The 55,177-nt window shown below is 68.9% G+C and carries 56 protein-coding genes and 2 pseudogenes (2 of these 58 only partly in view); 33 read left to right on the top strand and 25 right to left on the bottom strand.

What is annotated here, in order from left to right; genetic code table 11:
- Positions 1-168, bottom strand: partial view of a hypothetical protein gene (locus ACWEO7_RS12505; RefSeq protein WP_452423068.1) — the beginning only. The gene continues 324 nt to the left of window position 1, outside the view; the window shows 168 of its 492 coding nt (coding positions 1-168); its start codon is at positions 166-168; its stop codon lies beyond the left edge, outside the window.
- A gap of 232 nt (positions 169-400) precedes the next feature.
- Here ACWEO7_RS12505 and xylB point away from each other — a divergent pair, with 232 nt between their 5' ends.
- Positions 401-1,810 carry a xylulokinase gene (gene xylB, locus ACWEO7_RS12500; protein ID WP_452423066.1) on the top strand — a complete coding sequence of 470 codons (1,410 nt, stop codon included), beginning with the start codon at positions 401-403 and terminating at the stop codon, positions 1,808-1,810.
- 142 nt (positions 1,811-1,952) lie between these two features.
- Entirely contained in the window at positions 1,953-2,582 is a 630-nt protein-coding gene (locus ACWEO7_RS12495; protein WP_452423065.1) for a maleylpyruvate isomerase family mycothiol-dependent enzyme, read from the top strand.
- A gap of 15 nt (positions 2,583-2,597) precedes the next feature.
- On the opposite strand, the gene ACWEO7_RS12490 is transcribed toward ACWEO7_RS12495, so the two are convergent.
- Positions 2,598-3,383 carry a helix-turn-helix domain-containing protein gene (locus ACWEO7_RS12490; protein WP_452423063.1) on the bottom strand — a complete coding sequence of 262 codons (786 nt, stop codon included), beginning with the start codon at positions 3,381-3,383 and terminating at the stop codon, positions 2,598-2,600.
- A gap of 88 nt (positions 3,384-3,471) precedes the next feature.
- On the opposite strand from ACWEO7_RS12490, the gene ACWEO7_RS12485 reads away from it, so the two are divergent.
- On the top strand, positions 3,472-3,855 hold the full coding sequence (locus tag ACWEO7_RS12485) for a nuclear transport factor 2 family protein (protein WP_452423061.1): 384 nt from the start codon (positions 3,472-3,474) through the stop codon (positions 3,853-3,855).
- A gap of 261 nt (positions 3,856-4,116) precedes the next feature.
- Here the strand turns inward: ACWEO7_RS12485 and ACWEO7_RS12480 are convergent, their stop codons facing one another.
- A complete protein-coding gene (locus tag ACWEO7_RS12480; RefSeq protein WP_452423077.1) occupies positions 4,117-5,787 on the bottom strand; it encodes a 2-isopropylmalate synthase in 1,671 nt (556 codons plus the stop codon).
- A gap of 256 nt (positions 5,788-6,043) precedes the next feature.
- Between ACWEO7_RS12480 and ACWEO7_RS12475 the strand changes: the two genes are divergently transcribed.
- From ACWEO7_RS12475 to ACWEO7_RS12455, 5 genes are all read left to right on the top strand, one after another.
- Positions 6,044-6,715 carry a FadR/GntR family transcriptional regulator gene (locus ACWEO7_RS12475; protein ID WP_452423060.1) on the top strand — a complete coding sequence of 224 codons (672 nt, stop codon included), beginning with the start codon at positions 6,044-6,046 and terminating at the stop codon, positions 6,713-6,715.
- Positions 6,712-7,521, top strand: a complete 810-nt coding sequence (locus tag ACWEO7_RS12470; protein WP_452423058.1) for an ABC transporter ATP-binding protein — start codon at positions 6,712-6,714, stop codon at positions 7,519-7,521. The genes ACWEO7_RS12475 and ACWEO7_RS12470 overlap by 4 nt, the downstream gene beginning before the upstream one ends.
- A gap of 98 nt (positions 7,522-7,619) precedes the next feature.
- On the top strand, positions 7,620-7,970 hold the full coding sequence (locus ACWEO7_RS12465; RefSeq protein WP_452423057.1) for a YciI family protein: 351 nt from the start codon (positions 7,620-7,622) through the stop codon (positions 7,968-7,970).
- A gap of 13 nt (positions 7,971-7,983) precedes the next feature.
- Entirely contained in the window at positions 7,984-9,261 is a 1,278-nt protein-coding gene (locus ACWEO7_RS12460) for an RNA polymerase sigma factor (protein ID WP_452423055.1), read from the top strand.
- 94 nt (positions 9,262-9,355) lie between these two features.
- On the top strand, positions 9,356-9,853 hold the full coding sequence (locus ACWEO7_RS12455) for a hypothetical protein (protein ID WP_452423053.1): 498 nt from the start codon (positions 9,356-9,358) through the stop codon (positions 9,851-9,853).
- A gap of 96 nt (positions 9,854-9,949) precedes the next feature.
- Here the strand turns inward: ACWEO7_RS12455 and ACWEO7_RS12450 are convergent, their stop codons facing one another.
- The gene (locus tag ACWEO7_RS12450; protein ID WP_452423051.1) at positions 9,950-10,471 is read right to left on the bottom strand and encodes a hypothetical protein; all 522 of its coding nucleotides are present in this window, start codon (positions 10,469-10,471) and stop codon (positions 9,950-9,952) included.
- Entirely contained in the window at positions 10,468-10,761 is a 294-nt protein-coding gene (locus tag ACWEO7_RS12445; protein WP_452423050.1) for a hypothetical protein, read from the bottom strand. Before ACWEO7_RS12445 ends, ACWEO7_RS12450 begins: the two co-directional genes overlap by 4 nt.
- Before the next feature lie 93 nt (positions 10,762-10,854).
- On the opposite strand from ACWEO7_RS12445, the gene ACWEO7_RS12440 reads away from it, so the two are divergent.
- The gene (locus ACWEO7_RS12440) at positions 10,855-11,448 is read left to right on the top strand and encodes a TetR/AcrR family transcriptional regulator (RefSeq protein WP_452423048.1); all 594 of its coding nucleotides are present in this window, start codon (positions 10,855-10,857) and stop codon (positions 11,446-11,448) included.
- 12 nt (positions 11,449-11,460) lie between these two features.
- Here the strand turns inward: ACWEO7_RS12440 and ACWEO7_RS12435 are convergent, their stop codons facing one another.
- Positions 11,461-12,111: an HAD family hydrolase gene (locus tag ACWEO7_RS12435; protein WP_452423046.1), complete on the bottom strand. Its 651-nt coding sequence runs from the start codon at positions 12,109-12,111 to the stop codon at positions 11,461-11,463.
- Positions 12,112-12,309: 198 nt separating this feature from the next.
- Between ACWEO7_RS12435 and ACWEO7_RS12430 the strand changes: the two genes are divergently transcribed.
- Complete coding sequence (locus tag ACWEO7_RS12430) at positions 12,310-12,987, top strand: PaaI family thioesterase (protein ID WP_452423044.1); 678 nt, start codon at positions 12,310-12,312, stop codon at positions 12,985-12,987.
- A 485-nt stretch (positions 12,988-13,472) separates the two neighbouring features.
- On the opposite strand, the gene ACWEO7_RS12425 is transcribed toward ACWEO7_RS12430, so the two are convergent.
- The 3 genes from ACWEO7_RS12425 to ACWEO7_RS12415 are packed head-to-tail and all read right to left on the bottom strand — an operon-like array spanning position 13,473 to position 16,585.
- Positions 13,473-14,642 (bottom strand): sulfotransferase family protein, encoded by a 1,170-nt coding sequence (locus ACWEO7_RS12425; protein ID WP_452423042.1) that lies wholly within the window; start codon positions 14,640-14,642, stop codon positions 13,473-13,475.
- Between the two features lie 3 nt (positions 14,643-14,645).
- A complete protein-coding gene (locus ACWEO7_RS12420) occupies positions 14,646-15,422 on the bottom strand; it encodes an SDR family oxidoreductase (protein ID WP_452423040.1) in 777 nt (258 codons plus the stop codon).
- Complete coding sequence (locus ACWEO7_RS12415) at positions 15,422-16,585, bottom strand: hypothetical protein (RefSeq protein WP_452423038.1); 1,164 nt, start codon at positions 16,583-16,585, stop codon at positions 15,422-15,424. The genes ACWEO7_RS12420 and ACWEO7_RS12415 overlap by 1 nt, the downstream gene beginning before the upstream one ends.
- A gap of 84 nt (positions 16,586-16,669) precedes the next feature.
- Here ACWEO7_RS12415 and ACWEO7_RS12410 point away from each other — a divergent pair, with 84 nt between their 5' ends.
- Genes ACWEO7_RS12410 through cysC form a run of 3 tightly spaced genes read left to right on the top strand, consistent with a single transcriptional unit; the run spans position 16,670 to position 20,346 of the window.
- Positions 16,670-17,569, top strand: coding sequence for a helix-turn-helix domain-containing protein (locus ACWEO7_RS12410; protein ID WP_452423036.1), 900 nt, complete (start codon positions 16,670-16,672; stop codon positions 17,567-17,569).
- A gap of 9 nt (positions 17,570-17,578) precedes the next feature.
- Positions 17,579-18,511 (top strand): sulfate adenylyltransferase subunit CysD, encoded by a 933-nt coding sequence (gene cysD / locus ACWEO7_RS12405; RefSeq protein WP_452423034.1) that lies wholly within the window; start codon positions 17,579-17,581, stop codon positions 18,509-18,511.
- A complete protein-coding gene (gene cysC / locus ACWEO7_RS12400) occupies positions 18,511-20,346 on the top strand; it encodes an adenylyl-sulfate kinase (RefSeq protein ID WP_452423033.1) in 1,836 nt (611 codons plus the stop codon). Before cysD ends, cysC begins: the two co-directional genes overlap by 1 nt.
- Before the next feature lie 96 nt (positions 20,347-20,442).
- Here cysC and ACWEO7_RS12395 read toward each other — a convergent pair whose 3' ends face one another.
- A complete protein-coding gene (locus ACWEO7_RS12395) occupies positions 20,443-20,733 on the bottom strand; it encodes a hypothetical protein (RefSeq protein WP_452423031.1) in 291 nt (96 codons plus the stop codon).
- Between ACWEO7_RS12395 and ACWEO7_RS12390 the strand changes: the two genes are divergently transcribed.
- Complete coding sequence (locus ACWEO7_RS12390; RefSeq protein ID WP_452423029.1) at positions 20,734-20,907, top strand: hypothetical protein; 174 nt, start codon at positions 20,734-20,736, stop codon at positions 20,905-20,907.
- A gap of 76 nt (positions 20,908-20,983) precedes the next feature.
- Here the strand turns inward: ACWEO7_RS12390 and ACWEO7_RS12385 are convergent, their stop codons facing one another.
- The 5 genes and pseudogenes from ACWEO7_RS12385 to ACWEO7_RS12365 form a co-directional block, all read right to left on the bottom strand.
- Positions 20,984-21,379, bottom strand: coding sequence for a VOC family protein (locus ACWEO7_RS12385; RefSeq protein WP_452423026.1), 396 nt, complete (start codon positions 21,377-21,379; stop codon positions 20,984-20,986).
- A gap of 60 nt (positions 21,380-21,439) precedes the next feature.
- Positions 21,440-21,880 carry a hypothetical protein gene (locus ACWEO7_RS12380; protein ID WP_452423025.1) on the bottom strand — a complete coding sequence of 147 codons (441 nt, stop codon included), beginning with the start codon at positions 21,878-21,880 and terminating at the stop codon, positions 21,440-21,442.
- A 76-nt stretch (positions 21,881-21,956) separates the two neighbouring features.
- A pseudogene (locus ACWEO7_RS12375) lies at positions 21,957-22,082 on the bottom strand (short-chain dehydrogenase); the annotation flags it as partial.
- Positions 22,083-22,135: 53 nt separating this feature from the next.
- Positions 22,136-22,573, bottom strand: coding sequence for an alpha/beta fold hydrolase (locus ACWEO7_RS12370; RefSeq protein ID WP_452423024.1), 438 nt, complete (start codon positions 22,571-22,573; stop codon positions 22,136-22,138).
- Between the two features lie 150 nt (positions 22,574-22,723).
- Positions 22,724-23,488: a metalloregulator ArsR/SmtB family transcription factor gene (locus ACWEO7_RS12365; protein WP_452423022.1), complete on the bottom strand. Its 765-nt coding sequence runs from the start codon at positions 23,486-23,488 to the stop codon at positions 22,724-22,726.
- Positions 23,489-23,551: 63 nt separating this feature from the next.
- Here ACWEO7_RS12365 and ACWEO7_RS12360 point away from each other — a divergent pair, with 63 nt between their 5' ends.
- Entirely contained in the window at positions 23,552-24,025 is a 474-nt protein-coding gene (locus tag ACWEO7_RS12360; protein ID WP_355158435.1) for an SRPBCC family protein, read from the top strand.
- Between the two features lie 99 nt (positions 24,026-24,124).
- Here ACWEO7_RS12360 and ACWEO7_RS12355 read toward each other — a convergent pair whose 3' ends face one another.
- Positions 24,125-24,394, bottom strand: coding sequence for a hypothetical protein (locus tag ACWEO7_RS12355; protein ID WP_452423020.1), 270 nt, complete (start codon positions 24,392-24,394; stop codon positions 24,125-24,127).
- Positions 24,395-24,710: 316 nt separating this feature from the next.
- Positions 24,711-25,856, bottom strand: coding sequence for an epoxide hydrolase family protein (locus ACWEO7_RS12350; protein WP_452423019.1), 1,146 nt, complete (start codon positions 25,854-25,856; stop codon positions 24,711-24,713).
- Positions 25,857-26,121: 265 nt separating this feature from the next.
- Between ACWEO7_RS12350 and ACWEO7_RS12345 the strand changes: the two genes are divergently transcribed.
- From ACWEO7_RS12345 to ACWEO7_RS12295, 11 genes are all read left to right on the top strand, one after another.
- Entirely contained in the window at positions 26,122-29,109 is a 2,988-nt protein-coding gene (locus ACWEO7_RS12345) for a helix-turn-helix transcriptional regulator (protein ID WP_452423017.1), read from the top strand.
- A 187-nt stretch (positions 29,110-29,296) separates the two neighbouring features.
- The gene (locus ACWEO7_RS12340; protein WP_452423015.1) at positions 29,297-31,090 is read left to right on the top strand and encodes an acyl-CoA dehydrogenase; all 1,794 of its coding nucleotides are present in this window, start codon (positions 29,297-29,299) and stop codon (positions 31,088-31,090) included.
- Positions 31,091-31,136: 46 nt separating this feature from the next.
- The gene (locus tag ACWEO7_RS12335; RefSeq protein ID WP_450025197.1) at positions 31,137-31,748 is read left to right on the top strand and encodes a QsdR family transcriptional regulator; all 612 of its coding nucleotides are present in this window, start codon (positions 31,137-31,139) and stop codon (positions 31,746-31,748) included.
- A complete protein-coding gene (locus tag ACWEO7_RS12330; protein WP_452423014.1) occupies positions 31,745-32,740 on the top strand; it encodes a 1-aminocyclopropane-1-carboxylate deaminase/D-cysteine desulfhydrase in 996 nt (331 codons plus the stop codon). Before ACWEO7_RS12335 ends, ACWEO7_RS12330 begins: the two co-directional genes overlap by 4 nt.
- 236 nt (positions 32,741-32,976) lie before the next feature.
- Positions 32,977-33,732, top strand: coding sequence for a GntR family transcriptional regulator (locus tag ACWEO7_RS12325; RefSeq protein WP_452423012.1), 756 nt, complete (start codon positions 32,977-32,979; stop codon positions 33,730-33,732).
- Complete coding sequence (locus ACWEO7_RS12320; protein ID WP_039797742.1) at positions 33,733-33,960, top strand: 4Fe-4S dicluster domain-containing protein; 228 nt, start codon at positions 33,733-33,735, stop codon at positions 33,958-33,960.
- Positions 33,961-33,972: 12 nt separating this feature from the next.
- Positions 33,973-35,400, top strand: coding sequence for an ABC transporter substrate-binding protein (locus ACWEO7_RS12315; RefSeq protein ID WP_452423010.1), 1,428 nt, complete (start codon positions 33,973-33,975; stop codon positions 35,398-35,400).
- Positions 35,397-36,254: an ABC transporter permease gene (locus ACWEO7_RS12310; RefSeq protein ID WP_452423009.1), complete on the top strand. Its 858-nt coding sequence runs from the start codon at positions 35,397-35,399 to the stop codon at positions 36,252-36,254. The genes ACWEO7_RS12315 and ACWEO7_RS12310 overlap by 4 nt, the downstream gene beginning before the upstream one ends.
- Positions 36,251-36,991 carry an ABC transporter ATP-binding protein gene (locus ACWEO7_RS12305; protein ID WP_452423007.1) on the top strand — a complete coding sequence of 247 codons (741 nt, stop codon included), beginning with the start codon at positions 36,251-36,253 and terminating at the stop codon, positions 36,989-36,991. The genes ACWEO7_RS12310 and ACWEO7_RS12305 overlap by 4 nt, the downstream gene beginning before the upstream one ends.
- Positions 36,988-39,705 (top strand): fumarate reductase/succinate dehydrogenase flavoprotein subunit, encoded by a 2,718-nt coding sequence (locus ACWEO7_RS12300; protein ID WP_452423006.1) that lies wholly within the window; start codon positions 36,988-36,990, stop codon positions 39,703-39,705. Before ACWEO7_RS12305 ends, ACWEO7_RS12300 begins: the two co-directional genes overlap by 4 nt.
- A 142-nt stretch (positions 39,706-39,847) precedes the next feature.
- Positions 39,848-40,993 (top strand): MarP family serine protease, encoded by a 1,146-nt coding sequence (locus ACWEO7_RS12295; RefSeq protein WP_452423005.1) that lies wholly within the window; start codon positions 39,848-39,850, stop codon positions 40,991-40,993.
- 7 nt (positions 40,994-41,000) lie between these two features.
- Here the strand turns inward: ACWEO7_RS12295 and ACWEO7_RS12290 are convergent, their stop codons facing one another.
- From ACWEO7_RS12290 to ACWEO7_RS12275, 4 genes and pseudogenes are all read right to left on the bottom strand, one after another.
- On the bottom strand, positions 41,001-41,585 hold the full coding sequence (locus ACWEO7_RS12290) for an NAD-dependent epimerase/dehydratase family protein (RefSeq protein ID WP_452423003.1): 585 nt from the start codon (positions 41,583-41,585) through the stop codon (positions 41,001-41,003).
- Positions 41,586-41,694: 109 nt separating this feature from the next.
- On the bottom strand, positions 41,695-42,183 hold the full coding sequence (locus tag ACWEO7_RS12285; RefSeq protein WP_452423076.1) for a GNAT family N-acetyltransferase: 489 nt from the start codon (positions 42,181-42,183) through the stop codon (positions 41,695-41,697).
- Positions 42,184-42,225: 42 nt separating this feature from the next.
- A pseudogene (locus ACWEO7_RS12280) lies at positions 42,226-42,465 on the bottom strand (cholesterol oxidase); the annotation flags it as partial.
- 61 nt (positions 42,466-42,526) lie between these two features.
- Positions 42,527-45,382, bottom strand: a complete 2,856-nt coding sequence (locus ACWEO7_RS12275) for a hypothetical protein (RefSeq protein WP_452423001.1) — start codon at positions 45,380-45,382, stop codon at positions 42,527-42,529.
- Between the two features lie 765 nt (positions 45,383-46,147).
- Between ACWEO7_RS12275 and ACWEO7_RS12270 the strand changes: the two genes are divergently transcribed.
- Positions 46,148-47,074, top strand: a complete 927-nt coding sequence (locus tag ACWEO7_RS12270) for an alpha/beta hydrolase (RefSeq protein ID WP_452423000.1) — start codon at positions 46,148-46,150, stop codon at positions 47,072-47,074.
- A gap of 51 nt (positions 47,075-47,125) precedes the next feature.
- Here ACWEO7_RS12270 and ACWEO7_RS12265 read toward each other — a convergent pair whose 3' ends face one another.
- Positions 47,126-47,716, bottom strand: a complete 591-nt coding sequence (locus tag ACWEO7_RS12265; protein ID WP_452422999.1) for a TetR/AcrR family transcriptional regulator — start codon at positions 47,714-47,716, stop codon at positions 47,126-47,128.
- Between the two features lie 73 nt (positions 47,717-47,789).
- On the opposite strand from ACWEO7_RS12265, the gene ACWEO7_RS12260 reads away from it, so the two are divergent.
- A complete protein-coding gene (locus ACWEO7_RS12260) occupies positions 47,790-48,554 on the top strand; it encodes a class I SAM-dependent methyltransferase (protein ID WP_452422997.1) in 765 nt (254 codons plus the stop codon).
- Positions 48,555-48,684: 130 nt separating this feature from the next.
- Positions 48,685-49,440, top strand: a complete 756-nt coding sequence (locus ACWEO7_RS12255; protein WP_452422995.1) for a ZIP family metal transporter — start codon at positions 48,685-48,687, stop codon at positions 49,438-49,440.
- A gap of 32 nt (positions 49,441-49,472) precedes the next feature.
- On the opposite strand, the gene ACWEO7_RS12250 is transcribed toward ACWEO7_RS12255, so the two are convergent.
- The gene (locus tag ACWEO7_RS12250) at positions 49,473-49,928 is read right to left on the bottom strand and encodes a MerR family transcriptional regulator (RefSeq protein ID WP_452422993.1); all 456 of its coding nucleotides are present in this window, start codon (positions 49,926-49,928) and stop codon (positions 49,473-49,475) included.
- A 25-nt stretch (positions 49,929-49,953) separates the two neighbouring features.
- Between ACWEO7_RS12250 and ACWEO7_RS12245 the strand changes: the two genes are divergently transcribed.
- Positions 49,954-50,664, top strand: coding sequence for an SDR family NAD(P)-dependent oxidoreductase (locus ACWEO7_RS12245; RefSeq protein ID WP_452422991.1), 711 nt, complete (start codon positions 49,954-49,956; stop codon positions 50,662-50,664).
- A 36-nt stretch (positions 50,665-50,700) separates the two neighbouring features.
- Here ACWEO7_RS12245 and ACWEO7_RS12240 read toward each other — a convergent pair whose 3' ends face one another.
- A complete protein-coding gene (locus ACWEO7_RS12240) occupies positions 50,701-51,627 on the bottom strand; it encodes a class I adenylate-forming enzyme family protein (RefSeq protein WP_452422990.1) in 927 nt (308 codons plus the stop codon).
- Positions 51,628-51,794: 167 nt separating this feature from the next.
- Here ACWEO7_RS12240 and ACWEO7_RS12235 point away from each other — a divergent pair, with 167 nt between their 5' ends.
- Positions 51,795-53,081, top strand: coding sequence for a PucR family transcriptional regulator (locus ACWEO7_RS12235; RefSeq protein WP_452422988.1), 1,287 nt, complete (start codon positions 51,795-51,797; stop codon positions 53,079-53,081).
- Positions 53,082-53,164: 83 nt separating this feature from the next.
- Here ACWEO7_RS12235 and ACWEO7_RS12230 read toward each other — a convergent pair whose 3' ends face one another.
- Positions 53,165-53,365 (bottom strand): hypothetical protein, encoded by a 201-nt coding sequence (locus ACWEO7_RS12230; protein WP_452422986.1) that lies wholly within the window; start codon positions 53,363-53,365, stop codon positions 53,165-53,167.
- A gap of 114 nt (positions 53,366-53,479) precedes the next feature.
- Here ACWEO7_RS12230 and ACWEO7_RS12225 point away from each other — a divergent pair, with 114 nt between their 5' ends.
- Together ACWEO7_RS12225 and ACWEO7_RS12220 are read left to right on the top strand one after the other, a co-directional pair.
- Positions 53,480-53,932, top strand: coding sequence for a hypothetical protein (locus tag ACWEO7_RS12225; protein ID WP_452422984.1), 453 nt, complete (start codon positions 53,480-53,482; stop codon positions 53,930-53,932).
- Between the two features lie 200 nt (positions 53,933-54,132).
- Positions 54,133-55,177 carry the 5' portion of an MFS transporter gene (locus tag ACWEO7_RS12220; RefSeq protein ID WP_452422983.1) on the top strand. Its footprint extends 362 nt past the window's final position, so 1,045 of the gene's 1,407 nt are visible here — the first part of the coding sequence; it begins with the start codon at positions 54,133-54,135; its stop codon lies off the right edge, out of view.

Raw genomic sequence — 55,177 nt, 5'->3', positions numbered from 1 at the left:
CAGCAACCTGGCCCGGATCTCGTGCAGGTCGGCACGGCTGAGTTCGAGCACGGCGTCTTCCGGCCCGGCCGGTTCGCCGAGCAGGTCGCCGAGCGCCTCCTCGGTCAGTTCCGGCAGCTGCGTCCCGTCTCCCGTGCGGATGCGCACGTCGGTGGGGTCGATGCTCATCGCGACAGTCTGCCCGATACGGCGGCGGAATACCCGAAATGCTCCGGTGCGGGGCGGCGAGGTGCAAGGTGGTCGGTATGGGTGTGCTCCAGACGATCGGACGATTCGCCGGATCGCGCGACGGGCTCGTCCTCGAAATGCGACCGGTTTCCTCCGAGGTGTCGATCCGCCCGCGTCCGCTGTGCGACGGGGGCGGTGTCGACGCGAGCGGGCTTCGATCGGGGCAGGCGCCATGACGACGGTGGCGGGAGTCGACAGTTCCACCCAGGCGTGCAAGGTCGTGGTCTGCGACGCCGACAGCGGTGAGATTCTCGCTCAGGGCCGGGCCACGCACCCGGAGGGGACCGAGGTCGCCCCGGCCGCGTGGTGGGAGGCGCTACAGACGGCGAGTGCGGGATTGCTCGACGACGTCGACGCGATAGCCGTCGCGGGACAGCAACAGGGCTTGGTCCCATTGGACGCGGCGGGTGTTCCGGTGCGGGACGCGCTGCTGTGGAACGACGTCCGCTCCGCCGACGCGGCGAAGGAACTGATCGCCGACCTGGGTGGCCCGCGGGCATGGGCCGATGCGGTCGGTAACGTACCGGTGGCAGGCCTGACCGTCGCCAAACTGCGCTGGCTGGCCGACCACGAGCCGGAACTCGCCGACAACACCGCGCACGTCGTGCTGCCACACGACTACCTGACCTGGCGACTACGCGGCGGCGGGCCGGGACGCATGCTCGAGCCGACCACCGACCGGGGCGATGCTTCCGGCACCGGTTATTGGTCACCAGCCGACGGAGACTATCGCGAAGACCTGCTCGCCATGGCTTTTCGTGGGCGCCACCCGGGCCTGCCCCGGGTCCTCGGCCCGGACCAGCTCGCCGGGCACACACCGTCGGGCGCACTGGTCGCCGCCGGCACGGGGGACAACGCCGGGGCCGCGCTCGGCTTGGGCATCACTGACGGCGATGTGGTGGTCTCCCTCGGTACCAGCGGAACGGCATACGCTCGCACCGACCGCCCGGCCGCCGACGCGACCGGCGCGGTGTCCGGTTTCGCGGATGCCACCGGCGCGTTCCTACCGCTGGTCTGCACGCTCAACGCCGCCCGCATCCTCACCTCGACCGCCGATCTGCTCGGCGTGGATCTGCCGACGCTGGAATCGCTGGCCGCGCAGGAGCCGCCGGCCGCGGACGGCGTGGTCATGCTGCCGTATCTCGCCGGTGAACGCACGCCCAACCTGCCGCACGCCGCGGGTAGCCTGCACGGGTTGCGGCCGGAGGCGATGCGACCCGGCACGGTGGCCCGCGCCGCCTTCGAGGCTCTGCTGTGTCATCTCGCCGACGCGCTCGACCACCTCACCGAGATCGGCGGGGTCTCGCCGCGGCGCGTGCTGCTCATCGGCGGCGCGGCGCGCTCTCGGCTGGTGGCGGCGATCGCCGCGCAGGTCTTCGGCGTCACGGTGACGGTGCCGGAACCGGCCGAGTACGTGGCGCTCGGCGCTGCCAGGCAAGCGGCATGGGCGCTCAGCGGCACGTCCCGGCCGCCGTCCTGGCCCGCATGCTCGGTCGCGGAGATTCCGCCACCGGCCGACACCGCGACCGGACGGGACATCCGGGCCGCGTATCGGAGAACCCGTCAGGCGCTCTACGGCTGACCACTGTCTTCACCGCGGTCTCGGCGTGCGCAGCGAATCTGGAAGCACCCTGTTTCCGCTCTGCGGGTGGCCGATTTTCGTCGCCGGGTGGCGCCTCGACGGCCGGAGGGGTTGGATCACCTCGTCGAAGAGAGGTGGACGAATGATCGATACCCAGGTGCGAAGGGCGGTGACGGCGGAACGAACCGAACTCGCCGAACTCCTGGCCGGACTGGACGCCGGGGGCTGGGACTCGCCGACCCTCTGCGCGGGCTGGCGGGTACGCGAAGTGGTCGCGCACATCACCATGCCGTATCGCCTGTCGAGCGCGCGCCTGGCGCTGGGGATGGTCGCGGCGTTCGGGAACTTCAACCGCTTGGCCGACCGCACCGCCAGGATGGACGCCGCCACGCTGAGCACCTCGGATCTGCTGAAATCCCTGTGGGACAACGTCGATCATCCCTGGCGCCCGCCGGGCGGCGGGCTCTCCAACGCGTTGAGCCACGATGTGATCCACGGGCTGGACATCACCGTTGCCCTTGGCCTGGACCGCTTGGTGCCCGAAGACCGGATGCGCTTGGTGCTGGACACGATCGACCCCAGGACCGTCAAGCTGTTCGGCGCCAAACTCGGCGGCATCGAACTGCGCGCCGACGACCTGGACTTCAGCTACGGGTCCGGGACGGTGCTATCGGGGCGTGCCCAGGACCTGCTGCTCGTCCTCTGCGGCCGCAAGCTGCCCGCCGGGCACCTCAGCGGCGAACCCGCGGAGCGATTCACCGAACGCGACTGACCCGACGCCCGTCGCTCACCCCCCGGTTTCGGCGCACGCACGCAGGTAGGCAGCCGTTTCGTCGTCGGCAGGGAAGTACGCTTCGACCGCGACTTCATCGAGCGTGATGTCGAAGGCCGCGCCGAAGGTCGTGATCGTGCTGAAGAACGCGAGTTCCGTGTCGCGGTGGCGCAGTCGGATCGGCAGCAGAATATCCGCGATGTCACTGTCCGCGACGCCCGGCGAGCCGTAGGAGCGCAGTTCCTCGTGCAGCGCAGCCAGTTCGGGATCTCCGGTCGCCATCACCTGCCGCGCCAAGCGGGGCAGCAGGAAAGCGCGGACCTGCTCGAGGTTGCGCAGCCGGGAGGCGAAGCCCGCCGGGTGCAGGCCGAGCCGCATCATGTTGATCGGCGGTTCGAGCAGCCGCGGATCCACACCCTCGAAGAACACGCCCACACAGTCGTTGGCCTGCACCAGATTCCAGCGCCGGTCCACCGCCAGCGCCGGATACGGTTCGTGCAGCCGCAGTACCCGCTGCACCGCGTCGCGGGCACGCCGCAGCGCGGGGTCGTTCCAGTCGCTGCGCCGGAACTCGGGAGCGTGTCCGGCGGCGATCAGCGCACGGTTGCGTTCGCGAAGCGGAATCTCGAGCTGTTCGGCCAGGTGCAGCACCATGGCTCGGCTGGGCGTCGTGCGGCCGGTCTCGACGAAACTGACATGCCGGGCGGACACGTCGGCTTGGATGGCCAAGTCCAGCTGGCTCAGCTTCCGCCGGTGCCGCCACTCTCGCAGCAGCTCGCCGACCGGTCGATCACCGTTCATCGGCCCAGTATCACGACGCCCGGGTCATGCCCGCCATTACATCGCGGGTAATCGACACCCCGGTTCGCTCGCTGCCAGTCTCGTCGGCATGACGAACGACAGCGCGGCAGCGCGCAACAGAGAACTGCTCCTGAACGGCTTCACGGAGTTCGCGGCGGGCAACGTCGACGTGCTGCGCACTCTGTTGCACGACGACTTCCTCGAGCACAGCCCCGGCAATCCCTCCGGGAAGGACGCTTTCATCGAGTTCATCGCACAGGCACCGGTGGCCGGGTCGAAGCTGGAGCTGGCGCGGGTGATCGCCGACGACGAATACGTCGTCATGCACTACCGCATGATCCCGCCGGGCGAAGAAGAGCCCGACCTGGCTGTGGTCGACATCTGGCGGGTGACCGACGGAAAGATCGTGGAGCACTGGGACGTCGTGCAAACGGTGCCCGAGCCCGCACAGATACCGCACGGCATGTTCTGACCGGAAAAAGTCGGTTCTCCGGGGAACGCGGGCGGGGATAGGGTCGAGCCCGTGACGTGGACCGCGCCCGACCTGGCGCGCGAGCGAATCGACGGTTTCACCGGGGCCTGACCGTCACCTGCCGTGCGGCGCCCGCATCCGATCGGGTACCGGGGCCCGAGTACCCGATCGGATCGTCGGCGGTACGCGCGTGATCCGCGCACCAGCCGCGACCTGCCGTCGCGCCACGAGTCGGTCAGCGCGAGAGCGGGTGCCAGATGATCACCGCCGGGCCGAGCGTCCGGCAGCGCGCAGGATCGCGGCGAATGCCGCCGCCTGCGCGGAATCGGCTCGGCCGCAGGACCAACCGCGGTGTTCGCCGCTGCGGTATTCCAGGTAGGCGATGGCGCTGTCGTCTCGGTCCGTCATCTGCTGGGTCAGGCCGAGCACCTCTACGCGATACCCCGCCTCGGCCAGTGCCTCGGTGAGCGCCGCGACCGGGCCGCCGCCGCGCCGCGTACGGTGGGTGACGCCGTCGACGATCAGTGTGATCTCGGTGTCCGCTTCGGCGCCGTCGCCGCTGGTGCGCCAGTCCTTCACGGCCGGCCCCGACGGGTCGTCGCAGTAGATCTCCTCGAACAGGTCACGCAGTTCGGCGGCGCTGATCTCGACGCCGGTGTCGTCGGCGAGCGCCTGCACGTGCCCGGCGAAATCGATCTGCAGGCGTCGCGGCAGGTCCATGCCGTATTCGGTGTGCAGCAGGTAGGCGATGCCACCCTTGCCGGATTGGGAATTGACCCGGATCACCGCGTCGTAGCTGCGGCCGAGGTCGGCGGGATCGATGGGCAGATACGGCACGTGCCAGTCGGCCGCGCGCTCGGGAATGCCCGTCGCGGCGGCCCGGGTGCGATGCTCGGCCATGCCCTTCTTGATCGCGTCCTGATGAGTCCCGGAGAACGCGGTGTGCACCAGATCGCCGACATATGGGTGCCGTTCGTGGATCGGCATGCGCGTGCAGTATTCGACGGTGCGGCGGATCTCGTCGATGTCGGAGAAGTCGATCATCGGATCGATGCCCTGCGCGTGCAGATTCAGCGCCAGCGTGGCGATGTCGACGTTGCCGGTGCGCTCACCGTTGCCGAAGACGCAGCCCTCGACGCGTTGCGCGCCCGCGAGTACCGCCAGCTCGGCACACGCGACGCCGGTGCCGCGATCGTTGTGCGGGTGCACCGACAGGATGACGCTGTCGCGGCGAGCCAGATTGCGGTGCATGTATTCGATTTGGTCGGCGTAGACGTTCGGGGTGGCGACTTCGACGGTGGCGGGCAGGTTCAGGATGACCGGCCGCCGCGGTGTGGCGTCCCACAATGTCGTCATCCGGTCGCAGATCTCGAGGACGTAGTCGGGCTCGGTCAGGTTGAACACCTCGGGCGAGAACTCGAACCGCACGTTCGGCAGGTCCCCGGCGCAGTCCAGCACGGCGCGCCCGCCGTCGAGGATCAGCTCGCGCAGCGCCGCGCGGTCCTTGCCGAGCACGATGTCCCGCCACGCGGGAGCCGTCGCGGTGTACATGTGGATCACGACGTCGTTGGGGATGCCGCGGATCGATGCGACGGTGCGCTCGATGAGATCGCGGCGCGCCGGGGTGAAGACGGCGATCGTCACGTCCTCTGGCGCGAGATCCTCCTCGGCGATGAGCCGAACGAAGTCGAAGTCGGTCTGGGACGCCGACGGGTAACCGACCTCGATCTCCTTGTACCCCATGGCGACCAAGAGCTCGAAGAAGCGCCGTTTGCGCGCCGGGTCCATCGGCTCGGCGAGTGCCTGATTGCCGTCGCGCAGATCGACCGGCACCCACAGAGGCGCCTGTGTGAGCCGGGCGTCGGGCCACTTCCGTTGCCTGAGCGGTACTTCCACGCGTCGATGGATGTCACGATAGCGGTGCGACGGCATTTGCGAGCGCCGCTGGCGATTCCACGCCGGAGCCTGATCGGGCACCTGCCCCGCAGGCGTGTGGATGGTGGGGAATGCGGTGGTCATGGGTCTGCCTCCTGGCCATTGTGGCCGTCACGACAAGGGTGACCGGCCACGACGAAGCCCCACGGCGGGCGGCCGGTCGTTCAGGCCCCGCCGTGGCGGCTAAGCAGAAGCATGGTGCGCATGATGGCTAGACTGTACACGACTCCTCAGACAAGTAGAGAGGTAGTGAATGATCTCCCAGGTACGGCGCCATCCACTGGCCGCGCAGGCGGCCGAAGTGCTGCTCGCCCGCATCCAGGCGGGCGAATGGCCGCTCGGTCACCGCCTGCCCGGTGAGACCGCCCTGGCCGCACAGCTCGGCGTCGGACGCTCGACGCTGCGGGAGGCGATCCGCGAGCTCGCCGGTAAAGGCGTCCTGGACAGCAGGCAGGGCGCGGGCGTTTTCGTCACCGCGCTCGAGGCGACCGAGGAATGGGACGCCGTGTTGCGCCGCGCCACCATCGCCTCGGTGATCGAGGCGCGCATCGCGATCGAGGCCGAGGCCGCCGCACTGGCCGCCCAGCGGCGCACCCCCGCCGACCTGCGCATGATCCGCCGGGCGCTGGCCGCGCGCGAAGCACACGGCGAACCGGTGGCCGAGCACGTCGACGCCGATATGGCGTTCCACCGAGCGGTCATCGTGGCCGCCCACAACGACGTGCTGACCCAGTTGTTCGACAGCTTCCTGCCCCGGTTGCGGCTGGCGATGATCGACATGCTGAAGATCTGCCCGGTGCCGTCGGAGTCCGTGGATCACGTCGCGCACCAGCGGCTGGCCGACGCCATCGCCGCGCGCGACCCGGCCGCCGCGGCGGAGTACAGCCGCACCCACCTGACCACTCTGAAAGAGGCTTTCACGTGACCGAACCGGTGCTGGAACTGACCGACGTGACCTTCCGCCGCGAGGGCAAGAAGATCATCGGCGGGATCTCGCTGACCGTGCGCGCGGGCGAACGCTGGGCGCTGCTCGGTCCGAACGGCGCGGGAAAGAGCACCCTGCTCGGCTTCTGCGGCGCGGTCACCTTCCCCACGTCGGGTTCGGTCCGTGTGCTCGGCGCGGAACTCGGCCGCGTCGAATTGCAGCAGCTTCGCCGCGGCATCGGCCAGGTGAACCCACGCCACCCGTTGCGCTCTCCGCTGACCATCCGCGAGGTCGTGCTGACCGGCCTGACCGCGACGATCGACACTCCCATGCGCTGGACACCGACAGCCGACCAGCTCGACCGAGCCGACGCGATGATCGACACCGTTGGCCTGACCGGGAAGGCGACGGAGATCTGGCCCACGCTGAGCCAGGGCGAGCGCGGCCGCACCCTCATCGCCCGAGCGCTGATCGCCGAGCCACGGCTACTGCTGTTCGACGAACCGTCCACCGGCTTGGACGTCGCCGCGCGCGAGCAGTTGCTGGACACTCTCGACACCCTGGACCGTACCCACCCCGACGTCGCCTCCATCCTGGTCACCCACCACCTGGAAGAGCTGCCGAGCACGACGACGCACGCGTTGCTCATCGCGGGCGGTCACGCCGTCGCGGCGGGCCCCGCCCTGGAGACGATCACCACCGAGAACGTCACCGCCGCCTTCGCACACCCGGTGGAAGTCCGCCACGACGACGGCCGTTGGACCGCACGAGCGGCCCGCAAACCCATCGCGTGGCCGACGCACTAGAAAAAATCGGCTCGGCATGTCGATTGCGGCGGCAGTCGTTCGATGCAGTGATGTGGGGATCGACCGATCCTGACGCCACATCGACCGAGGATGCCGAGATGCGATACATGATGCTCATCCGCCTGGACCCCGCCACCTCTCCGGAGCCGGACGAAGCGCTGCGCGAACAGGTGAGCAAGGTGATCGAGGAGATGACCAAGGCGGGGGTGCTGCTGGACACCAACGGCCTGCACGCGATCACCGAAGCCACCAGGGTCACCCAGTCCGGCGGCAAGCAGACCGTGCTGGACGGACCGTTCACCGAATCCAAGGAGATCATCGGCGGATACTGCATTCTGCAGGTCAAGTCGAAGGAAGAGGCGGTGGAATGGACTTCTCGTTTCCTCGCCGTGCACGGACCCGAATGGGACATCGAGGTCGAGGTGCGGCAGATCGCCGACCCTTCCTGAGCGGGCACGGCGGATGAGCGGGCAGCCGTCCGCGGATTCGGCGCGACGCGCCGCCGAAGCCGTGACCCGGATGGAATGGCCCCGGTTGGTCGCCGGGCTCACCCGGGTGGTCGGCGATATCGGCGCCGCCGAGGAGCTGGCGCAGGACGCGTTGGTCGCGGCGTTGGAGCAGTGGCCGCGCGACGGCGTGCCGCCGAACCCGGGCGGCTGGCTCATGCTCACCGCCAAACACCGGGCGATCGATCGGGTGCGGCGCAACCGCACCTTTGCCCGCAAGCTGGAGCTGCTCGGTCGCGATCTCGTGACCGAGCAGCCGCCGCCCGATACGAACGACGACCTGGTCGAGGACGACCTGCTGCGGATGATGTTCACCGCCTGTCACCCGGTGCTCACCGAACCGGCCCGCGTCGCGCTCACCCTGCGGCTGCTCGGCGGGCTGACCACCCAGGAGATCGCCCGGGCGTTCGTCGTGCCGGAATCGACCGTGGCGCAACGGATCGTGCGCGCGAAACGCACCATCGCCGACAAGCGGGTCCCCTACACGGTGCCACGCGGCGCCCAGCTGGCCGATCGGTTGGCCTCGGTGCTGGCCGTGGTCTACCTGATCTTCAACGAAGGCTACGCGGCGACGGCGGGCGAGGACTGGGTCCGCGAGGAACTGTGCCAGGACGCGCTGCGCCTGGCCCGCATGCTCGGCGAGTTGTTGCCCGCCGAGCCGGAGACGCACGGCCTGGTCGCGTTGCTGGAGCTACAGGCGTCCCGGCTGCCCGCGCGCACCGGAACCGGCGAAGAGGTGGTGCTGCTCGACGACCAGGACCGCGCACGGTGGGATCGCCTGCTGATCCGGCGCGGGCTGGCCGCCCTCGGGCGGGCGAACGGTGCGGCATACGAGCGCGGCCTGCCGCCGGGACGGTACGCGCTGCAAGCCGCGATCGCCGCGGTGCACGCGATGGCGGCGACGCCGGCAGAGACCGATTGGCGGCGCATCGCCGGACTGTACGCCGTTCTGGCGCAACGCTTCCCCTCCCCCGTCGTGGAGCTGAATCGCGCGGTCGCGGTGAGCAAGGTGCACGGCCCCGCCGCGGGGCTCGAGCTGGTGGACGCGCTCGTCGCCGCGGGCGCCCTCACCGACTACCACCTGCGCTACGCCGTGCGCGGCGACCTGCTCGCCCAGCTGGGCCGGTATGCGCACGCCCGCGCCGAATTCACGCGCGCGGCGGAACTGACGGGCAATACTTCCGAGCAGGCACTCCTGCTCGACCGGGCGGTCGCCTGCGCGCAGGCCGATTGACCGCACCACGGTGGTAACGCCGCTGTAATCGCCACACCGCAAACGCGTGTGAACATGCAACGAAATCGATTACCACCGAAGGGAATACGACTACGTGTGGCAGCTCTATCGAGCAGTACTCCGCACCGGCGACCACCGCCTACTCGGCTACGTGGACGCGGGCCCGCGGCTCATGGAACATGCCAGGATCGGCCACCACCTCGTCCAAGGCATCGAGCGACTGCTCACCGAACCAGCTCGGGTCACCTGGGCGGGACGGGATGCGCAACGACCCCCACTCGGCGAAAACCTCTACCGCACAGCAGGTTCGGTCGCCGCACTGCTGCCGCCGGAACACGGCGCCGTCGGCCGCTATCTGCTCAATCACGACCTGCGGATCTTCGTGGACAAAGCGACAGTACTGGAGAACGAGGCCCGTCACCGCATCCACCCACTCCCCTTGCTCACCGCCGAACCCACTCCGGATCCCGGCCGCACGGTGGGCGACCACACCCTGCTCGGCGCATGGGCACACGCCCTGATCTCGGTCCGCGACACCGTGCCGAAAGGCTATGAACAACGCAAGTTCGATTTGGTCGAGCGCCTTTCCTGAACCTCACCCCTTCGCTCGTGCGGATGACCTCCATATGCACGTCTCCCCCACCACCAGGATCGCGCTACCGTCGTCGCGTCGGGCACCTCGCGGCCGTCACCGTTCCGGCGGCCCCGGGGAATCCGCTGGGGCGGAGTGGTATTCGGCTTCGGCGAGTTCCTTCAGCGTCAGCAGTTGCTTACGCATCATGAGCAGGTCGCCGAGGGCCAATGCCATCGCGACGAGTCTGGGCGCGCCGCAGCGTATCCGGACCTGGAGGCGAGTTCCCGCGCCTTCTGGTCGCACCGCGTAGGTGACGCACACCTTGCCCGAAACCAGCGTGATGTGCCTGCCCAAGACGAAGGAGACCAGCTCGAATTGGGACATGAACCGTTGACCGACCGCCAGTTCGGTGAGCATCGGGTCGCGCCGGCGCGGGCTGCGTTTGCCGAAGTTGTCCAGCAGGTCGTAGCTGTAGGGCGCGACGCGCAACTGGCACAGCCAGGCGTAGACGAGAGCGGGCGGCGCGTCGACGCTGATCGCGCGATCGGCCTGGAGGCCGCCGGGTAGCCGGTCGTCGCACGGCAAGGGAGCCTCGCGTTCGGCTTCGGTGGCGCCCCACACGGTCCCCGGGATCATGCCGCCGCCGCGATCCTGCGCAGCATCTGACGCACCGCCAATCGGTGGCCACCCGTCCCCACGACCAGCGCACGATAGATCCGGCCGCGCAGGCCGGGAAAGTCGCCGTAACTACGCGCGCGGACGCGAGTCCGGCCCGGGCCCTCCTCGTCCAATTCGAAGATCAGCGCGTATTTCGAGAACCAGTGCTGGCCGCGTAGCGCCAAACGGTGCGGTTCCGCGACGGAATCGACGACGAACCCGGTGGGCGGCGACGGCTCGTGCGGGTCGCGACAGACGACTCTCAGCATCGCTTGCCACGCCCGGTCGCGATTCGCGTCGACCGATCTGGCATGCTCGTCAATATAGGACAATCGCTCCATATAGAAGGAACGTACTAGTACATGGCGCCGCCCCGCAAGCACGACAGCGACGTGATCCTCGACGCAGCACGCGCGCTGGTCCTCGCCGAAGGGCCCCGCGCGGCCAGCGTGTCGGCCATCGCCGAGGCCAGTGGCGCTCCGGTCGGCACCCTGTATCACCGCTTCGGCAACCGCAACGGTGTGCTCACCGCGGCGTGGCTGCGCGCGCTGCGCCGTTTCCAGGACGGCACCCTCGCCGCCGCCGACCAGCCGGATCCGGTGGAGGCGGGCGTCGGGATGGTGCGCGCCGCCTTGCGGTTCGGCCGCGAACTCCCCCAGGACGCCAAGCTCCTGCTAGAGCTGCGTCCCAGCGATCTGCTCGACGGCGAGCCGGACGCCGAGTTCCGCGCGACCCTGGCCGAGATGAACGCGCCGCTGATCGAGCATCTGCGCCGCATCGCGCGCGCCCTGTTCGGGAGGAACGACGAGCGAGAGATCGATGCGGTCAGCCGCGCGATCGTCGACCTGCCCTATGCGGCGCTGCGCCGCCACGCCCACGCCGCGCAGCTGCCCGCCTGGCTGGAAAAGGACGTGGCTGCCGCCGCCCGCACCCTGCTGACTTCTTACCGTCCCTGATCTGGCGGTGGCTCAGCCGGTGATCAGCCCAGGAGTGAGTTCATCGAGACCGGAGATGACCTTGGCGGCCAGGCCGAGCGCATCGGAAGCGGGCGGGTACTCCGGGCGCGGCGCCGCGATCACCCGCATCCCGGCCGCGTGGGCCGAGCGCAGGCCGTTGCTCGAGTCCTCGACGGCCACACAGTCACTCGGCCGCTGACGCAGGAACGTCGCGACCGTCAGGTAGACGTCCGGCGCCGGTTTGCCGCGATCGACCTCCTCGGTGGAGAAGGTGACGGAGAAGTACTCGATCAAACCCGTCCGGCCCAGCACCGTGTCGATGAGCGCGCGCGGCGACGAACTGGCCAGCCCCAGCGGCCAGTGCTCACAGATCCGCTGCACGGCCTCGACCGCACCCGGCAGCACCGGCACGCCCTCGGCGTAGCGCTCGGACATCCGCTCGATCACCTCCCGCGCGACGGTCTCCGGAGGCTCGCCGACCCCGAGTTCGTCGCTCAGATAGGCCGACCATTCCCCGGTGCTCATCCCCATCAGCCGCCGCTGGGTGTCGGGCAGCCATCGCCCACCCTTCTCCGCGACGTAGCCACGCCGCACCAGTTCCCAGACCGGCTCGGAGTCGATCAATACGCCGTCCATGTCGAACACGACCGCGGTGATACCCATGCGCACAGAGCCTTTCGCCAGCCGAAGCGGTCAGGGATCCAGCGCGGCCGCAACGCGTATCCGGCCGCCGGAACCAGGCCGATACCACCCGGGAAAGGCGATATGCGGTCGCGCACCAGCCTAGGCGGTGACGGCTCGTGACGACGGACACAGCACCCGCGCGGCGAGCATTCACCGGGCAACCGATAACTTGTTCTCATGAACGAACCGCAGGACGGCGACTCGCTGCCGAGTCAGGAGCACCACGAGGGCGGGTTCCGGCCGATGACCCAGCTGATCGCCGCCCACGAGGCAGCCAAGGACGACATCTCCCGCGGCGGGCCGCACTACGGCCAGTTCATCGAGCAGGTGCGCGGCCTGATGGACCGCGTCCGCCTGGCCTCGCCCTCCGACGAGCTGGCGGTGGAAGCGATCGGCATTCTCAAGGAGCTGAACGACAAGCTCGACGCCGCACGGGTGGACGAATGGTCGACGCCCAACTGGACCCGCTTCGACCTGCCCGCCCGCGGCAACATCACCCTGCCGCCGTTCTTCATCGACCATGTCGACCCGCAGCACGGCGTCGACGCGCGCCTCACCTTCCGCACCTTCCACCTCGGCGGCAACAGCGCCGCCCACGGCGGTCAGATCGCCATCGCCTTCGACGACCTGCTCGGCATGGCGGCCGCGGTGCGCTCCGGCGCGGTGACCAGAACGGCGTCGCTCACCGTCGACTACCGCTCCATCACGCCGCTGAACACCGAACTCAAGGTGCGCGCGTGGGCCGAACGGCAGGAGGGGCGCAAGGTCTATGTGCGGGCCACCCTGCACGACGGCGACCGGCTGTGTGCGGAGGCGAACGGCTTGTTCATCGTGCTGAAGCCCGGACAGCCCTGATCCTCCGCGCCGACGGCGAGAATCGGCCGGTTCGAGCCTCGGTACCGCACCTGCCGGAGTCCGCTGGGGGCGTCGGCTTCGCGCACGGCGCGGCCACCGAATGCTGGGGAGAACGTGGGGTTCCGGTTCCCTTGTCCACTACGCTCGCGCCGCCTTCATAGCGCCCGTGCGCGCTGGCCCCCGGTGCACGCTTCCGCGTCGACGGATCGCGACTCCGCCGACACGGAAATGGTTGCGCACCTCGATGACCGAATCGCCCGCCGACGAGCCGAACGCCGGGCGCCCTCGCGAATGGCGCACTGTGCACGACTGCATGGAATGCCCTGTCGGCCAGAGTAATTCCCGTCGATCTAAAAAAGCGCAGGCAGGCGGGCCGCCCGCGAATCCGGCACGACCGCACCGGCACACGATGCAGACTCGCTTGACATGCCGTCGCGGTGTTCCGGCGCTCGCCGGTCGACGTGCCACCGGCGAGCGCCGTCCGATCACCGCCCCGGGAAGTGCGCTTCCCGGTACGCGCCGAACCGCGCGTCCACCTGCTCGGCGGTCAGCCCGAAATCCGCGAGGGTGTAGCGGTGCGCCGGGCGTGCCGCCCCCGACGTGCTCTCCGCGTGCAACGCGGTCATCGCCGCCTCGGCCTCGGCGGTCAGCGGCAGCCCGAAGTGCCGGTAGATCGACGTCACCGTGCCGATCGGGTCGGCGACGAACTCGTCGTAGTCGACATCGCAGAACTGCGCCGCGTCGTGGCGTTTGCGGTCGGCGAGGAACCGCTCCGCGCCGCGCGCCCACAGATCCAGCTGCGTCGCGCCGACCACCGGGCCGCGGAACTTCTCCGACCAGCCCGCCGACGCCTGCTCGTTCAAACTGCACACCGACGCGATGATGGTGCGCGGATCGCGGTGCATCTGGATGACCAGCGCGTCCGGATAGACCTCGAAGATCGCGTCCAGCGCGAACAGGTGACTCGGGTTCTTCAGCACCCATCGCTTGTCCGCGTCCGGCAGCCCGATCAGTTGCAGGTTGCGCCGGTGCCTGCGGTAGGCGGATGTCCAATCCCGCTCGCGCAACCACTCGGAGTAGGTGGGCAGGTAGGCCAGGCACTCGTAGGACACCGACATGGCCGACTGCCGCAGCAACTGCCAGCACTCCTCGACCTGGTCGGCCGAGATGTGGTGCACTCCCATGAACTCCGGATGTTCGACGTGGTGCTTGTCGTAGGCGGCGGCGAGGCGCTGGTAGACCGGGTTGCTCGCCCACGTCTCGCGCGGCGGGCGCGGCTGCGGCATCTCGGTCAGCCACATCTCCAGCCCTTGGTGCGCCGGGTCTGCGTTGAGCAGGCGGTGCACCGCCGTGGTGCCCGAGCGCGGCAGACCGGTCACGAAGATCGGGCGCTCGATCGCCACGTCGGCGTGTTCCGGATGCCGCCGCCAGGCCGCCTCGCTGAGCAGCCGGGCGATCAGCGCGCCGCGCAGGAACGCGCGGTTCACCTTGTTGCCGAAGGGCGTGAGTTCGGCGTCCTTCGCATAGGACTCGAGCAGCACCTCGAGCCCTTCGCGGTAGTCGTCGCCGCCGAAGTCGTCCAGCCCGACCACCTTGGTCGCCGAGGCGTGCAGATCGTCGACGGTCCCGACGTCGTCCCTACCGATCACGGTCATCTCCTAGTGGTGGAATTCGCCGGCGTTGACGTCCAGGCACGCGCCGGTGATCGCGCGCGCCATGGCGGACGCGAAGAACACGACCGCGTCGGCGATCTCGTCGGGTTCGGGCAGTTTGCGCAGGTCGGTGGTCTTCGCGGTCTCGGCGTAGACCTCCTCGGAGGTGATCCCCCGCTGCTGTGCCAGGTAGTTGAAGTACCACTTCAGGTTGTCGGCCCAGATGTAGCCCGGGGCGACGGAATTGACCCGGATGCCCTTCGGACCGAGTTCGGTGGCCAGACTCTGCGCCAGCGCGAGCAGGCTGGCCTTGGCCATCTTGTACGGCCCGAAGGTTCGGCGCGAGTGGTGCAGCACGGCCGAGTTGATCATCACCACCGAGCCCTTGCTCTCGGCGAGGGCGGGCACGAACAGCCTGGTCAGACGCAAGGCGGCCAGCACGTTCGTCTCGAAGCCCGCGCGCACCTGATCCAGGTCGACGTCGGCGAGGTCGACGATCGGCGGGATCGCGAAGGCGTTGTTCACCAGCGTGTCGACCTTGCCGAAGGCGCTGTGCGCGGTCTCGACCAGATTCACGACCGCGGCCTCGTCGTTGATGTCGGTCGGCACGACCACCGCGCGCCTGCCCAGTTCGGTGATCTCCTTGGCCACCTCGGTCAGTCGCGATTCGGTCCGCGAAGCCAGCACTACGTCCGCGCCCGCCTTCGCGCTCTGCACCGCGATCGCACGCCCCAGTCCCGGCCCCACGCCGGAGACGACGACCACTTTGTCCCGCAACAACATCAGCCGAGCATCCTCTCCGCGACGGCGGCCTGACGCGCCGCGATCCGGTCGCGCCACTGCTCCGGCGTGACCAGCGCCTGTTCGTGGAACGGCAGGCGATTGGGCAGGTCCGCGACGGAAACGATCTCCACGGTGGGCCCGTCGTCGGGTTTCATCTCCCGCGACAGCCGCTGCCAGCGGAATTGGAGGTAGCCGCGGGAATGACCGGTGCGCTCGATCCAGTTGGCCAGGCCCGGATCACGCTCGCTGACCACCAGCCGGATCATCCCGTCCGGGTCCACGTGTGCCTGGTCGGCGGTGAGGCTGGTCTGATGGTTGATGTAATCCAGCGACAGGTACCACATGCTGCCGAGCTGGAAGCCCTGGTAGGGGGCGTCGGATTTGGGCACCGTGATGATCATGGCCTGGTCGTCGTCCAGGTCGTAGTGACCCACCGAGGAGAACTGGGTGCTCAGCCCGCCCGGCGTCGGCCTCGGCTCGGTCAGCGTGTTCACCGGCAGGTTCAGATAGAACCACTCCGGGAAGGCCAGGAAGGTCTTCAACCGCGACACCAGCATCTTGCCCGCCACGCCGTATCGCTTGGTGAGCACGTCCTTGGTCAGCGGCGGCGGCGCGTCGCCGATCCGGTCGACGCGCTGGATGCGGATCGTGCCCGCCTTCTCCGTCAACCAGTCGCTGTGCACCTCGCGGACCACGAGCATCGCCGCGTCGGCGCCGAGGTGCACATAGCCGGGGCCCGCTTCGCCGGGTCCGAACCGGATCTCGTAGGTCCCGTCCGCGCGGATGTCGAGCTTTCGGTCGTCGAAAGCGGTGAGGCTGTCGGGCACGTCGACGGGCGAATAGTTGCCGTTGAGCACCTGGAAGCTCAGGTCACGGGTGGTGCCGCGGGTGCCGGTCACCACATATTCGGCGTCCGGGCGCAGATAGGAGTGGTAGTAGAGGGTGTCGGGGTTGTCCAGGCCCATCTTGGTGTACGGGCCGGTGGACATGACGAAGAACGGGAAGTCCAGCTCGTAGGCCCAGGCCATCTGCAACGACGCGCGGATGCTGCCCGCCAGATAGTCGTAGCCCTCGACGAGGTCCTGTTCGGTGCGAATGTGCGCGGCTCCGGTGATGATCTGCTCGGCGGCGGCGATGGCGTCCGCGAACGGCTGTGTCAGCAAGAGGCTCTCTCCGGTGTTCCAAATATGTACCACTCTGGTACATTTCGATAGAAGAAAGATTAGAACGTGTTCTAGGAGTGGTCAATGGTCGGTCGTCGGTCCGCGCCCACCGCCCGCGTGGTGCAGGTCCTGGACTTCTTCGTCGAACAGCGCGGGAAACGCTTCGGGCTCTCCGAGCTCGCCCGCGAACTCGACCTGGCCAAGCCGACCTGCCTGGGCATCCTCACCGAGCTGACCGCGGGCGGCTACCTGATGCGCGACGCCGACACCCGCACCTACGGGCTCGGGCCCGCACTGATCGCGGCGGGCCGGGTGGCGCAGGACAGCTTCGCCATCTCCGCGCTCGCCCGCGTCGAGCTGGACAAACTCTCCGCGCGCTACCACACCACCTGCACCGCGTCCGCGGTCGTCGGCGAGCAGATCATGGTGCTGGAGAGCACCGGCCCCGGGCTGGTGAAGGTGGGCGCGGCCTACCATTTCGCGCCGCCGGTCGGCCTGATGTATGTGCTCTGGGATACCGACGCGGCGTTCGACGCCTGGCTGGCCAAGCCGCCCGCGGTGCCGTTGCGACAGGACGAGACGCGCCTGCGTCAAGTGGTCGCCGAATGCCGCGAGCGCGGATTCCTGGTGGAGAGCATGACCACCGCGGGACGTCGGCTGTACTCACTGCTGGCCGGGGTCGCCGATCGGGACCTACCCCCTGAGCTGCGCGAACTGGTCGGCGAGCTGGTGACCAGCCTCGGCGAGCGGGTGTACCTGGGCGCGGATCTACGGCCGCGCAAGGAACACGCGGTGAGCCTGCTCGCCGCACCGACCTACGACGGCGACGGCAGGCAGAACATGGTGCTCACGATGTACATCGGCCGCTCGATCACCGGGGCGGAGATCGCCCGCCGCGGCGCGGCACTGGTGGACGCCGCTGACACGGTGACGGCGAACTCGGGCGGACGCAAACCATTGACCGAAGACCGAAACGTGTTCTAGTTTTGCGGTGTGAGCCAGTACGCGAAGTCGACGGCGAGCACCTACGAGCTGCCCCATCTGGACGCGCTCGAGGCCGAGTCGGCGCACATATTCCGTGAAGTGGCAGCGACATTCGAGCGCCCTGTGTTGCTGTTCTCCGGCGGCAAGGATTCGGTGGTGATGCTGCACCTGGCGGCCAAGGCCTTCTGGCCCGCGCCGCTACCGTTCCCGGTGCTGCACATCGACACCGGGCACAATTTCGACGAGGTGATCGCCTACCGCGACGAGACGGTGGCCCGCCTGGGCCTGCGCCTGGTGGTCGGACGGGTGCAGGACGACATCGATGCCGGACGGGTCGTCGAGGAGACCGGGCCGCGCGCCTCCCGCAACCGGTTGCAGACGACGACGCTGCTGCGGTCGATCCAGGAGGGCGCGTTCGACGCGGTCTTCGGCGGCGCGCGCCGCGACGAGGAGAAGGCCCGCGCCAAGGAGCGGGTGTTCAGCTTCCGTGACGAGTACGGCCAGTGGGACCCGCGCAGGCAGCGCCCCGAACTGTGGAACCTCTACAACGGCAGGCACCGCGCGGGCGAGCATATTCGCGTCTTCCCGCTGTCGAACTGGACCGAACTGGACATCTGGAGCTACATCGCAGCCGAGGGCATCGCGCTGCCCCCGCTGTACTACGCGCACCGCAGGCCGGTGGTGCAGCGCGACGGAATGCTTCTGGCGCACACCCGTTTTCTCCAGCTGCTCGACGGCGAGGAGCCGTATGAGGCCACCGTCCGTTTCCGCACCGTCGGCGACGCGACCTGCACCGGCTGTGTCGAGTCCACCGCGGCCACACCCGCGGACGTGGTCGCCGAGGTCGCCGCGGCGCGGGTGACCGAGCGCGGCGCCACCCGTGCCGACGACCGCATCTCCGAGGCGGGGATGGAAGACCGCAAACGCGAAGGCTACTTCTGATGACGACCACACTGTTGCGCCTTGCCACCGCGGGCAGCGTCGACGACGGCAAATCGACGCTGATCGGCAGGCTGCTGTTCGACTCCAAGACGCTGTTCACCGATCAGCTCGCCGCCGTGGAGCGCACCAGCCGCGACCGCGGCGACGACTACCCGAACCTCGCGCTGCTCACCGACGGCCTTCGCGCCGAGCGCGAACAGGGCATCACCATCGACGTGGCGCATCGCTATTTCGCCACGCCCAGAAGAAAGTTCATCATCGCCGACACCCCCGGGCATGTTCAGTACACCCGCAATATGGTGACCGGCGCGTCCACCGCGGACCTGGCGCTGATCCTCGTCGACGCTCGAAAGGGCGTGGTGGAGCAGACCCGCAGGCACGCGTTCCTGGCCAGTCTGCTCGGCATCCCGCACCTGGTGCTGTGCGTGAACAAGATGGACCTGGTCGACTGGTCGCAGGAACGGTTCGAAGAGATCCGCGAGGAGTTCGCGCGGTTCGCCTCCAAACTGGACGTCTCGGATCTGACGTTCGTGCCGGTGTCGGCGCTGCACGGCGACAACATCGTGCACCGGGGTGCGAGCATGCCGTGGTACGAAGGCACTCCCCTGCTGCACCATCTCGAAGAGGTGCACATCGCCTCGGACCGCAACCTGATCGATTCGCGTTTCCCGGTGCAGTACGTCACCCGCAGCCACGCCCAGGACTTCCGTGGCTACGCGGGCACCGTGGCGGGTGGAGTGTTCAAGCCGGGTGACGAAGTGGCGGTGCTGCCATCGGGCTTCACCACCACGGTTGAGGCGATCTGGGGGCCGGGCGGCGCACCCGTCACGGAAGCTTTTCCGCCGCAGGCGGTCACCATCCAGCTCGCCGACGAGCTGGACATCTCCCGCGGCGACCTGATCTGCCGCCCGAACAACCGCCCGAACACCGGGCGCGATCTGGACGCCATGGTGTGCTGGTTCGCCGAGGACACCCAGCTCACGCCCGGCGCGACCTACACCATCCGGCACACCACCCGCGCGGCCACCGCCGAGGTGCGCTCCCTGGACTACCGACTGGATGTCAACACCCTGCACCGCGACGAGCAGGCGGAAGCGTTGTCGCTCAACGAGATCGGCCGCGTCCAGCTGCGCACCCGCCAGCCCTTGCTGTTCGACCCGTACCGGCGCAACCGCACCACCGGCAGCTTCATCCTGGTCGACGACACCACGAACAACACCGTCGCGGCGGGCATGATCACCGGTCCGAGCCTGCCGTCCTCCCGGGTGGTCTGGCACTCCACCGCTGTCGAGCGCGACGAGCGCGCCACCCGCGGCCTGACGGTCTGGCTGACCGGCTTGTCGGGCTCCGGAAAGTCCACTGTGGCCGTGGAACTGGAGCGCAGGTTGGTGGCGGCGGGCCGCCCGGCGTTCCTCCTCGACGGCGACAACCTGCGCCACGGCCTCAACTCCGATCTCGGATTCAGCGCGGCCGACAGGGAAGAGAACGTCCGGCGGGTCGGCGAAGTGGCGAAACTGTTCGCCGATGCCGGTGTGGTAGCGGTCGTTTCGCTGATCAGCCCCTACCGCGCCGACCGCGACCGCGCCCGCGCCGCCCACGAAGCGGCGGGCATCCCCTTCCTGGAGGTGTTCGTCGACACTCCCCTGTCGGTGTGCGAAGCGCGCGACCCGAAAGGCATGTACGCCAAGGCCCGCGCAGGCGAGATTCACGGCTTCACCGGCATCGACGCCCCCTACGAAGCGCCGACCGAAGCCGAGATCGTCCTGCGGCCCGACCACGGCGACCCGGCGGCGATGGCCGCCACGATCATCGCGCGGTTGAGCCGATTGGATTGATCCCGCCTCAGCGCCAACTATCCGGAGATAAGCGGCGGTGCAGGCGCCCATCTCCGGATATACCGCGTCAGCCTGATCGGCACGGCGCCACCGCAGTCAGCGGACGATGTGCGCGCTCGGAACGATGTACCGGATGCGGTCGGTGTTGTGTGGCTCAGCTTTGAGATCGACCACCGTCGAGTCGCCGACCTGTTCGACGAGGTCCACGCCGATCTCGACGGGCACCGGGTAGGCCGAGTCCGACCCCAAGTCGTCGGGTGCGCCAAAGATCCACACTTTGTCGATCAAGCTGTGCGTCACCCCCTCCGCGTCGGTGAACTCTACCTCGATGACGCCCGGCTGAGTATCCGACACCCATCGAACGGCGTTCCCCCATATCATGGCCATTTGATCCAGTATGCCAGCGATCCCCTGCGGCACGAAATGCGAACGCTTCCACCGACCGGTACCAGCAGCCTGCCAGCGCTGCCCGACACCGAAGCTGCGGCACGCGCCAGGAAGGCCATGCACGACATTTATATGGCCGAAGGTTTCGGCGCGGGCCTGGCACATGCCTGCTGATGCCGGGTGCTTTGTTCGGGCGCTGAGGATTGATACGGCGGACCGCGTTGGAGCGGATGGGGAATGTGCTCATCGGTCAGCGGGTCGCCTGTCCGAGGGCGAGTAAGTTGCCTTCGCTGTCGCGGAAGAACGCGCCGCGCTCGCCGTTGCCCTTGCTGGGGTAGTTGCTGGGGGCCGTCACGATATCGCCGTCGACCATGAAGCGGGGGACATCGACTGTTTCGAAGCGCAGTCCGCGTTCACGGAGTTCGGCCATGAGCTTGTCGAGGTTATCGACCTCGAAGCCCATCTGTGTCGCGATTCCTGATGCGGTGCCCGACGACAGGAACAGGTGGAACTCCGTCGCCCCGCATACGTAGCGCAATCCACCCTCGCGTTCCTCGACAGCTTCGAGCCCGAGGACGTCACGGTAGAACCGTCGCGCTCGATCGAGGTCCTGAGCGGGGAGCTCCACCGCGCCCGGCCACTCCACGGCTGGGCACGCTGCACCGACGGCAGCTGGGTCGGCTTGGTCGAGCTCCTGGCCGCGCGGTCAGGCCGACCGCCACGGCAGGAGCCGACGAACCGCCTTTCGTCCCGAGGTGATGTGCGGGGGTCGCGACATCAGGGAATCCTTGCCTCGAATACACCACCCGAACGCCACCCACCGGTCGTCGTCATCGGTGATCACATACTCTTCGGCGCCTCCGAGAATGATCGCCTCGACCGCCGCGGCCGCCTGGGACGGCTTGTCCTCGTTTTGGATTTCGTAGTCGGCGATGGCGCGGACGCACCAGCCCGTTTCGATGCGCACCGCGGCGTCACCCATATCCACCAGCTTGATGTGTGGGTTGGCCCCGCGCACTTCGGCTTCCGTGGACGAGGATCCGCTGGAGAGCACCAGGGTGCCGGGATTCGAAAATGTCTGGATGGCGTAACGCTCGGCGATGGCAAACACCTCCGAGCAGAACATCTCCCATTCCGTCCCACTCACCCCGGCCTCCCAGCTCACTCGCAATCTTGCCCCGCCTCGACACTACTTACCGCACGGATTCACCACCGTGTCCTTTTCATCCGCCTTCCGCCATCGCCCGAACCCGCCCCAGCACATCGGGATACCGCCGCAGATGCGTACCCCCGTTGAGATTGATTGCCGCCCCATTCATCCAGGCTGCCTTGTCCAACGACAGGAACACCACGCATGGCGTAGGCAGGCGGTGACAACCGCCTGCCTATGACTTCCAGCCGATCAACCGAGCGCGCTGAAGAACTCGCGGATGTCGCCGATCAGTAGGTCCGGCACCTCGAGGGCCGGGAAATGGCCGCCGGAGTAGAACTCCGACCAGTGGGTGATGTTGTGGGTGCGTTCGGCGAAGCGGCGGATGGCGTAGTCGCCGTCCTTGAAGACCGCGACGCCGGTGGGCACGGTGCCCTTCGGTTTCGGGGCGAACATGGGGGCGTCGTGGAAGCGTTCGTAGTACAGGTTCGCGACGCTGCGGGCGGTGTCGGTGAACCAGTAGATGCTCACGGTGGTGAGCAGGCGGTCGATATCGACGGCTTGTTCGGGCAGGTCGTTGGCGCTGTCGGTCCACTCGCGGTACTTCTCCACGATCCAGCCGAGCAGCCCGGCCGGGGAATCGGCGAGCAGGTGGGCGATGGTGTTCGGGCGGGAACCCTTCAGGTTCATGTAGGCCGAGGGTGGGGCCGTACTGTTCGATGGTCACGAGGTCACCGGGCTCGCCCGTTCGGGTGCATCGGCCGCCGCGCTCGAGCGGAAATGAGCCCTGGTGAGGCGCGGCGACCTCGATGATCTCGACAGCATCACTCGGTAGCCGAATCAGCTTGTGGCCGAGTTGATGACGTGAGCGAGGGTGTCCAGCAGCTGATTCCAGCCGAAGCGGATGCCGGCCATGGCCGGTTCCGAGCCCGGGGTCGGGTCGGACACGTCGATCTGTAGGTCGACGCGGGTGCCGCCGGTGACGCGGGTCAACTCGAGGAGATGGTCGGCCCGGAACAACGGGGTCCCGTTGCCGTCCAGCGGTGACAACTCGAACCGGAGCCGTTCGGGCGGAACGACTTCGAGGTAGCGCCCGGCGCTGGAATACAGCGCACCGTCGCCCTCGCGGAGCACGATCGACAGGGCGCCCCCGACGACCGGCCGCAGGACGCAGTCGGCGACCTCGAAATGCGCTGGGTGCCACCACCGGCGCGCCAGATCGGGCGAGGTCCACCACTCCCACACGGTCGCCGGCGGCGCCGACAGCGTCCGATGGAATTCGTGGGCAGACAACGGCTCGGCGGCGATTGCCACCCGGTATTCCGCGAGCACCGACTCCGAGGGATGGTCGGCCTCGAATCCCGCCAGCCACTGTCGCAGCTCGCGCAGCGGACCCCGGCGCAGGGCGTAGATGCGGCGCTGCCCGAGCGGTTCCATTACCACCAGGCCCGCGCGCTGGAGCGCCTGGAGATGTTTGGTCGTCTGCGGTTGTCTCAGGCCGAGTGCGGTAGCGATCTCGCCGACCGGACGCGGCGCGGCGTTCAGCAACTCCACGATCCGCATGCGGTTCGGTTCGGCCAGAGCGGCGAATAGTGCGGGGTCCATTGACCAAGCATGCCTCCTCAGATATATTCCTTTCAAGGAATACTTCTGAACCAGGAGCACGACATGTCCGAGCAGATCCGCATCGAACGCGACTACCCCGCCACCGCCCAGGCGATCTGGGAACTGTGGACCACCCCGGCGGGCATCGAGAAGTGGTGGGCGCCCGACGGTTTCACCGTCCGCGTCGATCAGCTCGACCTGCGCCCTGGCGGCGAACTGGTCTACACGATGACCGCGACCGCCCCCGAGCAGATCGAATTCATGCGATCCGCGGGCATGCCACTGTCGACCGAGTCCCGCAAGACATTCACCGAGATCGACGGCCCCGACCGGCTCGCCTACACCTCCCTGGCCGACTTCATCCCCGGCGTCGAGCCGTACGAATTTCTCACCACCGTCGAGCTCGAGCCGACCGACGCGGGCGTCCGCGTGGTCATGACCGTCGACGCCATGCACGACGACGTCTGGACTCAGCGCCTCACCCAGGGACGGGAGAACGAGCTCGCCAACCTTGCCGCCATCGTCTCCGGCGGCTAGTTGCGGACCGGACAACCGAACCGGGACCAGCAGCGCGGGCAGCTTCGACGCGGCCTTCAACGCACCACGTCGCAATCAGTGCTGAGACAGAGGATGTGCTCACCCGGCGCCGAGGCCGGAACAAACTGTGACCGACGAACAAGACAGCGAATCGGCAAAACTGCCCGCCGCCTCGGCGGCGACCGAGACGACTACCGGCTCTGCTTCGGCGTCACGAATGTCGGCATCTGGTCGGTCGGGCTGGCCGTCGAGATGATGGATGGCACCGAGGCGGTGAAACGCGCCGAGCACGTGCGTCTCCCGGCCACGACGCCCCGGGAGCGCGCGGGCCACCATTACATCGACCTGGCCCGCGGATTCCTGCTTCACGGCGACGGGACGAAAGCCCTTACCTCCTTGCGCAAAGCTAAGGAGATCGCGCCGACGCAGACCCGCTACCACCCCATGGTTCACGAGACCATCCGCGTCCTAGCACGCGACGACGCACGCAGCAATGAGAGTGTGCGGGGTGTCGCCGCTTGGTGCGGGATCGATCGCGGCTGACGTATTCGCGTTTGAGGCCACCACGTTCCGCATCTGTCTGGCCCGTGCGCACGAGCTGCGTCCGACGAGCTGCCACGATAAGCAGCGACCGTGGAATCGAAAGGTAGGCGACGACCCGCCGCCTACCCCTCGCCATACCGAATCAGCCGAGTGACCGGAAGAACTCGCGGATGTCGCCGATCAGTAGGTCCGGCACCTCGAGGGCCGGGAAATGGCCGCCGGAGTAGAACTCCGACCAGTGGGTGATGTTGTGGGTGCGTTCGGCGAAGCGGCGGATGGCGTAGTCGCCGTCCTTGAAGACCGCGACGCCGGTGGGCACGGTGCCCTTCGGTTTCGGGGCGAACATGGGGGCGTCGTGGAAGCGTTCGTAGTACAGGTTCGCGACGCTGCGGGCGGTGTCGGTGAACCAGTAGATGCTCACGGTGGTGAGCAGGCGGTCGATATCGACGGCTTGTTCGGGCAGGTCGTTGGCGCTGTCGGTCCACTCGCGGTACTTCTCCGCGATCCAGCCGAGCAGCCCGGCCGGGGAGTCGGCGAGTAACTGGGCGATGGTGTCGGGGCGGGAACCTTGCAGGTTCATGTAGGCCGAGCCGTCGTCCTGGAACTTCTTCATCGCGGCGAGCCGCGCCTTTTCCGCGTCGGTGAGGGCGGCCAGATCAGCGGGGTCGCCGGTCGGGAAGGTGACCAGTGCGTTGACGTGCACACCGAGCACGTGGTCGGTGTCGATCCGCGCCAGGGCCGGGGCGATGAACGCGCCATGGTCGCCGCCCTGCACGCCGTAGCGGTCGTAGCCGAGGCGAGCCATGAGTTCGGCGAGCGCCGCCGCGATCCGGCCGTCGTTCCAGCCCGTCTCGGTGAGCGGGCCGGAGAAACCGTGGCCGGGCAGCGACGGAATGATCAGGTGGAACGCGGGCGCGTTCGAGTCCGGGTCGGTGAGCGGGCCGATCACGTCGCGGAAGTCGGCCACCGAGCTGGGCCAGCCGTGCAGCAACAGCAACGGTGTTGCGTCCTCCCGCGCCGAGCGCACGTGCAGGAAGTGCACGTTCTGGCCGTCGATGGTGGTGGTGAACTGCGGGTAGGCGTTCAGCTCCGACTCGGCCGCACGCCAGTCGAATTTCTCGGCCCAGTACCCGGCCAGCTCCTTCAGGTACGCCGTCGGCACACCGCGCTCCCAGCCGGCGCCGGGCAGCTCATCGATCCAACGGGTACGCGCCAGCCGCAGCCGAAGCTCGTCCAGGTCGGCCTGCGGAATGTCGATACGGAAGGGGCGGATCTCGGTGTTCGTCATGCCATTGATACTTCGCGTAACGAGGTGGCGGCCGAATCACGAGAAATCACTATTTCCGCGCTTGCCCAGCCCACCGACGAGTAACGCAGAACCCGGGCCGTACCACTATGGCCACGAACCCGCCGGCGCGCTGGTCGGGCCGAGGCCGCGCCCCCGGTCTCGAGTTCGCGAGTGGCACACCACTGCGGCATCGGCCGAGAAGACCTCTCGATGGTGTGCCACTCGCGAACTGGCGTCGAGCGCGCGGTGCGGGCATGATCGCGCCGTGGTCAGCCTTCCGGTGCGCGGCGCGTTTGTGGGGCGGGCCGCTGAGCTCGCGGCGTTGCAGGATGCCTATCGGGACCCGGCGGTGCATACCGTGCTGGTCGGGGGTGAGGCGGGTATCGGCAAGTCGCGGTTGGTCGGGGAGTTCCGGACGCGGCTCGGGGCTCGTACGGTAGTGGCGTACGGAAGGTGCCGGGAATTCGGCGCGAAAGGGGTGCCGTTCACGCCGTTCGTCGCGGTCATGCGCACACTGCTGCGTGACCAGGGCGTGGAGGCGCTCGCGACGCTGCTCCCAGTGCGACCGGCGCTGGCGCGCTGGCTTCCGGAACTGGCGGCGCGGTCGGGCGCGGCGGAGGCCGACACCGACAGGATCCGGTTGTTCGGCGAGATCCTCACCGTGCTGGAACAGTTCTCGATGACCAAGCCGCTGTTGGTGGTGCTGGAAGATCTGCACTGGGCCGACGACGCCAGCCTGGAATTGCTCGCCTTCCTGGTGGCCAACATCGCCGAAGGCGATCTGTTCTTGGTCGGCACCCACCGGCCTGCCGATTCCGAGCCGTTGCGCAAGCTGATCGCGAGCCTGCGCCGAGACCCGAGTGTCCGCTTGCTGAATCCAGCACCGCTGACCAGGCACGAGGTCGGCAGGCAATTGGCCGCGCTGCGCGGCAGGGAGCCCGAGCCAGGGACCATCGGGCGGATCTTCGAGCGCAGCAGGGGAATTCCGCTGTACGTCGAGGCACTCGATCCTGCACCGGAGGACACGCCCGCCGAGCTGTCGGAGCTGTTGCTCGATCACCTGTCCGACCTGTCCGATCAGGCCGCGTCGGTGCTGCGGCTCGCGGCGGTGGCCGGGTCACCGGTCCGGCACACCCTGCTGGCGGCCGCCTCCGATCTCCCCGAGGGCGCGCTCGCCACAGCACTGCGTCAGCTGGTCGACCAGCGGCTCCTGGTTTCCACCGACACCGGCTACCAGTTCCGGCACGTTCTCATCCGCGACGCCGTCTACGAAGACCTCCTGCCGGCGGAGCGGCAAGCGCTGCACAGCAGACTTTCCCAAGCCCTGGCTACCCGGCGAAGGAAGCCGGGCGCGGACCGATGCCCGGCCGCCGAACTGGCCTACCACGCGTATGCCGCCGGAGAGCTGCCGCTGGCGTTCGAAGCCGCGTGGGACGCCGCGGCGGAGGCGGAAAGGGTGAGCGCGCATCGCGATCAGGTGCACCACCTGGACCGGGTGCTCGGTTTGTGGGACCGCGTACCGGAAGCGGCACACCGGTTGGACGCCGATCGGCTCGACGTCTTGGCAGCGGTCGTGGCCGCGTGTCATCGCGGCGGTGTAGTCGAGCGCGGCATCGCGGCGGCCGACGAGGCGCTGGCCGCCACCGATGCGCGGATCGCCCCGGAGCGTGCCGCGCGCCTGCATTACTACCGCGCCGGACTGCGCAATCAGAGCAGCGGAGGCGGCGAAGACGACCTGCTCGCGGCGCTGACCTATCTTCCTTCGGACCGGCCGACCCTACTGCGCGGTGAAATCCTCGCCGAACTCGCGGCGGTGCGGGTGTTCAGCGGCGCGACAGCGGCCGAGAACGACGCGCGCGCCGCCGTCGAGGTAGCCGAACAGTTACGTGGTGACCCGCCCGTCGACGACACCTCGCCGGTCACGGCATCGTCGCTCCGCGCGCCGGGCGCGGGCGCAACGAACCCGGGCGGGGGCGTCGAAGCGGAGGACACGGACGCCGCGAGGCACCGGCGGCGTTCAAGCGACCCTCGCGAAGACCGGAGCGCCGCGTCGCTGGCCGCGCGTGCCCACGCCTATCTCGGGCTGGCCACCGCGAACCGTCCCGACGCCGCCATGACCCATTTCGAGCGGGCGCATGCCGCCGCTGAGGCCGCGGGAGATCCGGGCACCTTGCTGACCGTGGTGCTGTGGGAGACGGCGCTGCTGGTCTCGGCAGGCGCCGACGAAGCGGCCATCACGGCGATCCAGCAGGGGGTGCGCGCCGCGCACGAGAGTTACCGATTCGCCGAGGCCGCGCCGATCCTGCTGGTCAAGTGGGCGCAGGCGCTCACAGCGCTGGGCCGCTGGAACGAGGCGTTGGATCTGATCGACGAATCGCTCACCGAGCAGTTGCCCCCGTTGAGCACCGCCGCGCTGCTGCTGTGTCACGCGCGGATCATGCTGGCGCGTGGGGACGACCAGGCCGCGGCGGCGAGCGCGGCGACCGCGCAACCCTTGCTCGGGAATCGGCGCTGGGCCAGGCAATATCAGATCCAGCTGCACACCGTGCATACCGAGATCGCGCACGCGGCGGGCAATCCGCAGCGCGCCGCCGAGATCGGCGCCGCGACGCTGACCGCGGACGATCTGCTCGCGCACCCGCACGAGGCATGGGCACTGGCCGAGGCGATCGCCCGGACCCGCTGCGCGCCAATGGTTCTCGACTCCGCTGTCGCCAAGCTGCCGGTGACCACCGCGGTCGACGCCGCGTACCGGAATTCCTGCCACGCGGTGCGCAGCGGCCGTCCCGCCGACTGGGCCGCGGCGACTTCCTCCTGGCGAGCCCTGGGTCGGCCGTACGAGCTGGCGCGCGGCCTGCTCGAATCCGGGCGCGCGGAACTGGCCGCGGGTGATCGCGCGGCGGCACGCGACGCACTGCGGACGGTCCTCGGGCTGGCGGACGAGTTGGCGGCGGCGCCACTCGCCGAGCAAGCCAGACAGCTGGCCCACCGCACCGGGATCGACCTGGCCGAAGCCGGGAACCGGCCCGCGCCTGCCCGGTCGGCGAGCGCCTCGGGCCTGACCCCGCGTGAACTCGACGTCCTACGCCTGGTGGCCACAGGCGCGAGCAACCGGCAGATCGCGGCCGAGTTGTTCATCAGCGCCAACACCGCGGGAGTGCACGTCTCGCGAATCCTCACCAAGCTCGGGGCGTCCAGCAGAACCGAGGCGGCCGCGATCGCGCGAGAACGCGGATTGCTCGTCTCCGGATGACGACCACCGGCGGACGACCGAAGTGGAAGCGGGGACGATCCGCCTGGTGGGCGCGTCGGCGAGGACATCGTCGACAGCCGGTCCGGCGGCGCACCCGGATACGCATTCGGCAGGGACTACCGGTCCCGCACCCGCCCACTGGCCCGTAAGATACAGTAAGTCGAACATGTCTCGAAAGGACTGGCTGATGCGGTCGACCTTGTTGTCCCGGCGCGATCTCGAGTTCCTGCTCTACGAGTGGCTGGACGTCGAAGCGCTCACCAAACGCGAGCGGTACGCCGAGCACTCCCGGGAGACCTTCGACGCCGTGCTCGAGCTCAGCGAGCAGCTGGCCACCAAGTATTTCGCGCCGCACAACAAGCTCAACGACGCCAACGAACCCACCTTCGACGGCGAGCGCGTGACCATCATCCCGGAGGTCGGCCAGGCGCTGACCGCCTTCGCGAAGGCCGGTTTGCCTTCGGCCGCAATGGATTACGAACTGGGCGGCGCGCAGCTGCCCGCAACCGTCGCGCAGGCGAGCTACGCCTGGTTCCAGGCGGCCAACCCGGGTACCGCGGGCTACCCGTTCCTCACGGTGGCCAACGCGAATCTGCTCCTCGCCCACGGCCCGGAACACGTCGAGAAGTTCGTCAAGCCCATGCTCGCGGGCCGTTTCTTCGGCACGATGTGCCTGTCGGAGCCGCAGGCCGGTTCCTCGCTCGCCGACATCGTCACCCGCGCCGAACCGCAGGGCGACGGCACGTATCGCCTGTTCGGCACCAAGATGTGGATCTCGGGCGGCGATCACGAACTCGGCGAGAACATCGTGCACCTGGTGCTCGCCAAGATCCCCGGCGGCCCCGCGGGCACGAAGGGCATCTCGCTGTTCGTGGTGCCCCGATTCCTGGTCGGCGACGACGGCGCGATCGGTGAGCGCAACGACGTCGCCCTGGCCGGACTCAACCACAAGATGGGCTACCGCGGCACGGTCAACACCGTGCTGAACTTCGGCGAGGGCCGCTGGACGCCCGATGGCGCGCCCGGCGCGATCGGCTACCTGGTCGGCGAGCCGCAACGCGGACTGACCTACATGTTCCACATGATGAACGAGGCGCGCATCGGCGTCGGCCTGGTCGCCACCGCCCTCGGCTACACCGGATACCTCGAGTCGCTCGACTACGCCCGCACGCGCACCCAGGGCCGGGCCAAGCTTCCCGCCGACCCGTCCGCGCCGCAGCGGCCGATCATCGAGCACGCCGACGTGAAGCGAATGCTGCTGGCCCAGAAGTCCTATGCCGAAGGCGCGTTGGCGCTGGTGCTCTACTGCGCGCAGCTGGTCGACGAGCAGCGCACCGCCGAATCCGAGGACGACCGCCGCGCGGTCACCCTGCTGCTGGACATCCTGACCCCGATCGCCAAGAGCTGGCCCTCGCAGTGGTGCCTGGAGGCCAACAGCCTCGCCATCCAGGTACTCGGCGGCTACGGCTATACCCGCGAATACAACGTCGAGCAGCACTACCGGGACAACCGGCTCAATCCGATCCACGAGGGCACGCACGGCATCCAGGGCCTGGACCTGCTGGGACGCAAGGTGACCCAGCAGGGCGGCGCGAGCCTGCTCGCGCTCGGAGCCCGGGTGGACGCGACCATCACCGCGGCGCGCGCGGTCGGCGGCGAGGCCGCCGAGCTTGCCGCTCAACTCGATTCGGCGTGGCGGCGTCTGGTCGAGGTGACCGCGGGACTGTTCGCCTCCGGTGACATCGAAGCCGCGCTGGCCAACAGCTCGGTGTACCTGGAAGCGTTCGGGCACACCGTACTGGCCTGGATCTGGCTGGAGCAGTTCCTCGCCACCGCGGACCGGTCGGGTGATTTCTACGATGGGAAGCGGCACGCGGCCCGGTTCTTCTATCGTTTCGAATTACCCAAGACCGCACCGGCGCTGGATCTGCTCGCCACCTTGGATACGACCACGTTGCAGATGCGGGACGAGTGGTTCTGAGCACCGCGCGTTTCGATACATGTTCTAAAAGATGTACCATTCCTCGGTGATCGATTCCAGTCAGCGGACCACCCGTCCTCCCGGCCGCCCGGCCTCCGCGACCAGGGAACAGGTCATCGAGCATGCTCGCCGGGCGTTCCTGTCCGGCGAGCGCGTGGACATCCAGGCGATCGCCGGGCAGCTCGGACTCAGCCGCGCCTCGGTCTACCGCTGGTTCGGCTCCCGCGACGGAGTGCTCGGTGCCGTTCTGGCCGGCGAGTTCGAGGCGCTGCTCACCCGCGCCGACGCCCGTCGCCGCTCCACCGGCGCGCGGCGCATCCTGGACGTGCTCTACCGGGTCAACCGCTGGATGACCGACAACGAGCCGTTCCGGCGCTACTTCGAGAACGAGCCGCTGTCCGGCCTGCGCATCCTCACCGCGAGCGACGGGCCGGTACAGCCGCTGGTCGTCGGCACCGTCCAGGAGTTGATCGCGCGCGCCGCCGAAGAGGACGGATACGATCCGCCGCTGGAACCCGCGCTGCTGGCCTACGCGCTCGTCCGGCTCGGTGAGGCGTTCCTGTACAACGACAACGTCGCGGGCATTCGCGGCGACGTCGACCGGCTGCACGAGGTCCAGGCGGCGCTGCTGGGCATCCCCGACGCGATCACGCCGTGACCGGGGCGCTGCTGCACCAGCGTTTTCCCGAGGTCGCCGACACCCTGCCGTTCGTCCGCCTCGGCACCGCTCCGACGCCCGTCGGCCGGTGCGACCTCGGCGCCACGGCCCAGCTGTGGTGCAAGGACGAAAGCGGATACGGCGACGGCGGATGGGGCGGCAACAAGGTCCGCAAGCTGGAGTGGCTGCTACCGGAGGCACGGCGACGCGGCGCGCGCACCATCCTCACGGTGGGCGGTACCGGAACCAACTGGGGGCTCGCCACCGCCTTGTACGGCCGTGCCCAGGGCATCGATACCGAGCTCGCCTTGGTGGACCAGCCGGTTGACGACCACGTGCGCGCGCAACTGCGGCGGCTGGAGAAATCAGGCGCCGCTCTGCATTTCACGCACACCAAACTGCGCACGATCCTCGCGGCGCCCTGGCTGTATCTGCGACGCGTCCGGGGCGGCACGCGTCCGTACTTCCTGCCTGCGGGCGGGTCGTCGCCGGTCGGAGCCTTGGGTTACGTCGAGGTGGGGTGTGAACTCGCGGCACAGATCACGGCGGGTGAGCTGCCCGAGCCGGGGCACATCGTCACCGCGGTCGGATCCGGCGGCACCGCCGCGGGCCTCGCACTCGGCCTGCGCCTGGCCGGGCTGCGCACGCGGGTGGTCGGAGTCGTCGTCAACGACACGCTGCCCCTCGACGCGAAGCACATCGTCCGGCTCGCCGGACGGACCGAGCGTCTGCTCCGGGCCCGCGGAGCGCGCTTCGCGCCGACCGGGCTGCGGCCGGAGGACCTCACGCTGACCACCGAGTGGCTCGGCCCCGGCTACGGCCACACCACGCCCGCCGCCGTGGATGCCGCACAGCGCGCCGAACGGGCCGGGCTGTACCTGGAGACCGTCTACACCGCCAAAGCGCTCGCGGCGCTGCTCGCTCTGGATCGTGCGGGCTTCTTCGGCGCCGGACCGGTGCTGTTCCTCAATACCTACGGTCCGCGACCGTAGATTCGCGCGACGCAGCCCGCGGGGACCCGCTTTCGAATCGCCGTGATCCGAATTCGGCCGCCGGAACCCGACGTGGCGTATTGGCCGGACGGCCGCGCATATCGCCAGGTCGGGCCGCGAGGCTCCCGGCGCAATAACATCCCCTGATTTCTCCCGGCGGCGACGCGGGAAAGCGCGCGACCACAACCACACTATCGTCGCTATTCGTGCAGGTCAGCGATAGAAAGGCGGAGACGGTGGCAGCGGAACCCACGCCGGTGCGGCAGTTGCGCGCCGATCAAGCGCGGCGGGTGGCCGACATCTTGCGCCACCAGTTGCACGCGGGCACGTTCGAGAACACGCTGCCGAGCGAACAGGAACTCGCCGCCGAGTACGGCGCCTCACGCAACACCGTGCGCGACGCCTTGGCGCTGTTGAAGGACGAGGGCTTGATCGACCGGGCGCCGAAAGTGGGCACCCGGGTGGCCACTCGCAAGTACGACCACGGGCTCGACGCTCTGCTCGGGCTGCAGGAGACCTTCAAGGGCCACGGCACCGTGCGCAACGAGGTGCGCGCGGCGATGCACGTCGCCGCGCCGCCCGCCGTCGCGCGCAGGCTCGGTCTCGCGCCTGGCGAGCGCGTGGTCTATCTGGAGCGCCTGCGCTACCTGGCGAATCTGCCGCTGAGCCTCGACCTCACCTACCTCGTGCCCGACATCGGCGCCGAAGTACTCGGCCACGACCTCGAGCACACCGACGTCTTCGTGCTGCTGGAACGCATCAGCGGCCAGTCGCTCGGCTCGGCCGACCTCGCCCTGGAGGCGGTGCCCGCCGACCCGCACACCGCCTCCACCCTCGACGTCCCCGGCGGCGCGCCGCTGCTGATGCTGGAACGACTGACCCGGCTCGACGACGGCCGTCCGGTCGATCTGGAGTACATCCGCATGCGCGGCGACCGTATCACCATGCGCGGCAGCCTGACCCGCAGCACACCCGAATGGAAGGTCATCTAGATGGCACTCGTCAACCAGCGCGCCGACATCCCCGTCACCATCGACGAGTCGCTGTGCATCCAGGGGTGCACGCTGTGCGTCGAGATCTGCCCGCTCGACTCGCTGGCCATCAACCCCGAGAACGGCAAAGCCTTCATGCACGTGGACGAGTGCTGGTACTGCGGTCCCTGCGCGGCCCGCTGCCCCACCGGCGCCGTCACCGTCAACATGCCCTACCTGCTCCGCTGATCTGGAAGACCGATGAAAGTGAAACTCGCCCCCGTCCTGCTCGCCGCCGCGCTCGCGTTGACCGGGTGCTCGCTGGAGCAGTCCGACGACACTTCCGCCGGCACCGTCAAGGTGGTCGTCGGCTACCAGTCCAAGACCATCAACACCGTCACCGCGGGCACCTTGCTGCGCGCGCAGGGCTACCTCGAGCAGCGGCTACAGAAGATCACCGACAATGGTGGGGCGAAGTACCAGGTCGAGTGGCAGGACTACGACACCGGCGCGCCGATCACCGCGCAGATGGTGGCCGAGAAGATCGACATCGGCTCCATGGGCGACTACCCGTTGCTGATCAACGGCTCCCGCACCCAGGTCAACGAGCGCGCGCGGACCGAACTGGTGTCGGTCACCGGGTACAACCCCAAGGGCGCGCTGAACATGGTCGTCGTGCCGAACGATTCGGCGGCCACCAGCATCGGCGACTTGGCGGGCCAGAAGATCTCGACCAGCGTGGGTTCGGCCGGGCACGGCACGCTGGTGCAGGCGCTGTCCCGGGCGGGCATCGATCCGGCCAAGGGCGTGGAAGTGCTCAACCAGCAGCCGCAGATCGGCGCGACCGCGCTGGAATCCCGCCAGGTGGGCGCGCTGTCGCAGTTCGTCGCGTGGCCCGGTCTGGTCGTCTTCCAGAACAAGGCCAAGCTGCTCTACGACGGCGCCGAACTCGGCGTGCCGACCTTCCACGGCGTGGTGGCCCGGCGCGCGTACGCCGCCGATCACCCTGAGGTACTGCAGGCGTTTCTGGCCGCGCAGTTGGATGCCACCCAGTTCCTGCGGGAGAAGCCGTTCGAAGCCGCCAAGATCGTCGCCGACGGGTCAGGGCTGCCGCAGGAGGTGGTGTACCTCTACAACGGTCCCGGCGGAACGAGTTTCGACACGACGCTCAAGTCGAGCCTGGTCAACGCGCTCAAAGGCGATGTGGCCTACCTGAAGTCGATCGGCGACTTCGCCGACCTCGACATCGATCGGTTCGTCGACGACGGGCCGCTGCGCAAGGCGTACACGGAGACCGGACGCGCCGACTACGACCGCGACCTCGCCGCCACCGCCAACCCGACCAGGGTCACCGGCGCCGACCCGGTCTGCGGCAAAGCGGCGGAGAACCCCGCGCTGGCCGGCGAACTGTGGGTGGACGGCGCGGGGACGCCGCAACCGGCCGCGGACCCGACCTGCCTGCTGCGCGCCGTCCAGGCCGCGAAAGCGCAGGGCCGGACGATCCGCGCCGCGTACGTCCCGGATGCCGAACTGGGCACCCGCTGGTTCGCCGACAAGTCGATCTGGCTGCGCGACGGCTCGGCCTACCTGCCCTTCACCACCACCGCTGCCGCGCAGCGCTACCGGCAGGCGCACCCGTCCGCCACGCCGGTCGGCTACGACCAGGCCGTCACGGAAGTACACGGATGACCAGCGAACTCGCCGCTCCGGCAGTACGAGCCGCGGCCGAACCCGCCACCCGATCGGACGCCGCCCCGGCGTCGCGGTCGGCCTGGCGCTCGCGCCTGCTGCGGGTGGGCTCGGTCGCCGCCACGGTCGGACTGTGGCAGCTGCTCACGGTCAACAACGTCCGGGTGGCGGGCCTGCGTTTCGACACGCTGCCGACCGTCACCGAGATCGTCGCCGAGTTCGGCACGCAGTTGCACTCCGACCGGTACTACCTGGACATCGCGCAGTCGCTGATCCGGATCGTCACCGGCTTCGGGCTGGCCGCGGTGGTCGGCGTGATCGCGGGCATCGGGCTGGGCCGGTCGCGGCTGCTCGCCGACATCTTCGGCCCACTGGCCGAACTCGTCCGCCCGATCCCGGCCATCGCGCTGGTGCCGGTCGCGATCCTGCTGTTCCCCAGCGACGAGTCCGGCATCGTGTTCATCACGTTCACCGCGTCGCTGTTCCCGGTGCTGGTCAGCACCAGGCACGCGGTGCGCGCACTGCCCACGATCTGGGAGGACGCGGTGCGCACGCTGGGCGCGTCCCGGCTGGACGTGCTCACCCGCGTGGTGTTCCCCGGCATCCTGCCCGGCGTCTTCAGCGGGTTGTCGGTCGGCGTCGGCGTGGCGTGGATCTGTCTCATCTCCGCGGAGATGATCTCCGGACGCCTGGGTGTCGGCTACCGCACTTGGCAGGCCTACACCATCGTCGACTATCCGGCGGTGTTCGTCGGCATGATCACCATCGGCGTCCTCGGTTTCGCGACATCGGGGCTGGTCGAGCTGGCCGGCCGCCGCATCACCCGCTGGCTGCCCAGGGAGGTCGAAGCATGACCACAGTGATCGACGCACCGGCATCGACCGGAATGGCCTTGAGTCTCAGCGGTGTTCGCATCGCCTATAGCGGCGAGCCGGTGCTCGACGGGCTGAGCCTGTCCATCGCGCCGGGCGAAATCCTCGTCGTGGTCGGCAAATCCGGCTGCGGCAAGTCGACGTTGCTGCGCGCGGTCGCCGGACTGCGGAGGCCGGAAGGCGGAGCCATCCTGGCCGACGGCGACCACGTCACCGGGCCCGCCGCCGACCGCGCCTTGGTATTCCAGGACGACGCGCTGCTGCCGTGGCGCACCGTGCGGCAGAACATCGAACTCGCCTTGCGCCTGCGCGGCACACCGCGAGCCCAACGGCGGGCCGCCGCCCTGCACTGGGTGGACGAGGTCGGGCTCACCGGCTACGCCGACTACCTGCCGCGCGACCTGTCCGGCGGCATGCGCCAGCGCGTCCAGCTCGCGCGCAGCCTGGCCGCCGCGCCGCGCGCCGTGCTGATGGACGAGCCCTTCGGCGCACTGGACACCCAGACCAGGGAAACCATGCAGCGCCTGCTGATCCAGACCTGGCGCGCCCACCCCACCACCATCGTCTTCGTCACCCACGACCTCGACGAGGCCCTGCTGCTCGGCGACCGCATCGCTGTGCTCGGCGGCGGCACGCTGCGGGCGCTGGTGCCGGTGCCCCGCCCGAGGGACGCGATCGACCGTGCCGCGACGAAGGCCGAGATCCTGGAGAAACTGTGAACATTCCGCCGCTATCGGAACGGATTCGGCTGGACTGCGACGTGCTCGTCATCGGCGGCGGCACGGCGGGCACGATGGCCGCGCTCACCGCCGCCGAGCAGGGCGCGAACGTGCTGCTGCTGGAGAAGGCGCACGTGCGGCACTCCGGCGCGCTGGCCATGGGCATGGACGGCGTGAACAACGCCGTGATCCCGGGCAAGGCCGAGCCGGAGGACTACGTCGCCGAGATCACCCGCGCCAACGACGGCATCGTCGACCAGCGCACGATCTACCAGACCGCGACGCGCGGCTTCGCCATGGTGCAGCGGCTGGAACGCTACGGCGTGAAGTTCGAGAAGGACGAGTACGGCGAGTACGCCGTGCGCCGAGTGCACCGGTCCGGCTCGTACGTGTTGCCGATGCCTGAGGGCAAGGATGTCAAGAAAGCGCTGTATCGCGTCCTGCGCCAGCGCAAGATGCGCGAGAAGATCCGCATCGAGAACCGGCTCATGCCGGTGCGCGTGCTCACCGACAACGGACGCGCCGTCGGCGCCGCCGCCCTGCACACCCGCACCGGCGAATTCGTTGCCGTCGGCGCGAAAGCCGTGATCCTGGCCACCGGGCCGTGCGGCAGGCTCGGGCTGCCCGCCAGCGGATACCTGTACGGCACCTACGAGAACCCGACCAACGCGGGCGACGGCTACTCGATGGCCTACCACGCCGGGGCCGAACTCAGCGGCATCGAATGCTTCCAGATCAACCCGCTGATCAAGGACTACAACGGCCCGGCCTGCGCCTACGTCGCCAATCCGTTCGGCGGCTACCAGGTCAACGCCGAAGGCGAACGCTTCGTCGACTCCGACTACTGGTCCGGCCAGATGATGGCCGAGGTCAAGCGCGAGATCGAATCCGCGCGCGGTCCCATCTACCTGAAGGTGTCGCACCTGCCCGACGAGACGCTGAGCACGCTCGAAGGAATCCTGCACACCACCGAGCGACCCACCCGAGGCACCTTCCACGCCAACCGCGGCCACGACTATCGCACCCACGACATCGAGATGCACATCTCCGAAATCGGTTTGTGTGGTGGCCATTCCGCCTCCGGCGTGTGGGTCGACGAGCACGCGCGCACCACGGTGCCCGGCCTGTACGCGGCGGGCGATCTGGCGTGCGTGCCGCACAACTACATGATCGGCGCGTTCGTCTTCGGCGATCTCGCCGGTGCGCACGCCGCGTCCACCCTGCACGAGGTCGCCGCGCCCGCCGAGCTGCCCGAGGACCAGCTGGCCGCCGCCCACGAGCTGATCTACCGGCCGCTGCGCCAGCCGGAGGGGCCGCCGCAACCGCAGGTGGAATACAAGCTGCGACGTTTCGTGAACGACTACGTCGCGCCGCCGAAGACGGCGACCAAGCTGGCCATCGCGGTGGAGACCTTCGACCGGATGCGCGGGGAGGTCGAGGGCATCGGCGCGCGTACCCCGCACGAGCTGATGCGCGCGGTGGAGGTGTCGTTCATCCGCGACTGCGCCGAGATGGCCGCCCGCAGCTCACTGACCAGGACCGAATCCCGTTGGGGCCTCTACCACGAGCGCGCCGACCTACCCGAACGCGACGATGTCGAATGGCGATACCACCTCAACCTGCGCAAGAACCCCGACGGAACCATGACGTTCCTGAAGCGGCCGGTGGCGCCGTACCTGGTTCCGGTGCCCGGGCTCGACGACCTGCCCTCGGCCGATGCCGAGGCGGCGCCGGTGCACCAGCCGCACCAGGTCGTCGGCCGTGCGCCGCACACCGGCGGCGGCGCTGAGCACGATCGCACCGCGGCCGGTTCGCCGTCGCAGCCCGCCACTCCCCCGTCTCCCCGGATCGTCGCGCTGCTCGCGCTCGACGAGCCCACCGTGGAGCAATTGTCCAGCTATCTGACGGATGCCGACGCGGGCGTGCGGGCCGCGGCGATCTCGGTGCTGACCGAGCACACCCCGGAGGGCTTCGCCACCGCCCTGGGCGACGCGCTGGACGACACGGCGGCCTCGGTCCGGCGCGCCGCAGCGGCCAGCCTGCGCGAACTCGTCGAGGTGTTGCCCTCGGCGGCAGGACTTTCCGACCGGCTCGGCTCGGCCGACCCCGTCGTGCGGTCCACGGTGATCGATCTGCTGCGCGCCCTGCGGGCAGGCGAACCCGCGCACTACCACGCGGCGTTGGCGGACGAGCATCATCGCGTCCGCATCGAGGCGGTCCGCGCGCTGGTCTCGCTGAACGATCGGGACGGCGTCGCCACCCTGGCCGCCGACGGCAACCGGGAAGTGCGGATCGCGGTCGCCCAAGGCCTGGCCGCCATCGGCGACGGCGGAGCCGAGGTGATCCGCCGCCTCGCCGACGACCAAGACCCGCTGGTCCGCGCCGCGGCCCTGACCGCGTTCGCGCAGCTGGGCGCCGAGCCGGCCGACGTCACCGCGCTGGCGGCCGCCCTGCGTCACTCGGCCTGGCAGATCCGGGTGGGCGCGGCGCGCGGGCTCGCGCTCGCGGGTGCCGATCCGGACCTCGCGGTGCCGATCCTGGCTGCGGCGCTGCACGATCCGCATCTCGACGTCCGCAAGGCGGCGGTACTGTCGCTGTCGGCGTGGCCGGACCTGCCCGCAGCGCACGACGCGCTGCGCGCCGCGATAGACGACACCGATGCCGACGTGCGCGCGTATGCCCGGCGAGCGCTGGCCACCCAGCCGACGGCCTAGCGCGGCGTGGTTGCCGCAGCTCGAATCGCTGATTAGATTAGCGGCTCGACCGTTGCCGACTCGTCGGCCGTGACACAGCCGGATGGCGACGGGGCGGCCGACGACGAATCCGTCGCCGTTGTCCACCAGCAGCGACGGGAGTATGGCGTTGACCTTGCCGAACTGGCTGGATCTCGCCGTGCTCACCACTGTCGTGGTGGCCGCGGTGCTCGGCTGGCGCCGCGGCGCGATCGTGGGGCTGCCCGGTTTCGCGGGCGCCCTGGCAGGAGCGATTCTCGGCGCGGCGCTCGCGGCCACGGTGTTCGGTCAGCTGGCTCCCGGCGCCGTGCGGCTCCTGCTCGCGCTGACGGTGGTCGCCGGGTTGGTCGCGTTCGGCGCGGTCGCCGGGCACCGGGCCGGACGAGCCGCTCGCGCGACGGTGTCCGATCCGGTCGCGCAACGCGCCGACGCCGTCTGCGGATGTCTCGCCTACGCGCTCGCGGTGCCGCTGGTGGTGTGGCTGTTCGCCGCACCGCTGGAATCGTCCGCCGTGGTGCGTGATTCGACGACCGTGCGGACCGTCGACGACGTCGCGCCGTTCTGGCTGTCCGGACTGTCGGAGGTGCTCACCGGACCGATCGTGGACGCCGGGCTCGGCCGCCCGCTCGCGCCGCCCGATCCGGGCATCGTCGAGGGACCGATGCCCGCCACACTGCGCCAGAGTGTGCTTCGCGTCCAGGATCTCGCGCCGACCTGCGGCGTGCGCCAGTCCGGATCCGGATTCGTCATCGTGCCGGAGCGCGTGCTGACCAACGCGCACGTCGTCGCGGGCTCCAGCAAAGTCTCCGTCGACACCGCGGCCGGATCGCTCACCGCGACCGTGGTGCAATTCGATCCGACTATGGACATCGCTGTGCTCGCCGTCCCCGGGCTCACCGCGCCCGCCTTGACCGTCGCGCCCGAACCGGCCGATCCCGGCGACGACGCGATCGCGCTCGGCTACCCGAGGGGCGGGTCCTACACCGCATCCGCCACGCGGGTGCGCGGCCGGGCCGAACGCCAGGTGCGCGACATCTACCGCACCGGTGTCGGGGAACGCGAGATCTACACCTTGGACGGTTCGATCCAGCACGGCAATTCGGGCGGGCCACTGGTCGACCGCGACGGCCGGGTGCTTGGCATCGTGTTCGGTGTCGACGAGAACAACAGCAATGTCGGATTCGCCACGAGCCTGCCGGAAGTCCTCGACCGGCTCGACCACGGATGGCGCTCCGACCGCCCGGTCGACACCGGCCCCTGCGCGTCCTGACCGCCGGTCAGGACGCGTCGGCGATGATCACCACACCGCTCGAGGCATCCAGCAGCGGAATGGTCCGTTCCGCGGCATCGTCGACATGCACGCGCGGGTGCGCGGGCAGTTCGGTCTCGTAGTAGGTGCCAGGACCGTAGAACTGGCCGTACTTCACCACCACGCCGTCGAAGTCCAGCACGGCCGCTTCGTGCTCCTGGATCACCGCGCCCCGGCCTGCGGGCGGCTCCCACGCGATACTCTGGGCGAGAAAGCGTTTCGCCCCGGCCGCCCGCGCGGCGGCGATCAAGTTACGGGTGCCCTCGGTACGGATGCGCGCGTTCGCCTCGGCCCGCTCCGGCAGCAGCGCCGCGTCGTCCGGCAGGTCCGTGAGCTGATGCATCACCATGTCGGGCCCGAACCCGACCACGGCGGCGGACAGGGCGTCGGCGTCGTACACATCGCACACGACCGGCTCGGCCCCCAGCGCCCGCAAAGGATCGGCCTTCCCCGCCGATCGGGTCATCCCCGCGACCTCGTGCCCCGCCTCGATCAACAGCGGAAGCAAGCGGACTCCGATAACGCCGGTCGCACCGGCCAAGAAGATGCGCACTGGACCATTTTGCCGCGACTTCGTCGCGGCGTGTTCGCGGCCCCCTCATGGCTCGGGCCGCGAACGGCGGATGCTCGGTCTCGCTTCACTCACTCGCGGAGAACTGGCTTCAGCCGCAGCGAATCCAAGCGGTGGCCTCGTTGCCGTCCAGGGCGTAATCGATTCCGCGTGCGGTCAACAGGCGGAGTACGGGAATGTTGTCCGGCGTCGTGCTCACGAACAGCCTCGAGTAGTCCTCGGCGGTTGCCCGCTCGATCAATGCGGCGAACACGGCGGTGCCGATTCCCGTGCCTCGGCGGGAGCGGCCGAGCCAGACTCCCGCCTCGGCGGCGCCGTCCGAGGCGGGCAACCGGCACAGTCGTGCCGCGCCGACCACCTCGCCGTCCACCCGTATGCCGTAGGTCGACTCGACGGGCGGGTCCGCCAGCGCGCGGCCGCGGTGGAAGGCTCGGAAATCCGCCTCTCGGTCGGCATTCCAGCTCGCGTCCGGCGCTTCCACCGGCATGACCTCGCCGGGATGCGCATCGGCCACCGCGGTGTGCAGCAGATCGGTGAGCAACGCTTCGTCGAGCGGTTCGAGGACGACATGGCGGGGCATGCGCCGATCCTGGCACCGGGACCGGCCGCACGCGACCGGTTTTCCGCCCGCTCGGACCGGGGTGATCGGCAGGCGCAATGCGCCGGGCGCGGCGACCGGAACCACCGGGTTCTTCGGCTCGATCGGCGCGAGCCTGCGGTAGGCCGTGCCGAGAGCTGGACGCAGGTCGTCCTCGCCTTTGTTCGGCCACAACGACATGGCGCGTTCGGCTTGGGCGGTGATGGTCAGGGATGGATTCACGCCCAGGTTCGCCGAGATGGTGGAGCCGTCGGGACGAGAGATACGGACGCGATATCGAGATTTCCGGCCATTTTCCATCCGGCTTGCCACCGTTTCGAGCAGGCTATTTTCCGCTGCCGCGCAGCAGGATTCGGACCACCAGGCCGCCCTTCTTGTCCGGTATCGCGAACTTGTAGTCGTACTTCTCTTTCGCCGTAGGAGTGAAGGCGAAGCGAATCATGCAGGATGTGTCGGGTTGCGCACCGGGACAATCGGTTTTGTCGATGCTGTAGCCGGGTCCGGAGAAATACGCTTTCGACGCGTCGTAGCAACCTCGCCAGAGGAAGGAGACGACTTGCTTCGCGGTACCGCCGACGGTGACCGCGCCGAATTGGAGGGTATCCACGACGACGGGACATTCCGGCGGCTTGGTGGTGGTAGTCGTGGTGGTCGTCGTCGTGGTCGTGGTCGTGCTCGTTATGGCCGACTGATCAGCCGAGCGCGCGATCTGCCGGGGGGTCGTGGTGACGGCCGGTCGAGTCGTCGCCTCGTCCAGCGTCGCGCCGACCGCGTCCTCCGTGGTCGCCGCGAGCGGATCCGATTCCGACGGTCCGGCGGTGGTCGTTGTCTCGAACAGACCGAGCGCCACATCACCGGTCGGTGCCGCGAGGGCGATCCATACGCCGACGACGACCGCGACGACAGCGGCGGCCAGCAGCGCCAGACGGGTTGTCCGCTCCGCCGTCTCCGCGCGTCCGCGCTGCGCGCGCAGCCGGTCGACGGTCTCGGCGATTTGGCGGCTGACCGGGTGATACGGGCCGAGTCTGCTGGTGAAGCTCGGCAGCCAAGATGCCCAGAGCGTCATCTGCTCGTTCGCGGCGCCCGAGGTGATTCCCTGGAGGAAGGCGAACGCGCCGTCGGGATCCCCCGCAGCCAGATAATGCCGGACCGCGGCGACTTCGCGGTATGCCGCGGCCTGCGCCGAGCCGCAGCGCTCCAATGCACTCAGCACGGCTCGGTGGGCGCGCCGTCGAGACACCCCCGCGGATGCGTTCGCCGAAGTCAGCGACGCGTGCACTGCGGCGTGCGCGACGCCGATGTGCTCGTCCGGGGTACTCGGCCTGCGACGGCTGAGCAGCGCGCCGAGTGCCACCGTGAGGTTGCGTACCTCGGGTTCGGGCATATCCGCCGGCCCGAGGGCCTTGATCGATTCGCACACCACCTCGATCGGAAGCACCGGCCCCGGGCTACCGGTCAGCACCACCGCGACCAACAGACCGAGACGATGGATCGCGGCAGTGCCGCCGGTGCGAGCCAGCGACGCGCGCACCACCTCCAGCCGCCGCCGCACCAGCACACCGACATCGACTCTGCCGTTGAGTTGCTCGTCGGTGAGCAGGGTGGCGGTGTCGACGACAAGACGCGGAATGAGCCAGCCACTGGTCGGCGACCACGGGCGCGCCGACCGGTCACGGGTGTCGGGCACGGCATCCGGCGCCAGACCCAAGGCCGTGACCAGTGCGGTCAGCCGTTGCTCTGGCCACGGTCTGCCCTGGCGGTCGCGCACATGCGCCCGCAGGAACAGTCGGATGTCGGACGCCGTGGGCCCGGTCAACGCGAACGACCGCATGCGCGCGAATTCCGGCATCGTCAGGACATCGGAATCGATTCCGGCGCTGATGATCACGCGCACGTGATCATAGTCCTCCAGCGTCGTGAGACTGCCGATCGTGCGCGCGATGCCCGCACGCCATCCGGGCTCGTCCGGCAGGTCGAGACCATCGATCAGTATCGTGACCCGGCGCTCGGCGTCGTAAAACCGGCTCAACACGTCGTGTAGTTCTGCCGTGATCGCGTCGTCTCGCCCGCGGTCAACCGAATTCGTTCCTGTCGTCGGCTGTCCGGGCGCGGCCGGCGCGGGTAGCTGTCGTCGCAGTTGGACGACCAACTCGTCCACGAGCTTCTCGGCGGTACCGGTCCCGGTGAGGAACACGGCCGCGTTGACGCTCGCGGCGGCGGCGACCGTCGGGATGGTGGCCGAGGTGTCGGCCAGGCCGGGGCGCACCAGCAACGCCATCAGCACGGATTTGCCGGAGCCGCCGACGCCGACGACGCCGCGCAGTCGCTCGAATCCATAGTCGGACAGCTCGTTCAGTTGCCTGCGCATCGTCGCGGTGACATGCAGCCGCGTCGTCAACTCGTCCACGGTCGTGGCGTCGGCTCGCCCGTGGACCACGTCCTTCATTCGAGCGACGTTGCGCACCAACCACAAACCCGGATCGCCCTGCTTCTCGACCTCACCGACGGCCATCGAAAACGCCTGCGGGAGCTGTGATGTGCATGATTTCGCGATGGGGTCGCGTAAATCCGCCGGCAGGATGTGTTCGCCACGGCGCGGCAGGCCGACACTGAAGAAATCGAGCATGGAACGGGTGAAACATCCCTTATACGCCGGGCCGTCGTCGGATGCGACCAACAGCTCCAACCGGCCGGCGGATCGGGCTACCGCGTCCGACCAATCCCGGGCCGCGGCCTGCGTCGCGCCGCCCGCTTCACACGCGTCGACCAGCACGATCAGGCCGTCGATGTCGGAATACCGCTGCGCGAGGCCGCCGATCGCCTCCGACAGATTGAACACCCCGAAGGGGACGAACGGCTTGCCGCCACCGGCCATCGGCGAAGGCGAGTCCTTCGCCAGGAAGAAGTACCGAGGCGGACCGGTCATGCCGATCCCGTGTCCGATGAAACCGAGGAGCAATATCGCCCGTTGCCGGTTCGCTTCTTCGAACGCCTCGACCATCGCCGACTGTAGATCCGTCAACGTCGGATCGGTCAGCGCCATGACCTTGCCGCCGACCGCGCGCCATCCCCCGGACGTCACGAGTGCCGAAGACAATTCGCGCGCCAAGTCGCCGGGAAATCCCAAGCGAGGCATCGCATCGCATTCCGATCCGACGATCAGCGCAAGCCGGTTCCCCACGAGCCGATGATATCGGCCCGCCGGGTTGATGTCTCCACATGGATCACATAATCCGTTGGTAATCAATCATTTTCACGCGCGCAGCACACCGAGTCGTACGTAACGAGGGTTCGGATTCGGATATCCAACTCGTCGGTATTTCCAAAAGAAATCTTGAAGCGGCAATGCGCTTTTCTCACCCCGCACGACGGCGACCCACCCAGTGGCCCCGCTGGGGCTAAATCGAGCAGTCGGCGAACACGCCCGGACGGCCCGGGGCGAAGTCCATGTCGTTCGCATCCAAGCTTCCCACGGCAGCGAACAACCGCTGGGGAAACCGGCGCGGCTCCTTGTGGGTCGACGACCGGCCGCGACACGCCGCACTTCTCGAACACGCCAGAGGGCCGCGGCGTAGCAACTTTCGAGCTACCATTTGACCGAGTCGCTCACCCTCGTTTCCTCGACCGGTGATCCGCATCGCCCCGAGCGGCCACAGCGGTCGGCCGACGTCGGTGAGCTGTCCACACCGCGCGCACCCGCGGTCCGTCCCGACTTCCCATGTCTGGCCGGGACGGAGCCCGGTAGCCAACACGGCGCAACGTAGGATGAATTCGCGATCGTGGCGCGGCAGTGCAGTGCGGAGAAAGCGATTCGTACTGTGCGACAACAGGATTCGACTTATCGTTACCGAACAGGAAGCGGGTGGGAGGCATGCGGGTGGGCGCGGCAGCGCGGTCCGGAAAGCAGCGGGGTATTCGCGGTCGAATGAGAAAGACCGGCGCTGTCATGGCAACAGCCGTGCTCATGTCGTCCCTCGGCGGGGCCGTCGCTACCGCCGCGCCGATCCACGCGCCGATATTGCGCGCACCGGCGCGCGGTTTCAGCGAGCTCTCCGTGCCGTCCAGCATGGGACCGATCAAAGTCCAGGTCCAATGGGCGGCTCGCGGCGGAAGCGCGGCGCTCTACCTGCTCGACGGCCTGCGCGCGCCCGCCGACCACAGTCAGTGGACGACCGACACCGACGCCTTGGCCCAATTCGCGGACGACAACGTCACCCTGGTGTTGCCGGTCGGTGGCCACTCGAGCTTCTACACCGACTGGTACCAGCCGAGCAGCACGAACGGCCAAGAGACGACGTACAAATGGGAGACCTTCCTCACCCAGGAACTGCCCGCCTACCTACAGCGGTTCGGCGTATCGCGCACCAACGATGCCATCGTCGGCGCCTCCATGGGCGGCAACGCCGCACTGATCCTGGCCGGATACCATCGCAACCAGTTCAAGTTCGCCGGATCGTTCTCCGGATTCCTGCACCCGACGTTCCCGCTCTGGAACGAAGCGATGCGCGCCGCCATGCGGGACGAAGGCAATTTCAATGTCGACGACATGTGGGGGCCGGTCGGGGACCCGGCCTGGAGCCGCAACGACGCCACCGTACAGGCCGAATTGCTGCGCGGACTGCCGATATACGTCTCGACCGGCAACGGACTACCCGGCCCGCTCGACGTGCCGTTCGGAGTCGGGAACACGGTCAACGCGATGGGCCTCGAGTCGATGACGACGATCGCCGCCCAGATGTTCCGTGATCGGCTCGCGGAACTCGGGATGACCGCCCGCGTCGACACCGTCGACGGGACACACACCTGGCCCTACTGGCAGCAAGCACTCGCGACCGCGCGTCCGATGATCCTCGACGCGCTCGGCGCGCACTGACCGAGCCCCGACACCGAGCACCGGGCCGGAGACTTCACCTCGGCGCTCGCACTAGCCGGACAGTACTCCCCCGACGACCGCGCTCACCGCACCGCCGACCGCCTCACGCGAGGGCGGACCGGCGTCCCGATCGGCGAACAGCAGGTGCGCGGTCCCGATCAGCATGGGGGCGAGCGAGTCGACGTCGGCCGTCGCGGCGATCCGGCCGAGGTCGCGTTCGGCGGTGAGGTACCCGGCGATCATGGCGGTCGCTTCCGCAAGGACGGGGACGCCGGTCGGCCGGTCGCGGCGCAGGCGTGCGCGCAATTCGTCCCGGAACGTGATCAAGCCGACGATGGCCGTGGTGACCGGGCCGAACACGTCCGTCAGCGCGGTGGTGAGGTGCTCGACCACGCCGCCGCTCCCGGCGGATTCCCGCAGAGCGGCGGCCCGTCGCTCGATCGCCCCGATACGGGCGGTCACCAGTTCGGCGAGGAAGTCGTCGAAGTCGGTGAAGTGCCGGTGCAGCACGCCTTTGGCGCAGCCCGCCTCCGCGGTGACCGCCCGGCTGGTCAGCGCGCTCGGCCCGTCGCGGAGCAGGATCCGGTCGGCGGCGTCGAACAACTGCTCGCGCACGTCGCGGAGGGCGACTCCGGTGGGCATACGGGTGCCTCTTTCTGTTCGGATCGAGACCCACCCGTTGCCGAGTGGGCGAATGCCCATTTAGAGTGGGCGCATGCCCACTATACCTTCGCCGGAGGAAACGCCGCACCGGCACCGGCAGATCGCGGAGTCCTTCGGGGTGAATGCCGAACGCTACGACCGGACCAGGCCCAGCTATCCCGAAGCCCTGATAGAGCACATCGTTTCCCTCAGTCCCGGGCGCGCGGTCCTGAATGTCGGCTGCGGCACCGGTGTCGAAGCCCGGCAGTTCCAGGCGGCCGGTTGCACGGTGCTGGGAGTCGAACCGGATCCGCGGATGGCGGAATTCGCACGGGGCCAAGGGTTGGAGGTCGACGTGGCGACCTTCGAAACCTGGGACGGCGCAGGCCGCGTCTTCGATGCGGTCATCGCGGGAACGGCTTGGCACTGGGTCGATCCGGTCGCGGGGGCGGCAAAAGCGGCGGAGGTTCTGCGCCCCCGGGGCGTGCTCTCCGCATTCTGGCATGTGTTCCATCTCCCGACCGAGGTGGCGGAAGCGTATGGCGTGGTGTACCGGCGGGTGGCGCCCGACTCGCCGTTCACCCTCCAGCCGGGCACGCGAGCCTTGGAGGTGCACCGGCAGATGCTGGACAAAGCAGCCGAAGGCATCCGGGAGACCGGTCGATTCGAAGATCCGCTGGATCAACTTCCGACGCACGGCTCCATGACCCGCCTCCCGGAGGACAAACTGACACAAGTGCTCGACGGTGTCGGCGCGGCGATCGATGCGATGGGCGGGAGTTTCACCCTGCCCTACACGACGGTGGCGATCACCGCGACGCGCACCGCCACACCCTGACCCGATGCGCCGCCCCTTCCCCGCTATTCCTGGGCTTCGTTTCCGTCCCGGCTGGTGCGGGTAGCTCGGACAGGTGGCCGGCGATGATCCGCGCTGGTCGACGCGTTCCGAGCGGTGAGGAGACGGTTGAGTGTCAGGGTTGTGGGCTGCGGGCGGATGGGGATTACTGGCCGGGTCCGCCCTGCTGATAGGCGCTCTGGTGGGATTCTGGGCGCGCGTTCCCACGAAGATCGTGGCCAGCGTGATGGGATTCGGTAGCGGAGTCCTGCTTTCGGCGGTGTCGTTCGAGTTGATCGCAGAGGCGCACGAGAAGGCCGGATTGCTGCCCACCGCCCTCGGCGCGGTGGGCGGCGCGGGGATCTACACCCTGGCGAACGTCGCCCTCGCCCGCCGCGGCGCCCGCCACCGCAAACGCTCGGGAGACCAGCAACCAAGCGAATCCGAGCAGTCCGGCTCGGGCACGGCCATCGCGTTGGGCGCGCTGCTCGACGGTGTGCCGGAGTCCATCGTCATCGGGGCGAGTTTGCTCGGCGGCGAAACCGTCAGCGCGGTCACCGTGGCCGCCGTGTTCATCAGCAATATTCCCGAGGGGCTGTCCAGCGCGGCCGGTATGCGCCGCGCGAACCGCAGCCCGCGCTACGTGTTCGGCTTGTGGGCTGGGATAGCGGTGATCAGTGGCGTGGCCGCCATGGCGGGCTTCGGGCTGCTCGGTGACGCCGCGCCCGCCGCGCTGGCCGCGATCACCGCCCTGGCCGCGGGCGCGATCCTGGCCATGATCACCGACACGATGATCCCGGAGGCCTTCGAAGACGCCCATCTGTGGGTCGGAATGATCACGGTGGCCGGGTTCCTCACCGCCTTCGCCCTGTCCCAGCTCGACCATTAGCCCTGTGGTGCAGGCTTTTCGGAGCCGATTGCTCAGCGTTCGCCGGCTCGACGGTCGGGCGCCCACAACCGATCGGCGTCGCCAACGGCGAGCCTGCCGCGGTAGACGTCGATCTTGTGGTCGATGAGTTCCAGGTTCTCGTGCAACTCGGCGATCTTGGCTGCTACCTCGGCGCGATGCGCCTCCATGAGGGCGAGCCGTTCGTGTTCGTTGCCGCGCCCGGCGGCGACGAGTTCGGCGTAGCGGCGGATGGTTTTGATGGGCATGCCGGTGGCCCGCAGCTTGGTGCAGACGGCGATCCAGTCCAGGTCCAACTGCCGGTAGCGCCGCCAGCCACCCGCTGCGCGGTCGACCGGGGTGACGACCAGGCCCGCGCGTTCGTAGTAGCGCAAGGTGTGCACGCTAACCCCCGTCCGCCGGGCGGCCTCGGCGATGCTCATACCTTCCTGTGGCGGACCGGATTCCGGCTGCGGCTTGACTTCGAGCACGCTCTAGAATTTAGCGTCCGTGATCATGACGACAACATTGATCACCGGAGCGAACAAAGGTCTCGGTTTCGAGGCCGCCCGCCGGCTCATCGCCGCGGGCCACACCGTCTACCTCGGAAGCCGGGACGTCGAGCGCGGACGCCGGGCCGCCGAACAGCTGGGGGGACGAACAGTCCAGCTCGACGTCACCGACGACGCGTCCGTAGCGGCCGCCGTCGCGGCCATCGAAGCCGACGGCGGCCTGGACGTGCTGGTCAACAACGCGGGTATCGCCACGGAATGGACCGCGACCAACACCGTGATCGGCGCCGCGGACGTGACCGCGGACCTCATGCGCCAGACCTTCGAGACGAACGTCTTCGGCACGGTGCGCGTCCTGCACGCGTTCCTCCCCCTGCTACAACGTTCCACCGCCCCGGTCGTGGTGAACGTCAGCAGCGGGCTGGCCTCACTGGCCCGGGTCAGCGACCCCGGCAGCCGGGCGTACGCCTACCCGGGCGTCGCCTACCCGGCATCGAAAACCGCGGTCAACGCGATCACCGTGCAGTATGCGAAAGCGTTTCCGAACATCCGGATCAACGCGGTGGAGCCCGGCTTCACCCAGACCGATCTGAACGGGAACACCGGCCTGCAGAGCGTCGAGCAAGGCGCCGAGATCATCGTGCGGATGGCGCGGCTGGGCCGGGACGGCCCCACGGGGGGATACTTCGACGCCGACGGCGCCCTGCCCTGGTAGCCGAACGTCGGTCGTGCGGTGCTCACCCGTGGCGGGTCAAGACGCGACGGACGCGCGGTTCGACTCCCCTGCCGCCGGTGAACGGATCGCGTGGGCCCGGGCGATGACCTCCTTCAGCCCGTATCCGTTGACGATGGGTATACCAAAGCGCTGCTCGAACCTGCTTCGTAGTTCGCTTCCGGCCGGTGCCGCACAGCACAGGGCGAAACGCACCGACGAGGTGTCCCACCGCGCCCGGCCGGGCAGATCGGTCAGTGCCGCGTACAGGCTCGGGAAGGCGGAGGAGTAGGTGGGCCGGATTCGCTCGATCCGTTCCAGGAACGACTCCGGGTCCAGCGGGCCTGTCAAGGTAGTGCGACCTCCCGCGACCAGCGGCGACAGGGCGCCGAGCAAGATGCCGCAGAGTTGCCGCATCGGCAGCGTGGACAGGCTGTGGTCGCCATCGGTGAGGGCGAAGACCTCGATCACGAATCGGCACATGGCCTCCAGGTTCCGGTGATCGAGCAGCGCCCGGATGCCGCCGCCGTAGGTGATCAGCGCCAGCGCCTCCCCGCCGGGCCGCGCCGCCGGTGCCGGGTCGCGTTCCGCCGCGCCGAGCGCCGCGGCGGGCAGGACCCGGACCGGCGCGTCGATCGCCGGCGGATGCTCGATGACGATGAGGACCTCGGGGTCCGCGTCGGTTATCCGCTGACTGACCTCCTCGTCGGACGCCGTCGGGTCGATCACGGCGGCCGTGGCGCCCAGGCGCCAGATCGCGAACAGCGACACCACCAGGTCGACGGCGCCGGGCAGCATGGTCGCGACGACGTCGCCGGTCGTGACGCCTGCGGCGCGCAGGCGGGACGCGGCACGCTGGACGGCGGTCAGGAATTCGCTGTTGTTCAGTTCGATGCCGTCAGCGGCAAGGGCGGGTGCCTGCGGGGTGGCTGCGGCGCGACGGTCCGGAAGAGTGGAAAGCATCATGCGATGTCCTCGGCAACGGCGTAGTAGTTCGATAACAACGGTAGGAAGCAGAGCTTCTCTCGCCACCGTCGCGCAGGGATCAAATTCGTCGCTTGTCTTGTCGCCGGGAGACAATATCGACGGCGAGATCCGCCGCCGCGCGCACGGCGAGGTAATACGATCGGCTCGTGACGAGTTCTCGTCGCAGCGGTGAAGCCGAGGTCGACCGTTGTGTCGCGACGATCGCCGCCCGCATGAACGAGCGGGTGACGGACATGAGCGCGAGCATCCACAGCGCGCTCGAGGAAGAGATACCCGAGCTGCGCGCGGATGTCCACACCGTCGAACTGCTCAGGGCCAGTGTGCAGGGAAACGTCGACACCCTGCTGTACGCGCTGCGTCACGACATCCCCGCCAGCCGCATCCACCTGCCGTCGGCGGGCACGGAGTACACGAAGCGTCTGGCCCAGCGCGACGTCCCGCTCAATGCCCTGGTGCGCGCGTATCACCTCGGACAACGGCGGGCGACCGAACTGATCTTCGCCGAGTTGCAGGCCGTCGACGTCGCGCCGGTCGATCGATTCGTCGTCGGCCGGGCCATCGCCACCAGGCTGTTCACCTACCTCGACCAGGTGATCCAGGAGGTCGTCGCGGTCTATGAAGGAGAGCGGGAGCAGTGGTTGGACACCCGCAACAGTGTGCGAGCGCTCTGTGTGCGCGAGCTACTGAAGGGGAAGGAGTCCGTCGACGTCGACAGCGCCACCGAGCAGATCCGTTATCCCCTGCGTTGGCATCACCTGGCGCTCATCGTCTGGTATCCCGACACGGAAGCCCGCGGTGACGAACTGGCCGAGCTGCAACGGTTCGTTCGTGGGTCGGCCGAGGCCGCGGGAACCTCCGGGCAGCCCCTCTTCGTCGCCGACGATCAGCTGAGCGGCTGGGCGTGGCTGCCCTACCGTTCGGCGCGACCCGATGCCGTCGCCGATATCCGTGAATTCGCGGCCGCGCAACGCGACGCCCCGAGCGTGGCGATCGGCACGATGGTCCCGGGCCTGTCCGGGTTCCGCCGATCTCATCGCCTGGCTCAGGACGCGCGCACGGTAGCGCTGGCGGGGGCGGATACCGAACACCGGGTGGTCGCGGCCGAAGACCCCGGATTGTCGGTCGCGGCCCTGCTCGGTGAGAGCACCGCGGAAGTCCGGGAATGGGTCGGCGACGTGCTGGGCGACCTCGCTTCCGACACCGAGAACGACGCGCGGCTGCGCGACACGCTCCAGGTCTTCCTGCGCACCGGATCCAGCTATAAGGCAGCCTCCGCGGAGCTCGACCTCCACTCGAACTCGGTGAAATACCGGGTGGGCCGGGCGGTTTCGCGACGCGGCAGGCCCATCGCCGAAGACCGGCTGGACGTCGAGCTCGCACTGCTCATCTGTCACTGGTACGGACCGGCGATACTGCGACCCGATCCGGCGTGACCCGGCTGCCCGGAACTCAGCGGCGCAGCGCTGCATGCTCCACGGGACCACGCACGGCTTAGAGCCAGGTTGCGAGTCCGTCGTCACGAGGTGGCGATGACGGTGCTTGCCGCCGAGGCGGCGACCAACCCGATGATCTGGCTGCTGTGCAAGCGCTCCTTCAGCGCGGTCACGCCCAACACCACGGGGACGATCGGGTAGGGCGAGGACAACACGACCGCCACGGCCAGGTACTCGGTCCGCGTGGCGAAGAGACAGGACACGAGCAGGCGGGTCGCTGTCAACCCGTCACCCGGCCGCCCGGTGTGCGGAGTGAGACGATCAGGAATCGAGAAGCACTGGTCAGCGCGCCGCCGTTAGCGTTGGGACGCGAGCCGTTCACACACAGAGGAGGACTCATGACCTGGGACAGACGGATTAGGCAGACGCACCGGTGGCTGGCCGTCCTATTCACGGCGACCATCGTCGTCACGGTCGTCGCCTTGGCGCTGAAGGGGCCCGTGTGGGTCTCCTACGTGCCTCTGCCCCCGCTCGCCTTACTTCTCTTCTCCGGTCTCGGCGTATTCGGACTGTCGTGGTCCGCCGATCGGCGCGGCCGGGCGGCCGGGAACACCGCGCCGCGGCAGGTCGTGCCCGCACCGCGGGTCCGGCAGCTGCATCGCTGGTCGGGCATCGGCTTCGTCGCGACCGTTGTCGCCACTTTCGTCGCCTTGGCGCAGGAGGAACCGATCGTCTGGGTGTCCTACCTGCCGCTGCTGCCGCTGGCTCTGCTGCTGTTCTCCGGCCTCTACATGCTGGTATTGCCGCTTGCCGCGCGACGTCGGCGCGCCGGTCGCCTCGCCACGTCCTAGTCGGCCGGAGCGGGCGCGGGCGGCGTCGAGCCCGGTGGAACCCGGGGCGGCAACTCCGGACGACGCTTCCGAAGCGGGCTCCTGCCGGAAGCTCGTACGTCCGCGATCGGCACGAAACAAAGTTTTCTCCGAACCTGCGATGAATCGGGGCGGCGGCGCCGGTATGTACGGGCGAACCCATCGGAGGAGGACTTTCGCCCATGAGAACGACCACGGGACAGCGCTGGGTACTCGCGCTGACATCGGTGGCCGCGTTGATGATCATGCTGGACGCGCTGGTCGTCACCACGGCCTTGCATGCGATCCAGCTCGACCTGCGCGCCTCGCTGGCCGAACTGGAGTGGACCGTCAACGCCTACACCTTGAGCTTCGCGGTGCTGCTGATGGCGGGCGCGGCGCTCGGCGAGCGATATGGACGGCGCCGCGTGCTGGTCGCGGGGGTGCTGCTGTTCTCGGCGGCCTCGGCCGCGTGCGCCTCGGCGCCGAACCTGGGCTGGCTGGTCGCCGCCCGGGCGGTGCAGGGTGCCGGCTCGGCGGCCGTCATGCCGGTCGGTATGGCGCTGCTGTCGGCCGCCTTCCCGCCCGCGCAGCGTACCCGCGCGCTCGGGCTTTTCGCGGCTGTGACCGGCCTGGCCACGCTCGGCGGCCCGCTGGTCGGTGGCGCGGTGGTGCAGGGCTCGACCTGGCAGTGGATCTTCTGGCTGAACCTGCCGATCGCCGCCTTGCTCGTGCCGCTGATGCTGACCCGGCTGCCGGAGAGCCGTGGCGAGGCACGCGGGCTCGATCACCTGGGCATCGGGCTGGCCTGCGCCGCAGCGCTGGGCTCGGTGTGGGGCCTGCTGCGCGGCGACGAAGCGGGCTGGGGCAGCGGCGAAGTCGTCGCCGCGTTCCTGCTCGCGGCGATCGCGCTGGTCGCGTTCGTACGCTGGGAGCTGCGCACCGCGGCCCCGCTGATCCCGATGCGGCTGTTCGCCGCGCGCGGCTTCTCGGTCGGCAACGCGGTGGGCTTCCTGCTGTTCGGATCGATCTTCAGCGGGGCGTTCTTCTTCGCACAGTTCCTGCAGACGGTCCAGCACCACGGCCCGCTCGGCGCGGGAGTGCGGCTGGCGCCTTGGACGATCACCTTGTTCCTCGTCGCTCCCGTGGCGGGCAAGCAGGTCAACCGCTTCGGGGAACGGCCGCTGGTGGTCGTGGGACTGCTGATGCAGGCCGCGGGCTACGGCTGGCTCGCGCTGACGGCCGGGC

Source organism: Nocardia sp. NPDC004260 (genome assembly GCF_053603155.1).
Note: the sequence above shows the minus strand (reverse complement) of the source record. Positions and strands in the feature narration are given on the sequence as shown.

What these genes read in the sequence shown, in the direction of transcription:
- xylB (WP_452423066.1), top strand. Translation starts at nt 401, where the DNA reads ATGACGACGGTGGCGGGAGTCGACAGTTCCACCCAGGCGTGCAAGGTC.
- ACWEO7_RS12495 (WP_452423065.1), top strand. Translation starts at nt 1,953, where the DNA reads ATGATCGATACCCAGGTGCGAAGGGCGGTGACGGCGGAACGAACCGAA.
- ACWEO7_RS12490 (WP_452423063.1), bottom strand. Translation starts at nt 3,383, where the DNA reads ATGAACGGTGATCGACCGGTCGGCGAGCTGCTGCGAGAGTGGCGGCAC.
- ACWEO7_RS12485 (WP_452423061.1), top strand. Translation starts at nt 3,472, where the DNA reads ATGACGAACGACAGCGCGGCAGCGCGCAACAGAGAACTGCTCCTGAAC.
- ACWEO7_RS12480 (WP_452423077.1), bottom strand. Translation starts at nt 5,787, where the DNA reads ATGCCGTCGCACCGCTATCGTGACATCCATCGACGCGTGGAAGTACCG.
- ACWEO7_RS12475 (WP_452423060.1), top strand. Translation starts at nt 6,044, where the DNA reads ATGATCTCCCAGGTACGGCGCCATCCACTGGCCGCGCAGGCGGCCGAA.
- ACWEO7_RS12465 (WP_452423057.1), top strand. Translation starts at nt 7,620, where the DNA reads ATGCGATACATGATGCTCATCCGCCTGGACCCCGCCACCTCTCCGGAG.
- ACWEO7_RS12460 (WP_452423055.1), top strand. Translation starts at nt 7,984, where the DNA reads ATGAGCGGGCAGCCGTCCGCGGATTCGGCGCGACGCGCCGCCGAAGCC.
- ACWEO7_RS12450 (WP_452423051.1), bottom strand. Translation starts at nt 10,471, where the DNA reads ATGATCCCGGGGACCGTGTGGGGCGCCACCGAAGCCGAACGCGAGGCT.
- ACWEO7_RS12445 (WP_452423050.1), bottom strand. Translation starts at nt 10,761, where the DNA reads ATGCTGAGAGTCGTCTGTCGCGACCCGCACGAGCCGTCGCCGCCCACC.
- ACWEO7_RS12440 (WP_452423048.1), top strand. Translation starts at nt 10,855, where the DNA reads ATGGCGCCGCCCCGCAAGCACGACAGCGACGTGATCCTCGACGCAGCA.
- ACWEO7_RS12435 (WP_452423046.1), bottom strand. Translation starts at nt 12,111, where the DNA reads ATGGGTATCACCGCGGTCGTGTTCGACATGGACGGCGTATTGATCGAC.
- ACWEO7_RS12430 (WP_452423044.1), top strand. Translation starts at nt 12,310, where the DNA reads ATGAACGAACCGCAGGACGGCGACTCGCTGCCGAGTCAGGAGCACCAC.
- ACWEO7_RS12425 (WP_452423042.1), bottom strand. Translation starts at nt 14,642, where the DNA reads ATGACCGTGATCGGTAGGGACGACGTCGGGACCGTCGACGATCTGCAC.
- ACWEO7_RS12420 (WP_452423040.1), bottom strand. Translation starts at nt 15,422, where the DNA reads ATGTTGTTGCGGGACAAAGTGGTCGTCGTCTCCGGCGTGGGGCCGGGA.
- ACWEO7_RS12410 (WP_452423036.1), top strand. Translation starts at nt 16,670, where the DNA reads ATGGTCGGTCGTCGGTCCGCGCCCACCGCCCGCGTGGTGCAGGTCCTG.
- cysC (WP_452423033.1), top strand. Translation starts at nt 18,511, where the DNA reads ATGACGACCACACTGTTGCGCCTTGCCACCGCGGGCAGCGTCGACGAC.
- ACWEO7_RS12395 (WP_452423031.1), bottom strand. Translation starts at nt 20,733, where the DNA reads ATGGCCATGATATGGGGGAACGCCGTTCGATGGGTGTCGGATACTCAG.
- ACWEO7_RS12370 (WP_452423024.1), bottom strand. Translation starts at nt 22,573, where the DNA reads ATGAACCTGAAGGGTTCCCGCCCGAACACCATCGCCCACCTGCTCGCC.
- ACWEO7_RS12365 (WP_452423022.1), bottom strand. Translation starts at nt 23,488, where the DNA reads ATGGACCCCGCACTATTCGCCGCTCTGGCCGAACCGAACCGCATGCGG.
- ACWEO7_RS12360 (WP_355158435.1), top strand. Translation starts at nt 23,552, where the DNA reads ATGTCCGAGCAGATCCGCATCGAACGCGACTACCCCGCCACCGCCCAG.
- ACWEO7_RS12350 (WP_452423019.1), bottom strand. Translation starts at nt 25,856, where the DNA reads ATGACGAACACCGAGATCCGCCCCTTCCGTATCGACATTCCGCAGGCC.
- ACWEO7_RS12340 (WP_452423015.1), top strand. Translation starts at nt 29,297, where the DNA reads ATGCGGTCGACCTTGTTGTCCCGGCGCGATCTCGAGTTCCTGCTCTAC.
- ACWEO7_RS12320 (WP_039797742.1), top strand. Translation starts at nt 33,733, where the DNA reads ATGGCACTCGTCAACCAGCGCGCCGACATCCCCGTCACCATCGACGAG.
- ACWEO7_RS12315 (WP_452423010.1), top strand. Translation starts at nt 33,973, where the DNA reads ATGAAAGTGAAACTCGCCCCCGTCCTGCTCGCCGCCGCGCTCGCGTTG.
- ACWEO7_RS12310 (WP_452423009.1), top strand. Translation starts at nt 35,397, where the DNA reads ATGACCAGCGAACTCGCCGCTCCGGCAGTACGAGCCGCGGCCGAACCC.
- ACWEO7_RS12305 (WP_452423007.1), top strand. Translation starts at nt 36,251, where the DNA reads ATGACCACAGTGATCGACGCACCGGCATCGACCGGAATGGCCTTGAGT.
- ACWEO7_RS12295 (WP_452423005.1), top strand. Translation starts at nt 39,848, where the DNA reads ATGGCGTTGACCTTGCCGAACTGGCTGGATCTCGCCGTGCTCACCACT.
- ACWEO7_RS12285 (WP_452423076.1), bottom strand. Translation starts at nt 42,183, where the DNA reads ATGCCCCGCCATGTCGTCCTCGAACCGCTCGACGAAGCGTTGCTCACC.
- ACWEO7_RS12270 (WP_452423000.1), top strand. Translation starts at nt 46,148, where the DNA reads ATGGCAACAGCCGTGCTCATGTCGTCCCTCGGCGGGGCCGTCGCTACC.
- ACWEO7_RS12265 (WP_452422999.1), bottom strand. Translation starts at nt 47,716, where the DNA reads ATGCCCACCGGAGTCGCCCTCCGCGACGTGCGCGAGCAGTTGTTCGAC.
- ACWEO7_RS12260 (WP_452422997.1), top strand. Translation starts at nt 47,790, where the DNA reads ATGCCCACTATACCTTCGCCGGAGGAAACGCCGCACCGGCACCGGCAG.
- ACWEO7_RS12245 (WP_452422991.1), top strand. Translation starts at nt 49,954, where the DNA reads ATGACGACAACATTGATCACCGGAGCGAACAAAGGTCTCGGTTTCGAG.
- ACWEO7_RS12240 (WP_452422990.1), bottom strand. Translation starts at nt 51,627, where the DNA reads ATGATGCTTTCCACTCTTCCGGACCGTCGCGCCGCAGCCACCCCGCAG.
- ACWEO7_RS12225 (WP_452422984.1), top strand. Translation starts at nt 53,480, where the DNA reads ATGACCTGGGACAGACGGATTAGGCAGACGCACCGGTGGCTGGCCGTC.